General features: G+C 62.0%; 36 protein-coding genes and 2 pseudogenes (1 of these 38 running past the window's edge). 9 read left to right on the forward strand and 29 right to left on the reverse strand.

The features are described from left to right. Positions 1-84, forward strand: the final stretch of a protein-coding gene (locus KVQ74_RS10940; protein ID WP_217831077.1) for an ArnT family glycosyltransferase. Its footprint begins 1350 nt before the window's first position; the window shows 84 of its 1434 coding nt (coding positions 1351-1434); the start codon falls outside the window, past its left edge; the stop codon is at positions 82-84. Here the strand turns inward: KVQ74_RS10940 and KVQ74_RS10945 are convergent. Together KVQ74_RS10945 and pmrG are read right to left on the reverse strand one after the other, a co-directional pair. Then, the gene (locus tag KVQ74_RS10945; RefSeq protein WP_217831078.1) at positions 35-877 is read right to left on the reverse strand and encodes a phosphatase PAP2 family protein; all 843 of its coding nucleotides are present in this window, start codon (positions 875-877) and stop codon (positions 35-37) included. The genes KVQ74_RS10940 and KVQ74_RS10945 overlap by 50 nt on opposite strands. Positions 878-903: 26 nt before the next feature. Continuing rightward, positions 904-1575: a lipopolysaccharide core heptose(II)-phosphate phosphatase PmrG gene (gene pmrG / locus KVQ74_RS10950; RefSeq protein WP_217831079.1), complete on the reverse strand. Its 672-nt coding sequence runs from the start codon at positions 1573-1575 to the stop codon at positions 904-906. Positions 1576-1840: 265 nt separating this feature from the next. Here pmrG and KVQ74_RS29525 point away from each other — a divergent pair. Both KVQ74_RS29525 and KVQ74_RS29530 read left to right on the forward strand, forming a co-directional pair. Then, positions 1841-2854: pseudogene (locus KVQ74_RS29525) on the forward strand (methyl-accepting chemotaxis protein); the annotation flags it as partial. A gap of 309 nt (positions 2855-3163) precedes the next feature. After that, positions 3164-3760: pseudogene (locus tag KVQ74_RS29530) on the forward strand (methyl-accepting chemotaxis protein); the annotation flags it as partial. A 224-nt stretch (positions 3761-3984) separates the two neighbouring features. On the opposite strand, the gene KVQ74_RS10960 reads toward KVQ74_RS29530, so the two are convergent. The 7 genes from KVQ74_RS10960 to KVQ74_RS10990 form a co-directional block, all read right to left on the reverse strand. Next, positions 3985-4353 carry a glyoxalase superfamily protein gene (locus tag KVQ74_RS10960; RefSeq protein ID WP_217831081.1) on the reverse strand — a complete coding sequence of 123 codons (369 nt, stop codon included), beginning with the start codon at positions 4351-4353 and terminating at the stop codon, positions 3985-3987. 117 nt (positions 4354-4470) lie between these two features. After that, positions 4471-5928 (reverse strand): N-acyl-D-amino-acid deacylase family protein, encoded by a 1458-nt coding sequence (locus KVQ74_RS10965; protein ID WP_217831082.1) that lies wholly within the window; start codon positions 5926-5928, stop codon positions 4471-4473. A 1-nt stretch (position 5929) separates the two neighbouring features. Further along, positions 5930-6790, reverse strand: a complete 861-nt coding sequence (locus KVQ74_RS10970; protein WP_217831083.1) for a MurR/RpiR family transcriptional regulator — start codon at positions 6788-6790, stop codon at positions 5930-5932. A gap of 15 nt (positions 6791-6805) precedes the next feature. After that, positions 6806-8155, reverse strand: coding sequence for a GntP family permease (locus KVQ74_RS10975; RefSeq protein WP_217831084.1), 1350 nt, complete (start codon positions 8153-8155; stop codon positions 6806-6808). A gap of 245 nt (positions 8156-8400) precedes the next feature. Continuing rightward, positions 8401-9294: an NAD-dependent epimerase/dehydratase family protein gene (locus KVQ74_RS10980; protein ID WP_217831085.1), complete on the reverse strand. Its 894-nt coding sequence runs from the start codon at positions 9292-9294 to the stop codon at positions 8401-8403. Between the two features lie 103 nt (positions 9295-9397). Next, complete coding sequence (locus KVQ74_RS10985) at positions 9398-10309, reverse strand: LysR substrate-binding domain-containing protein (RefSeq protein ID WP_217831086.1); 912 nt, start codon at positions 10307-10309, stop codon at positions 9398-9400. A gap of 61 nt (positions 10310-10370) precedes the next feature. Further along, positions 10371-10961 carry an NAD(P)H-dependent oxidoreductase gene (locus KVQ74_RS10990; RefSeq protein WP_217831087.1) on the reverse strand — a complete coding sequence of 197 codons (591 nt, stop codon included), beginning with the start codon at positions 10959-10961 and terminating at the stop codon, positions 10371-10373. A gap of 198 nt (positions 10962-11159) precedes the next feature. On the opposite strand from KVQ74_RS10990, the gene KVQ74_RS10995 reads away from it, so the two are divergent. Further along, on the forward strand, positions 11160-11474 hold the full coding sequence (locus KVQ74_RS10995; protein WP_217831088.1) for a putative quinol monooxygenase: 315 nt from the start codon (positions 11160-11162) through the stop codon (positions 11472-11474). Here the strand turns inward: KVQ74_RS10995 and KVQ74_RS11000 are convergent. Further along, positions 11464-12228 (reverse strand): sulfite exporter TauE/SafE family protein, encoded by a 765-nt coding sequence (locus KVQ74_RS11000; RefSeq protein ID WP_217831089.1) that lies wholly within the window; start codon positions 12226-12228, stop codon positions 11464-11466. The genes KVQ74_RS10995 and KVQ74_RS11000 overlap by 11 nt on opposite strands. Positions 12229-12440: 212 nt before the next feature. Here KVQ74_RS11000 and KVQ74_RS11005 point away from each other — a divergent pair, with 212 nt between their 5' ends. The 3 genes from KVQ74_RS11005 to KVQ74_RS11015 all read left to right on the forward strand — a co-directional run bounded on the left by KVQ74_RS11005 (position 12441) and on the right by KVQ74_RS11015 (position 14568). Continuing rightward, entirely contained in the window at positions 12441-13322 is an 882-nt protein-coding gene (locus KVQ74_RS11005; protein ID WP_217831090.1) for a LysR family transcriptional regulator, read from the forward strand. Positions 13323-13374: 52 nt separating this feature from the next. Continuing rightward, positions 13375-13956 carry an NAD(P)H-dependent oxidoreductase gene (locus KVQ74_RS11010; protein WP_217831091.1) on the forward strand — a complete coding sequence of 194 codons (582 nt, stop codon included), beginning with the start codon at positions 13375-13377 and terminating at the stop codon, positions 13954-13956. A 201-nt stretch (positions 13957-14157) separates the two neighbouring features. Continuing rightward, the gene (locus KVQ74_RS11015) at positions 14158-14568 is read left to right on the forward strand and encodes a MerR family transcriptional regulator (protein WP_217831092.1); all 411 of its coding nucleotides are present in this window, start codon (positions 14158-14160) and stop codon (positions 14566-14568) included. 69 nt (positions 14569-14637) lie between these two features. Here the strand turns inward: KVQ74_RS11015 and KVQ74_RS11020 are convergent, their stop codons facing one another. The 11 genes from KVQ74_RS11020 to KVQ74_RS11070 form a co-directional block, all read right to left on the reverse strand. Beyond that, positions 14638-17253 carry an efflux RND transporter permease subunit gene (locus tag KVQ74_RS11020; RefSeq protein ID WP_217831093.1) on the reverse strand — a complete coding sequence of 872 codons (2616 nt, stop codon included), beginning with the start codon at positions 17251-17253 and terminating at the stop codon, positions 14638-14640. A 30-nt stretch (positions 17254-17283) separates the two neighbouring features. Further along, positions 17284-18120 (reverse strand): outer membrane lipoprotein-sorting protein, encoded by an 837-nt coding sequence (locus KVQ74_RS11025; protein WP_217831094.1) that lies wholly within the window; start codon positions 18118-18120, stop codon positions 17284-17286. A 70-nt stretch (positions 18121-18190) separates the two neighbouring features. Beyond that, entirely contained in the window at positions 18191-19489 is a 1299-nt protein-coding gene (locus KVQ74_RS11030) for a DUF1302 family protein (protein ID WP_217831095.1), read from the reverse strand. Positions 19490-19491: 2 nt separating this feature from the next. Continuing rightward, on the reverse strand, positions 19492-20256 hold the full coding sequence (locus KVQ74_RS11035; RefSeq protein ID WP_217831096.1) for an SDR family NAD(P)-dependent oxidoreductase: 765 nt from the start codon (positions 20254-20256) through the stop codon (positions 19492-19494). Further along, positions 20253-20990: an SDR family NAD(P)-dependent oxidoreductase gene (locus KVQ74_RS11040; RefSeq protein ID WP_217831097.1), complete on the reverse strand. Its 738-nt coding sequence runs from the start codon at positions 20988-20990 to the stop codon at positions 20253-20255. The genes KVQ74_RS11035 and KVQ74_RS11040 overlap by 4 nt, the downstream gene beginning before the upstream one ends. A 9-nt stretch (positions 20991-20999) precedes the next feature. Further along, entirely contained in the window at positions 21000-23870 is a 2871-nt protein-coding gene (locus tag KVQ74_RS11045; protein WP_217831098.1) for an aminotransferase class III-fold pyridoxal phosphate-dependent enzyme, read from the reverse strand. A gap of 54 nt (positions 23871-23924) precedes the next feature. Then, positions 23925-25130 carry a beta-ketoacyl synthase N-terminal-like domain-containing protein gene (locus KVQ74_RS11050; protein ID WP_217831099.1) on the reverse strand — a complete coding sequence of 402 codons (1206 nt, stop codon included), beginning with the start codon at positions 25128-25130 and terminating at the stop codon, positions 23925-23927. Continuing rightward, complete coding sequence (locus KVQ74_RS11055; RefSeq protein ID WP_217831100.1) at positions 25127-26422, reverse strand: beta-ketoacyl-[acyl-carrier-protein] synthase family protein; 1296 nt, start codon at positions 26420-26422, stop codon at positions 25127-25129. Before KVQ74_RS11055 ends, KVQ74_RS11050 begins: the two co-directional genes overlap by 4 nt. After that, positions 26419-27477, reverse strand: coding sequence for a beta-ketoacyl-[acyl-carrier-protein] synthase family protein (locus tag KVQ74_RS11060; RefSeq protein WP_217831101.1), 1059 nt, complete (start codon positions 27475-27477; stop codon positions 26419-26421). The genes KVQ74_RS11055 and KVQ74_RS11060 overlap by 4 nt, the downstream gene beginning before the upstream one ends. 1 nt (position 27478) lies before the next feature. Next, positions 27479-28753, reverse strand: a complete 1275-nt coding sequence (locus tag KVQ74_RS11065) for a beta-ketoacyl-[acyl-carrier-protein] synthase family protein (protein ID WP_217831102.1) — start codon at positions 28751-28753, stop codon at positions 27479-27481. Between the two features lie 11 nt (positions 28754-28764). After that, complete coding sequence (locus KVQ74_RS11070) at positions 28765-29334, reverse strand: acyl carrier protein (protein ID WP_217831103.1); 570 nt, start codon at positions 29332-29334, stop codon at positions 28765-28767. 522 nt (positions 29335-29856) lie between these two features. Between KVQ74_RS11070 and KVQ74_RS11075 the strand changes: the two genes are divergently transcribed. Next, positions 29857-30201 carry a cupin domain-containing protein gene (locus tag KVQ74_RS11075; protein ID WP_003197542.1) on the forward strand — a complete coding sequence of 115 codons (345 nt, stop codon included), beginning with the start codon at positions 29857-29859 and terminating at the stop codon, positions 30199-30201. A gap of 90 nt (positions 30202-30291) precedes the next feature. Here KVQ74_RS11075 and mmsB read toward each other — a convergent pair whose 3' ends face one another. After that, positions 30292-31179 carry a 3-hydroxyisobutyrate dehydrogenase gene (gene mmsB, locus KVQ74_RS11080; RefSeq protein ID WP_217831104.1) on the reverse strand — a complete coding sequence of 296 codons (888 nt, stop codon included), beginning with the start codon at positions 31177-31179 and terminating at the stop codon, positions 30292-30294. 10 nt (positions 31180-31189) lie between these two features. After that, the gene (locus tag KVQ74_RS11085; RefSeq protein ID WP_217831105.1) at positions 31190-32716 is read right to left on the reverse strand and encodes a CoA-acylating methylmalonate-semialdehyde dehydrogenase; all 1527 of its coding nucleotides are present in this window, start codon (positions 32714-32716) and stop codon (positions 31190-31192) included. 149 nt (positions 32717-32865) lie between these two features. On the opposite strand from KVQ74_RS11085, the gene KVQ74_RS11090 reads away from it, so the two are divergent. Beyond that, positions 32866-33813 (forward strand): LysR family transcriptional regulator, encoded by a 948-nt coding sequence (locus KVQ74_RS11090; protein WP_217831106.1) that lies wholly within the window; start codon positions 32866-32868, stop codon positions 33811-33813. Here KVQ74_RS11090 and KVQ74_RS11095 read toward each other — a convergent pair. The 6 genes from KVQ74_RS11095 to recC form a co-directional block, all read right to left on the reverse strand. After that, positions 33810-34304: an OmpA family protein gene (locus KVQ74_RS11095; protein WP_217831107.1), complete on the reverse strand. Its 495-nt coding sequence runs from the start codon at positions 34302-34304 to the stop codon at positions 33810-33812. The two genes, KVQ74_RS11090 and KVQ74_RS11095, sit on opposite strands and share 4 nt — an antisense overlap. Positions 34305-34309: 5 nt before the next feature. Then, positions 34310-35578, reverse strand: coding sequence for a diguanylate cyclase domain-containing protein (locus tag KVQ74_RS11100; protein WP_217831108.1), 1269 nt, complete (start codon positions 35576-35578; stop codon positions 34310-34312). Next, a complete protein-coding gene (locus tag KVQ74_RS11105) occupies positions 35575-36150 on the reverse strand; it encodes a YfiR family protein (protein ID WP_217831109.1) in 576 nt (191 codons plus the stop codon). The genes KVQ74_RS11100 and KVQ74_RS11105 overlap by 4 nt, the downstream gene beginning before the upstream one ends. 120 nt (positions 36151-36270) lie before the next feature. Then, positions 36271-38379 carry an exodeoxyribonuclease V subunit alpha gene (gene recD, locus KVQ74_RS11110; RefSeq protein ID WP_217831110.1) on the reverse strand — a complete coding sequence of 703 codons (2109 nt, stop codon included), beginning with the start codon at positions 38377-38379 and terminating at the stop codon, positions 36271-36273. Beyond that, positions 38376-42065 carry an exodeoxyribonuclease V subunit beta gene (gene recB, locus KVQ74_RS11115; RefSeq protein WP_217831111.1) on the reverse strand — a complete coding sequence of 1230 codons (3690 nt, stop codon included), beginning with the start codon at positions 42063-42065 and terminating at the stop codon, positions 38376-38378. Before recB ends, recD begins: the two co-directional genes overlap by 4 nt. Beyond that, positions 42058-45513 carry an exodeoxyribonuclease V subunit gamma gene (recC, locus tag KVQ74_RS11120; RefSeq protein ID WP_217831112.1) on the reverse strand — a complete coding sequence of 1152 codons (3456 nt, stop codon included), beginning with the start codon at positions 45511-45513 and terminating at the stop codon, positions 42058-42060. The genes recB and recC overlap by 8 nt, the downstream gene beginning before the upstream one ends. Positions 45514-45641 lie beyond the last annotated feature (128 nt).

Here is a 45641-nt window from a genome sequence, read left to right on the forward strand (position 1 = left end):
GGAGATCAACCGCCAGTGGCGCCGCTGAAGGTGCTCAAGACAATGATGGTGGGGCGGCAGGCGTATTACTTTGTAGGCCTGTGAATGCAGGCGCGTGCTTCTGGCGTACCGGCAACGCCAGTCGCGCCTGTCCGTAGAACGCCAGGGCTGTCAGCAAACAGGTCAGCCAGACGAAGATTCCGGCCCAGAACGTGTGGGACATGTAGTGCCAGCCTTGCAGGACACGTGTTGTGCCATAGACCAGACCGAGCAGCAGCGAGCCGTACATTACCGCCCCGGAGAAGCGCCACTGGTAACGCCGCGCCACAAAGTATAGCGCCAGCATGGTGAATCCACCGGAGGCATGGCCGCCCGGCCAGCAACGGCCTTCACCGGCGTCATGAAACCACTGGAAATTGCTGAACCAGTCGATGTGTTGCATTTTGCCGCCGTACAGGGTGGTTTCGATCGGGCAATACACGCTGGTGTGCGCCTTCAGGAAGTGAATCACCCCGGTACACAGGGCAAACGCGATCACCACAAACAGAAAGTCGCGGCGGTGAGCGGTGGTGAATCTCAGGATCGGCGCCACCTTGCTGCGCTCCAGAAAAACACCGAGGCGCGGACGTCTGGCGGTGTTGAGCAATGGCCAGACAAACGACAGCACCGCACCGATGACCGCCACCTCCCCCGTCCAGTTCGGCACGATCCGCGCCCATTTGTGGGTGAATTGCTCGAAGAGATGACTCTTTTCGATCGGGAACACCTGGGTCAGCGGGTCGAAGAGCATGTTGCTGAAGGCGATGTCGAGATGGGTCATGTCGAACATCACAAACACCAGTGCCGCGCAGGCCAGGGGAATACCGAAGTTGAGCAAATAGAAACGACTGGGCGACATGGCGGGTCCTGAGTTGGGGAAAACATTCATTCTGTGGTCACCGAACGCCAGTCCGAGGCTTCGATAAGGCCGAGTATTTTCGGGGCCGTCGGGGTGGCGGCGGAGATGAACAGCGAAGCGCCGTAACCTGGCGTCGAGGTCGATGCCTTGAGATCTTTCTCCAGTTGCGCCATGCATTCGCTGTGGGTCACCAGAATCAGATTGCGTCCCGCGACCTTGTGCGCGAGTGCCTGCTGCAACATCCGGCCCTTGCAACTGATCAGCCAGTCTTCACCGGTGCCGGCTTTGTTGAACATATAGCCGGCGGTCTGCACCGTGCGCAGCATCGGACTGTTGTAGATATCGGCCTGGTCCAGACCAAGGTGTTCGAACTGCGCACCGACGCCGACCGCGACACTGCGCGAACGGTCGGTAATGCCGTCGTTGCCAGCCAGACACGGTGCTTTGGAATGGTCGCAACGCTCGACGTGGCGCACCAGCACGATCATGTCGCCCTTGGCCCACCCCGCCGCCAGGGCCCGGGCACCGGCCACATTGCCATGGGCCAGGTCTGGCACCGAGGCAGGCGCCAGCAGCCACAGGGTCAGGGGGATGACCAGCAGCGATGCTGCCAGCACCACCAGGGTATTTCGATAACGGGCCAGACCGCTCAGATCAATCGAGCGTTTCAGGCCGAACAGACTCAGTCTCAATTCCACATCAGGCCGCCTCACCGGCATGCACCACGCTTCTCAGGATGCGGCGAGGGTAAAGACGCGAGCGTGGGCAGGCAGTGAAACCCGTGTGAAAAAAGTCTTGGCGGCTGCCCGGAAAACCCTGTTACAGAATCAATCCGACAAAATCCTTTCAGCTCTCGGGTTTGCGGCCGATACAGACCTGCTTACACCCTTGCTGGCTCAAAAAAACAACAAATCTTCCAGCCTAACTGACGATCAAGGAACACAACGTTCTGGAGGAATTGTGATGAATAGCTGGTTCGGTAACATCAGCGTGAACCTCAAATTGGGGCTGGGCTTCGGTCTTGTCCTGGCCCTGACCTGTATTCTCGCCCTGACCGGCTGGACCAGCCTCGGCGGTCTGATCGACCGCAGCAACTGGATGAGCGACATCACCCAGCTCAATGCCAGTCTGACCAAGCTGCGCGTGGTGCGTCTGCAATACATGCTGACCAATGGTGATGAAACCGCCGCGCAGAACGTGCAGACCACACTCGAAGGTTTCGCCGCGCAACAGCAGGCGCTGATCGAGAAATTCAAGAGCCCGGAAAACGTCAAACTGCTCAAGCAGCAGGCCGCGACCATCGCCGAGTATCAGACTTCGCTGAACAAAATGCGCAACGCCTACCGCACCGGTAACAGCGCGCGCGACACCATGGGCACCAACGCCGAAGCGGCGTACAACCAGATCGAAGCGATCAGCGCCCGCGTCCAGCAGATGCCACTGAGCGATCAGCGCTTCGAACAGTTCCAGGCCATCACCACCGCCAAGGAAGCGTTCATCCTGGCGCGCTACGAAGTGCGCGGCTACACCGCCACCGCCAACGCCGATACCGAGCAGAAAGCCGTCGGCCAACTGGACGTGGCCATCGCCAGCCTCAAGCAGTTGAACGTGCACTTTGCCGACAGCCAGCAGGACGCCCTGCGTTCGCTGGAAACAGCGCTGATCAACTACCGCAGCGCCTTGCAGGCGTTCAAGACCGCCAACAGCGAAGCGGTGCAGGCGCGCAAGGAAATGACCGACCAGGGCAACCTGATCGTCTCCCTCAGCGAGCAGTTGTATCAGATCCAGCTCGACCGCCGTGACCTCGAAAGTGCCCAGGCTCGCACCCTGCAATTGATCAGTACCCTGCTGGCGCTGCTGGTCGGCGTGATTGCCGCCGTGGTCATCACCCGGCAGATCACCCGTCCGCTGCAAGAAACCCTGACCGTGGTCGAGCGCATCGCCAGCGGCGACCTGACCCACAACGTCACCGTCACCCGCCGTGACGAACTCGGCGTGCTGCAGCAAGGCATCGGGCGCATGGGCGTGACCCTGCGCGACTTGATCAGCGGCATCCGCGACGGCGTCACCCAGATCGCCAGCGCCGCCGAAGAGTTGTCGGCCGTGACCGAGCAGACCAGCGCCGGGGTCAACAGCCAGAAAGTCGAGACCGATCAGGTTGCCACCGCCATGCACGAGATGACCGCCACCGTGCAGGAAGTCGCGCGCAACGCCGAGGAAGCCTCGCAAGCCGCTGCCGCCGCTGACGGCGAAGCCCGTGAAGGCGACAAAGTGGTGAACGAAGCCATCGCGCAGATCGAGCGCCTGGCCAGCGAAGTGGTGCGATCCACCGAAGCCATGAGCGTGCTGCAACAGGAAAGCGACAAGATCGGCAGCGTCATGGACGTGATCAAGGCTGTGGCCGAACAGACCAACCTGCTGGCCCTCAACGCCGCCATCGAAGCGGCCCGTGCCGGTGAAGCCGGTCGCGGTTTCGCCGTGGTCGCCGACGAAGTCCGTGGCCTGGCCCAGCGTACGCAGAAATCCACCGAGGAAATCGAAGGCCTGGTGGCCGGTCTGCAAAACGGCACTCAGCAAGTCTCGGCGGTGATGAACAACAGCCGCGCCCTGACCGACAGCAGCGTCGCCCTGACCCGCAAGGCCGGCTCGTCCCTGGAAAACATCACCCGCACGGTGTCGAACATCCAGTCGATGAACCAGCAGATCGCCGCTGCCGCCGAACAGCAAAGCGCCGTGGCCGAGGAAATCAGCCGCAGCATCATCAACGTGCGCGACGTCTCGGAGCAGACCGCTGCGGCCAGCGACGAGACGGCCGCGTCGAGCGTTGAACTGGCGCGCCTGGGTGGTCAGTTGCAGACCATGGTCAGCCACTTCCGCGTCTGATGCCCCGTCAGCGCTGACGAAAAAGCCCGCCGCCAGACCGCAATGGTTTGGCAGCGGGCTTTTTTGTTTGGCTTGCGACTTTTTCCCTCACCCCAGCCCTCTCCCGGAGAGAGAGAGCCGATTGGTGTGCTGTTCAAAATCCAAGTTCGACTCGGTAGCTCATGTCGACTCAGCCCTCCCAGACACTCGATCAGTCCCTTGGTCAGGGTGAGGGGCTTGCGGGGTCAGACGCTGATCGCGTTGGTGAACACCAGCCGATTGCCGAACGGATCAGTCACCGTCATGTCCTGGCTGCCCCACGGCATTGCCTGAATCTGCGGGCGGGCGAATGGGTATTCGCTGGCGATCAACTGCTGCTGGAACGCTTCCAGTTCATCGGTCTCGATCCGCAGGGCCGAGCCCGGTGTCGCATCGCCGTGGTGTTCGGACAGATGCAGCACGCACTCGCCCCGCGAGACTTGCAGGTACAGCGGGAAATTCGCCTCGAAACGGTGTTGCCAGTCGATCTTGAAACCGAGGAAGTCGACGTAGAACGCTACCGCCTTGGCCTCATCGAAAATCCGCAGGATCGGGGTGGTTTTACCGAAGCTCATGGGGTGCTCCCTGACTGGTTGGCCCCACAGTCTAGATGGGGTGGATGTCAGCAATTCGGCTTGGCGCAGGCTTTCTTTAATTGCAATGTGCCACCACTGTGACGCATTGCTCGAAACTCAGCGAAAGCTGTCGCGCAAATCACCTTGCCGCGCCAGAAACCGCCCTTCCCGGCGACCATTGGCCTGTCCATCTTGATAACTCAACACGCCGTTGACCCACACCCCGTCAATCCCCTGTGCTGCCCGTTGCGGGTCGTTGAAGTCCGCCACGTCGCGCACGGTCGCCGGATCGAACAACACCAGATCCGCCCAGCGTCCTTCACGGATCTCGCCTCTGTCCTTCAAACCAAAGCGCGCGGCCGACAGACCGGTCATCTTGTGGACGGCGGTGTGCAGCGGAAACAGGCCGATGTCGCGACTGAAATGTCCGAGCACCCGTGGGAAAGCGCCCCACAAGCGCGGATGCGGGAACGGATCTTCCGGCAGTCCGTCGGAGCCTACCATCGACAGCGGATGGGCGAGGATCCGGCGCACATCGTTCTCGTCCATGCCGTAATACACCGCGCCGGCCGGTTGCAGGCGTCTGGCGGCGTCGAGCAGAGACACCTTCCATTCGCCGGCGATGTCGATCAGGTCGCGACCGCCCACCTCTGGATGCGGTGTCGACCAGGTGATGGTGATGCGGTGAGCGTCGGTGACCTGCTTCAAATCTAGAGTAGAGGAGCTGGCCGCGTAGGGATAGCAATCGCAGCCGACCGGATGGGTTTTCGCCGCTGCCTCCAGCGATGCGAGCAACTGCGGACTACGCCCCCAGTTACCGGCACCGGCACATTTGAGGTGGGAAATGATCACCGGCGACCGGGCGTGACGGCCGATGCGAAAAGCCTCATCCATCGCCTCCAGCACCGGTTCGAATTCGCTGCGCAAATGGGTGGTGTACACCGCGCCGAACGCCGTCAGTTCTTCGGTCAGTTGCATGACCTCGTCGGTGGACGCCGAGAAGGCACTCGCATACGCCAGCCCTGTGGACAAGCCGAGCGCACCTGCCTCGAGGCTTTCGCGCAACTGCTCGCGCATCGCGGCGATTTCCTCGGCGCTCGCCGTGCGAAAGAGGTCGTCGAGGTGATTGCTGCGCAGCGCCGTGTGGCCGACCAGCGCCGCCACGTTCAACGTGGTGTTGGCCGCCTCGACCGCCGCGCGGTAATCACTGAACCGTGGATAGACGAACGCGGCGGCCGAACCGAGCAGGTTCATCGGGTCCGGCGGATCACAGCGCAGGCTGACCGGCGAGGCGCTGATCCCGCAGTTGCCGACGATCACCGAGGTCACGCCCTGGCTGAGCTTGGGCAACATTTGCGGCTGACGGATCACCACGGTGTCGTCATGGGTGTGCACATCGATGAAACCCGGCGCCAGCACTCGGCCGGCGGCGTCGATCTCATCGGTGGCGCGCGCATCGCCCAGGTCGCCAATGCGCGCGATGCGACCATCGACGATTGCCACGTCGGCGGCGTAGCCGGGGGTATTGCTGCCATCGATGACCAGGGCGTTGCGGATCAGGGTGTCGTACAGCATGTCAGTCTCCCAGCGGCAGGTGATCGTCGCCGCCACGGTATTCGTCGAGGGCGAGTTTGATCCGCCGCAGACGCTCTTGGTTGTCTTCAGGATTGGCCAGCGCCAGCTCGGTGGCCAGCACGTCGATGGCGAGCAACATGCCGTAACGCGCCGCCGTCGGTTTGTAGATGAACGAGGTTTCTGCACCTTGCAGCGGCAGCACGATGTCGGCCAGCTCCGCCAGCGGCGAGTCGGCTCGGGTGATGGCGAGGATTCGCGCGCCATAGTTGCGCGCCAATTCCACGGTTTCCAGCAATTCCGGGGTGATGCCGGTCAGCGAACAGACAATCAGCACATGTTCCGCACTGAGACTGGCGGCCGTGACGCGCATCATCACCGCGTCGTGGCACACCGCAACCGGATAGCCCAGGCGCACCAGACGCACCTGCAACTCATCGCTGCACAGAGTCGAGCAACCGCCCATGCCGAAGGCGTGAATCATCCGCGCCTTGCCCAGCAACGTTACCGCATCGGCGAAACGCGACTCGTCGAACGCCGCCAGATGCTGGCGCAGGGTGGTTTCGATGTCGCCGACGATCTGCCCGTAGAACGCCGACTGCTCGGGCGTCCGCGCCGGGTCGAGAAAGCGGCTGCCGACGCCGCTGGCCTGGGCCAGTTGCAGGCGCAGATCGCGCAGGTCGCGGCAACCGACCGAGCGCGCAAACCGTGACAGCGTGGCGGTGCTGACCTCCGCTCTGTGCGCGAGGTCTTCGAGGCTGGCGGACGCGGCAAATCCAACGTCGTCGAGCATCAGACGGGCGATGCGTCCTTCACCGGCGCTGAAGGAATCCTGACGGGCGCGGATCTGATAAAGGATGTCCATGACGCAGGGCTCCGGTTAAAGCAGGTAGGAAAGGCCGACGGTCAGCGCGAACGCGACCAGCGAAATCAGGGTTTCCAGCACCGTCCAGGTCTTGAAGGTCTGGGCGACGGTCATGTTGAAGTATTCCTTGATCAACCAGAAGCCACCGTCGTTGACGTGGGAAAAGATAACCGACCCCGCGCCCGTCGCCAGCACCAACAGTTCCGGGTGTGGATAACCCAGGCCGATGGCGACCGGCGCCACCACGCCGGAAGCTGTGGTCATCGCCACCGTGGCCGAACCGGTGGCGATGCGCATCAGCGCGGCGAACAACCAGCCCATGATCAGCGGCGACAGGTGAAATTCGTGGGCCAGGCCGACGATCTGATCGGTTACGCCGGCGTCCACCAGAATCCGGTTCAGGCCACCGCCGGCGCCCACCAGCAAGGTGATGCTGGCGGTGGGCGCCAGGCATTCATTGGTGAATTTGAGGATCGATTCGCGATTGAAACCCTGGGCCAGCCCCAGAGTCCAGAAACTCAGCAACGTCGCCAGCAACAACGCGATGACCGAGTTGCCGATGAACAACAAAAACTGATTGAAGCCGCTGCCCGGCGTGGAAATCAGGTTGGCCCAACCGCCGATCAACATCAGCACCACCGGCAACAGAATGGTCGCCATGGTGATGCCGAATCCCGGCAGGCTGTCGCGGGGCTCGCGCTCGAGGAATTGCTTTTCCAGCGGGTTGTCCGCCGGCAACTGAATGCGCGGCACTATGAATTTGGCGTACAGCGGGCCGGCGATGATCGCCGTCGGAATACCAATCGCAATCGCGTAGAGCAAGGTCTGCCCGACCGACGCCTGATAGGCCTGTACCGCCAGCATCGCCGCCGGATGCGGTGGCACCAGCGCATGCACCACCGACAGCCCGGCGACCATCGGCAGACCGACCATCAGGATCGACACGCCGACCCGCCGCGCCACGGTAAAGGCAATCGGCACCAGCAAGACAAACCCGACCTCGAAAAACAGCGGCAGCCCCACCAGAAACGCAATGCACACCATCGCCCAGTGCGCGTTCTTCTCGCCGAAACGCTCAATCAGCGTGCGCGCCATCTGCTCGGCCCCGCCGGATTCGGCCATCATCTTGCCGAGCATCGTGCCCAGCGCGACCACCAGCGCAATATGCCCCAGCGTCTTGCCCACCCCGGCCTCATACGCCCCCACGACGCCGGACGGCGGCATCCCCGCCACCAGCGCCAGACCGATGGACACCAGCGTGATGACAATGAACGGATTGAGCCGGTAACGGGCGATCAGAACGATCAGGGCAATGATGGCAACGGCGGCATAGACCAGCAGCCAATAGCCGAAGGAAGGCGTCATGCGGTACTCCTCGAAAGGGTCACGTCGAATGGGTTGTGAAACTCATAAATCATTTCGAGATCGAGTTTTCAAACGAAGTGAAAATAATTTTCGTGGAGGGATAAGGGTTGTCGCTGACGGGTATGGGATGTCGTGAATAATGAAAATCGAGGGGTGGGATTTACATGGGTTTTCAATGAACACAAAAAACCTGTGGCAGCGGCTGTGCGACGCTGCCACAGGTTTGAACGCGTATCTGAAAAGGCTTACACCATTTCGTTACGAATCCATTCAACCACCGAGGTGCGTTTCGGTGCCCAGCCCAACAGTTCGCGGGCGTGTTTGCCGCGGACACGGCTGTTGGAGCCGAGGCCGTAGTTGGCCATTTCGTAGCCCCATTCGGCTTCTGCGTCTTGCAGCGGCCAGTCCTGGGGTTCGCCGAGGTTCAGGGCTTCTGCCATGGCGGTGGTCATGTCGATGAACGACGCTTCGCCGCTTTCGACGAAGTAGAAGGTGCCTGGTACGTTTTTGCTCAGCGCCAGCAAGTATAGGGAGACGACATCTTCAATATGCACGTTGGACCAGATGTTCTGCCCCGTGCCGACATGCCGGACCACGCCGCTTTTACGTGCCTGTTTCAGCAGGCGCGGCAACTGCACGCTGTCGCGGTTGACGCCCAGGCTGTGGCCGTAGATCAGGGTGTTGCAGATCACTGCCGAGTTCACCCCGTCCTGCGCCGCCGCGAGGATCAGGTTGTCGATGGCGACGCGGGCAGCCTTGTCGACAGTGGGTTGCGGCAGGTTGTCTTCGAAGTAAATGACGTCGCTGGATTTGCCGCCCGACGCATCGCCGACGATGCTCGACCCGCTGGTGTGCAGGAACACTTTGTTCGAACCGCGCAACGCGTCGAGCAAGGCTTCGACCGCGCCGCGATGGTCGCTGCTGGCGGCATTGATGACCGCATCGGCCGCGCGGGCCTGCTCGCCGAGCAATGCCTGGTCATCAAGGGTGCCGATCACCGGGGTGATGCCCAGAGCCTTGAGCTCAGCGGCTTGTTCGGCGCTGCGCACCAGGCCGGTGACGGTGTGCCCGGCCTGGATCAGACCGGTGGCGATGGAGCCGCCGATAAAGCCGGCAGCGCCGGTAACGAATACGTTCATGGAGAAACTCCCTGCGTGAGTAAGTGATGCAACGAGTATCGACTTGCGATGCGGCTGGAAAAACCCGCCCTCGGCCAATTCACTCTTGCGCAGGAATCACGAATCAGCCCTGGAAGTCGGCGCTGGCATACGCCGCCAGTTTGCCCTGGATGAAATCGAGGAAGCATTGAATGCGCAACGCCAGTTGCGAGTTACGGTAATACACCGCGTTGATCGGCTGCCGGTAACCGCTGTTGAATTGCGCCAGCAACACCTTGAGCCGGCCGGCGCGGATGTCGTCGATGGTCATGAAGTGCGACAGACAGGCAATGCCCTGCCCTTCCAGCGCCAGATGCCGCACGGTTTCGCCGCTGGATGCGCTGATCGCCGGGGTGATCGGCCAGCGGTCGCCGTGCACGTAACGCAGCGGCCACTGGTTGAGGCCTTCGTTCTGGGTGAAACCGAGCAAGGTGTGTTCGCTCAGGTTCACCACTTCCAGCGGTTCGCCATGTTTTTCCAGATAGGCGGGGCTGGCGACGATCAGCAGCGGGCTGCACCCCAGCGAACGCGCATGCAGCGTCGAGTCGGCCAGCGTGCCGATGCGGATGGCGATGTCGGTGCTTTGTTCCAGCAGGTCAATGATCAGATCATTGCTGTTGAGTTCGAGCTGGATGTCCGGATACAGCCGGCGGAACTCATCGATGTACGGCACGATGGCGTGCAGCATGAACGGCGACGCCGCGTTGATCCGCAACCGCCCGGACGGATTTTGCTGGCGCGAGGACAGGCGTTCTTCGAGTTGATCCATCTGGTCGAGAATCAACTTGGCCTGCTCGAAGAAATACTTGCCCTCCTCGGTCAGATCCATGCGCCGCGTGGTGCGGTTGATCAACGTGGTGTCGAGCTTGCCCTCCAGCCGCGACAAGGTACGGCTGACCGCCGACGGCGTCTGCCCGACCTGTTCGGCGGCGGCGGAAATCGAACCGCATTCGATCACGCAGACGAAAATCTGCAACTCATCGGATCTGGCTTTCACGGATGTCCTCGAATCGAAAAGGCCTGCTGCGCAAGCTCAGGCCTTCGATAGTAGCCGAGTGTCAGGCCTTGAGGCCAAACACCTCGGTCAGGTGCTGCTCGTAACGCGCCACGTCGGCCTCGATGTTCGGACGCTTCATCACGTCCACGCAAAGGAACGTCGGCAGGCCGGTCATACCGAGGAACTGGTTGGCCTTGTGGAACGGGAAATACACGGCGTCCACGCCCTTGGCTTCGAAGAAGTCGGTCGGGTCGTCGAAGGCTTGCTGCGGGGCGTTCCAGGTCAGCGACAACATGTATTGCTTGCCCTGGATCAGACCGCCGCTGCCGTACTTCTGCGACGCGTCGGAACGGGTGCGGCCGTCGCTGGCGTAGAGGCTGCCGTGGCCTTCGGTGAAGACTTCGTCGATGTACTTTTTCACCGTCCACGGCGCGCCCATCCACCAGCCCGGCATCTGATAAATGACCACGTCGGCCCAGAGGAACTTGGCGACTTCCTCGGCGATGTCGTAACCCTCGTCGATGAAGGTGGTCTTGACGTCGACACCGCCGCGATCCAGCACACTCAGCGCCGCCTCGTGCAGGGTGGTGTTGTAGCGACCATCGGAATGAGCGAATTTTTTACCGCCATTGAGCAACAAGACTTTTTTCATGGAGCGCCTCAATCGGATTCCGATGCGCAGCCGCCGGGGCTGGATGGAGAAGGGAGAAATTTGAATGGCGGCAGATTAGCGACCGGTCTCGCGCGGAATAAGCCGTGGCCGCGCAAAATACATTTGAGAAAAACGCACGAATCAAGAGCAGATTGTTGCCGTAGGATTGGCCGCCATCTGAACTGGAGGAAGTGTCTGATGAGTGAACGTCACGGTTTTATCCTGCACGCCAAGACCCGCCCGGAAAAAGCCGAGGCCTTCGAGGCGCTGTTTCGCGCCTATGTCGAACCGAGCCGCGCGGAGCCGGGTTGCATCGAGTACCACATGCTGCGCGACAAAGAAGATCCGACCCTGTTCATCTTCTATGAGATCTGGGAATCCCGGGCGCATCTGGACGTGCATTCGAACCTGCCGCACATGCAGGAATTCTTCGCCAAGCGCATGGATTACCTGGAGCGGGATTTCGATATCCGTCCGATCGAAATGCTCAGCGCGTCGTCGGCTAGCCGCTGATCAACAGGTGGGCGCCGAGCGCGCCCAGACCGACGAAGAACACCCGCTTGAACAGCACCGCGCTGATCCGCTGCCGCAGCCATTGGCCGAGCAACATGCCCAGCACCGCCGGGATCAGCGCCAGCAGCGAGGCGCTCAACTCCCCGCCGCCCAGCGCTCCGCGCCAAAGCAATCCACCGGCCAAAGCCAGGGTCGACACGGTGAAGGACAGGCCCAGCGCCTGCACCAATTCATCGCGGTTCAAGCCCAGGGCCTGCAGGTACGGCACCGCCGGAATCACGAATACGCCGGTGGCCGAGGTGATGACGCCGGTGATCACCCCACACAACGGCCCCAGCCACGGTTCGTGACGACGACTGACACGCAGTGTCGGCAGGAACAGACCGCTCAGCGCATACAGCAACAACGCCGCGCCGAGCCCACGCACCACCCAATGTCCTCCCGCCATGCCGATCCATAACGTGCCGATGCCGGTGCCGAGAAAGATCATCAGCAGCATCGGCCACAGCCGTTGGATCAGCCCGCGCAGATGCCCGCCGAATGCCAGTTGCCAGACGTTGGTCAGCGTTGCCGGAATAATCAGCAGCGCCGCAGCCTGCGACGGCGCCATAGCCAGGCCGAGCAGCCCCATGGCGACCGTGGGCAGGCCGAGGCCGATCACGCCTTTGATCAGGCCGGCGACGATGAAAGTGGCGATCACCAGCAAAGACAGGGTCAGGCCGAGGTTCTGGTAAAAATCTGCGAGTGCGTTCATGGCGCTACTGTGCGCTTCGGATGACGGGTTGAAAATCTGGCATACACTGAGGCTGCCTCTTGATTTTCAAGAGGCTTGGATTTTCCTTGAAGCGGCGGGCCTCTTCGCGGGCAAGCCCGCTCCCACAGGTTTTGTGTTCGCCACCGAACCCATGTGGGAGTGGGCTTGCCCACGAAGAGGCCGGCCCTGACACCCAAAATACCGAGCGCCTCATGCACTTCGACCTCACCGACCTGCGCCTCTACCTGCACATCCTCGACACCGGCAACATCACCGCCGGCGCGGCCCGCAGCCACCTCTCGCTGGCCGCCGCCAGCGCGCGCATCCGCGCCATGGAAGCCTCGCTGGGCACCGAGTTCCTGCAACGCGGGCGCCGTGGGGTCACGCCGACTGCGGCGGGCAAGGCCCTGGCGCAACATGCGCGGATACTTCTGCAACAGGCCGAGCGGATGCAACAGGACCTGGCCGACTACGCCCGAGGCGTCAAAGGTCAGGTGCGCCTGTTGTGCAACACCACCGCCATGACCGAATACCTGCCGGAGGTGCTGGCGGACTTTCTGTGCAGTCACCGCAACCTGGACATCGACTTGCAGGAGTTGCCCAGCGCCCGCATCACCCATGCCTTGCGCCAGGGCGCGGCGGATCTGGGGATTGTCTCTGATGCGGTCGATACCACCGATTTGCAGACCCGCCCCTTTCGCGACGATCCACTGGTGCTGATTCTGCCGACGGGTCATCCGCTGGCCGAACGTTCGTCGCTGACCTTCAGCGAAACCCTCGGCCATGACTACGTGGCGCTGGGCGCCGACAGCGCGCTGGCGATTCATCTGGAGGAACAGGCGCTGCACATCGGGCAACGGATGTCGATCCGCATCCGCGCCGACGGCTTCGATGGCGTGACGCGCATGGTCGCCCGAGGCGCCGGGTTGGCCATCGTGCCGAAAGTCGCCATCGAACGCTGGGCGCCGGCAGGCGGAGTCATCAGCCGGCCGCTGGACGAATCCTGGGCCAACCGCCGGCTGCAACTGTGCGCGCGCCGTTTCGAGCAGCTGCCCGGTTACGCCCAGGCGTTGCTCGAGGCGCTGATGCCTTGACTCTACCGCTAGGGGCAGACTCTATCCTGTGAGCTTCATTTCAGGAGTACACATGATGAGCAAACGCATGCTCGTGATTCTGGGTCATCCGTCCACCGACAGCTTTTGCGGCGCCCTGACCGACACTTACGTCCAGGCCGCCAAGGAAGCCGGCCATGACGTGCGCCTGCTGCGTCTGGATGCGCTGGACTTCGACCCGGTCCTGCACGAGGGTTACAACAAGGTCCAGCCCCTGGAGCCGGATCTGCTGCAGGCCCAGACCGACATCACCTGGGCCGAACACCTGACGTTCGTCTATCCGATCTGGTGGGGCGGGATCCCGGCGCTGTTCAAGGGTTTTCTCGACCGGATCCTGCTGTCCGGCTTCGCCTTCAAGTACCGCAAGGGCAAGGCCTTCCCGGACAAACTGCTCAAGGGCCGCACCGCGCATCTGCTGGTGACCATGGATACACCGCCCTGGTACTACAAGTGGATCTATCGCATGCCGGGCCTGCACCAGATGCGCAAGACCACCCTGGAATTCTGCGGCATCAAGCCGACCAAGACGCTGACGTTCGGGCCGATCCTGGGCTCCAAGCCAGAACAGCGTGACGTCTGGCTGGAGCAGGCGCGCCTGACCGCCGCCGCCAGCTGAGGCTTTCCCGCCAGCACCACTGACGGCGCCAACGCGCGCCGTCAGCCCCTCTCCGGGCTCACGCCGAGGCCCGTCCGTCACCTGTGCGCGTCATTTGCGCACAGTTGCAACGTTTTGAATGGTATTGCTCTTATAATCGCCCCCGATCAGGCATGAGGCCTGGTCGCGCCATGCGCTGTTTGATCATCGAGACGGATCTTTATGTATATCGGCAAAGCCGCCCAGCTGTCGGGCACCACAGTCAAAAGCATTCGCCATTACGAGGAAATCGGCCTGTTGCCCGAGCCCAAGCGTGAAGGCAAATACCGCATCTACAGCCAGCAGAGCGTCGAGGTCCTGACGTTCATCAAGTGCGCCCAGCAACTGGGCTTCAAGCTCAAAGAACTGCAGGTCATCCTCAACAACTATCGCGGCGACAACTTTCCCTGGGACATGGCGCAAAAAGCGATCGCCGAAAAAAAAGCCGAGCTGGTTTCCCAGATCGGCGATTTGCAGCAAGTCCACGATGGCCTCGAAGCGTTTGAAAACAACCTCAACGAAGCCCGCCAGGAATGTCAGTTCGAGCGTATCGCCCGCCACGGTGAAAAAAAGCCGGCCAACATGCTGAACTGAACACCCTGCTGCGCCACATGACCTGGCTCGCATGCCGAATCGCGGCATACAGACCGGGCCGGTGGCGAATCAACCGGCAACAGCCTCCCCTGCTTCGTGCGGTGCCGGCACCTTCGGCGCAACCGGAGCAATCGCGCCGAAGAACCATGGCGAAACCAGGGTCACCAGCACAATGGTCATGACCCCGCTGGAGAACAGCGCCATGGCCACCAGTGCGCCGAGGTCGACGATCGGCTTGAAGTCGGAAAACAGCAGCGCCATGAAGCCCACGGAGAAGATCACCACGTTCATCACCGTGGAGCGACCGACGCTGTGCATTGCCTGCAGAATGGCCGCATCGATTTCAATTCCCTGCTGCACCAGCAGCTTGATCCGCGACAGCAGATGCACCGCATAGTCGACCACCCCGACCACCAGGAACGTCACCAGCGTCGTGCCGATGTTCAGCTCGATGCCGAACAGGAACATGAAGCCGTAGACGGTCACCGAGGTGGTCAACAAGGTCAGCATGCCGAGCAAGCCCAGCCGCACGGATTTGAGCCAGTACATCATCATCAGCGTCACCACCAGCAACGCCAGGGAGAAGCTCAGCACCTGGCCCTGGGTGATTTCCTGCAACACGCCGGTCCAGATCAACGGGGTGCCGGCGTGCGTCACTTCAAGGTTCGCCGGTTTGTTGACCAGCAGCCAGGCATCCAGCCGATCGAGCATGGCCTGATAGTCGCTGGCGACCGACGAGGTCATGGTGTACAGGGTCAAGGCCTTGGAGAAGTCGGCGTTGAGTACGTTGTTCAGGTCGGAACCACCACCGTTTTCAAACAGCATCACATGCTGTTCGATCAGCGAGTTGCCCGGCACTTCGAACTGCTCGACCTGCCCTTCGTCGTTGACCGACGTGACCTTCTCCAGCGCATTCGGCACGCGCAGGTATTCAGGGTTCATGTCGTTGAGCACCAGGTTCATGCGCTTGACGTAGGTGGCCAGCGAGTAGCCGTAACTGATGTTCGGCTGCTGCTTGATGAAGTGGTCGAGCTTGTCGATGAACTGCACCACTTCGGTGGTCAGCACGCCGCGCGGCTCCTTGCTGTCGATGGCGATCCAGCCCGGTGCCGTGCCCGCCACCCTGGCGTGGTTGATGAACTGGTCAGAGACGCGGATATGGCTTTCCGGCTTGAAATAGGCAATGCCGGAGTCTTCGATGTCGACGCGGAACGTGAACACCGTCGCCAGCGCCAGCAGCGGCACGACCACCACGAGGATCGGTTTGCGCAAGCGGATCATCCAGGCACAGAACGCGACCAGATACCGCGAGATGATCGATTCCTTGTGGACGACAACCCGGCTCTGAGCCACCGGGTCCTTGCCCCAGATCGAGATCCAGGCCGGAATCAGCAGCAATGAAATGATCAGCGCCGCCGTCAGGCCGATGGACATGAACACCCCGAAATTGCGGATGCTGACAATGTTGTTGGTGGTGGAAATCATGAACGTGGCGATGGTCGTCACCGTGGTCAACACCACCGGCACCACCATCAGCCGCTGGGTTTCGCGGTTGGCTTCGCGGTTGCTCTTGCCGGCGCTTTTCTGCTCGTAGTACTCGGCCATCACATGGATCGCGTCGGAACAGCAGATGGTGAACAGGAACACCGGCAGCACGCTGGTCAACAGGTCGAACGGCACGCGCAGCAACGCCATCAGCCCCAGGGTCCAGATGGTGCAGAACAGAATGTTGAACAGCGGCAACACCACGCCCAGCGGTTTGCGGAAGAAGAACACCAGCAACAGGGTGATCAACACAAACACGATGGGAAACAGCACCGCCAGGTCGTGATCGATGATTTCCTGCTGGGCGGCGATGAAGATCGGCATCCCGGCGATGAAGATCTCATCCGTGTACTCTGGGTGATCGGCCTGATACTGGGCGACGATGCTGCGCACGATCTGATAGGCGCGCAATTGCGCCTGCGCGTCGTCCTGTTTGGTGCCGAGTTCGGCCACCAGCATGGCGACTTTCTTGTCCTTCGACACCACGCCATCGACCATCAGCTCGTTGCCCATGATCTGCGATTCGACCACCGCCGGATCCATGTCGTAGGCATTGAGGGTCTTGTGAATCAGCAACTCGCCATCGTCGGTCAGGACGATGTTTTCCAGGTCACCCATCGACGCCATTTCGCGGATCGGGTTGATCCGTTCGGCGAGAAAGGTCAGGAACAGCTGGTCGTGGGAATCCCAGTTCTGGCTTTGCGCATGATCACGCAGGGCCTTGGCGTTGGCGTAGTCGTTCTGGGAGAAACCGCCCTCCAGAATGTCCCGGGTCAACAACTGCGCACGGCTGTCGTCCGGGTAGCGGGCGACGATTTGCGCCAGGGTGTCCTTGTCCGCATCGTTGGCCAGAATCATCTTGCGCACCGACTGCGACATCGAGAACAGCGCATTGAGCGTCTGCTTGTTGAACACCGTCTGCGGGTTGTTCAGCGCCACCATCACCGAGTCGAACGTGCCGGTGAACTCACCCTGCAGATCGATGATGGTCTTGCGGGCCGGGTGGTTTTCCTTGAGCAGGTAAGGGTTGGTGTCGGAAACCAGCGCGCCCAGCGTATAGGTGAAATACGCCGTGATCGCCACCAGCAGGAAAACAATCGCCCGCGCGTGGCGCTCGACGAAATTCAGATATCTTTCCATGATCATGCGTTCCAGGGTCAGGGTCGGAGCTTAGCGGGCAGACACGGCGTATTCCGGCAGGTCGCCGGTTTTCAGCCCGCGCTTGATCGCGGTCTGGGTGAACAGGCGATCTTCCAGCGGCACGTTGTACTGCAACTGGTTGAAGCGCATCTCCGAGCGCGTGCCATCGATGAAGTGTTCGGTTTCGCTGAGCACGATGCTGTCGATCGAATCGATGGTCTCGACTTTCTGCGTGCGCATCTGCTTGATCAGCACGCCTTTGACGTCGAAGAAATCCTGACGCATGACCAGCAGATTCTGCTTGTCGATCCAGACTTTCAGCTTGTTGTAACCGGTCTTGGCCAGCACCTCGGGAGAGGTCGGCTCACGTTCGATCACGTAGCAGTCGCGGCCCTTGATCGACTCTTCGCCCAACAGCTTCTGCGAGTAATCCTTGACGCGGATCTTGTCCAGGTCGGCGTAGGAGTACTCGCTGCCCATGAACGAGCCGCGCTTGTCGGTGGTGGAGATCCGGCGGGTCTGGCGGCTGACCGGCAGGTACATCCACTGGCTGTCTTCCAGGCCCAGGGTTTCGTGGGGGTTTTCGATGTGGAACGCCACGTCGCGCACATCGGTAGGGGCTGAGAAATACATGCTGAATTTGTCGCTGTCCGGGTAGTCCTTTTGCAGGTAAGTGAACTCGCGAACCCGGGTGTTGCCCTTCTTGTCGTGAAGGATCAGCGACACCTGGGACATGAAGCTGGTGCCGTCGTTGCGGTCGCGCACCTGGCGCATGATGTCGTCGGCATTGCTGGCGTCGGCGGCGCCGGCACACGCGCTTCCCAGGATCAGCGCGGCGGTGGTCAGGCTTTTGAAAATCGGCAACATGAGAACTTCCCTTTTCGTTGTATGGGTGCAATGGATGCCCACGTCGGCAGCGGCACGCAGGCGCATGGGGTTAGAACAGATATCCGGCGGACAACCGCACCTGATCGTGCTTGCGGTATTCGCCAAAGGTTCGGTCGGGCTTGCCGAAGAACACGTCCACTTCCAGACCGAGCTTGATGTAGTCCACCGGTTTGTAGGTGAAGATGCCTTGCAGCAAGGCGTTGTCCTTGAACGGTGGCGACGCGGCCGCCACCAGTCGACTCTTGAGTCGGTCCTGCCAATGGGTGCCCTCGGCCGACAGGGTGAACAGCGGCTCGCGCTTGTCCTGGACCATGCCGTCCTGCCAGTCGAGCAGCACCTGTTCCTGCCACTGCGCGGAGATCAGCCAGTCGCGAAACAGGTAGTCGAGCCCCAGCAGCGACTTGACCATCGGTGTGCTGTCGGCGCCGTGGGCGCGGGTCGGATTGGTCACCCGCCAGTTGTCGAAATACGCGACCTCGCTGCGCACCACGATGCTGTGCCCAGCATCGATCGCCAGCCCCGCACCGCCCATGGTGTAGCGTGGAAACTGGCGCTCCAGGCGTGTGCGACCATCGTCGGCCAGCCCTTCGACGGCATACACCGGGTCCTGCTGACGGGCGCTCAGCGCGACGAAACTGGTGTCCACTGCGCCGATCCGGCCATTGGCGCTCAAGCCATAGCCGTACCCGTCATGACCGTCGTAGCCGGGCTTGGAATCGACCACGAAATACTGCGGATCGGGCGTGGCGAACAGCGGTGCGTCGAATTCGCTGCCCGCCACCGGCGCACGGTTTTTCACGAAGTCGGTGATCCACAGCGCTTCCAGCTCCCACTCGCCCAGCGGCTGCGCAAACCGCACCATCGGCACCGCGATGCGGCTGTCTTCCAACAGCGGCGTCACGCCATCGCGATAGTCCAGCGGGTTGACCTGATCGAGCACTCGCAACTCATCGGCGCGGCCCCAGACCACTTGCTGCCAACCCACCGTCACCTCGCCGTCACCCAATGAGTGACCGACGTACAGATGCCGCCAGTCGGCGTCGAAGCGGTACTTGTCCCGCGCCCGCTCGCTGTACGGATTGTTGCCGTCATAACGCGCGTCGTAACGCACGCGGCCCTTGGCCTTGTAGTAACCGCCGTCCCAGCTGTCCTCCAGATTGGCCTTGAAATACACGGCCTTCTGGGTGACCTGATCGTCGCCATGCAGGCGCAACGCCGTGGCGATGCCGATCTCGGCATCGGCGTAATCAGGCTTGAGATCCTCGGCGGTGAGCTCGGCCATGGCGGCCGGCGCCGCCACGCACGCCCACACCGTCCACGCAATGCGGTTTATCGCTGATCGAGGCATCGTTACATTCCCAACCCGACGCCGCCATCGATCACCAGACTCTGGGCCGTCACCCCGCCCGCCTCCGGGCTGGCGAGATAACGCACCATCGCCGCCACCTCCTCGCTCTGGATAAAGCGGCGCATCGGCAGTTTTTTCTTCGCGTTGCGCACGATCTGTTCCTGGGTCAGCCCGGCAATCGCCGCTTGCGTCGCCAGCTCGCCCTGCAGCATCGGCGTGTCGATCCACGCCGGCAGGATCGCGTTGACCGTGATCTGCCGTGGCGCGAGATCCAGCGCCAGCGCCTTGGTCATGCCGACGATGCCGTGCTTGGACGCGCAGTACGCGGTGTTGCGCACCTTGCCGGCGCGTCCGAGGATCGACGACATGTTGATGATCCGCCCGCGATCCGGCATCAGCGCCAGACACAACGACGTGACGTAGAACGTGCCGTTGAGGTTGACCGAAATCACCTGATGCCAGTTCTTCAGATCCTCCGGCTCGTTCTCGTTGCAGATGCCGGCGCTGTTGACCAGCACGTCGACGTAATCGAGCTGCGTGCCCAAGGTCTTGAAGAACGTTTCCATGGCCGGCAGATCGGCGATGTTCGCCCAGTGGGTTTCGACCCGCGCCTTGATCTGTTCCTGCCGTTCATCCACCCAGCGCTGCAGCTCCGGCAGATCCATGTCCAGCAGGATCAAGCGGTTTTCGGCGTCGCTGGCAAAATCCTCGGCCACGGCCCGACCGATGCCCTTGGCGGCACCGGTGATCAGAATCGTCCGGCTCATGGCATTTTCAGCCCGCCGTTGACCGGCAGGACCTCCCCGGTCAGGTACAGCCCGCGATCGGCGATGTACAGCACCGCCTCGGCGATTTCCTCGGGTTCGGCGTAACGCTTGATCAGCAGGCGCGACTGGATTTCCTCCTCCTGACTGCCGATCAGCGCGGTGCTCATCTCGGTCTTGACGATGCCCGGCGCCACCGCGTTGACGCGGATGTTGCGCGGCGCCAGCTCCACGGCCAGTGCGCGGGTCAATGCATCGACCCCGCCCTTGGCCGCCGCGTAGTTGCTCTGACCCTTGCCGGGCTTCTGCGCGGCTACCGAGCTGATATTGACGATGCACCCGCCACGCTGGCGGAGCATCCCCGGCACCACCTGCTGGCAGCAGAGCAAGGTGCCGATCAGGTTGGTCTGGATCACCTCGACGATGTCCCGTGCCGGCATGGTCGCCAGCAACCCGTCACGGGTGATGCCGGCGTTGTTGACCAGCAGATCGACGCGCTGGAAATGCCCGTCGACCCGCTCGAAAAAACCCTTGATGCTGTCACTGCTGCTGACGTCGCATTGCAGCGCCAGGCAATCGATGCCCAGGCCCTGTACCTCGTCGCGCAGCGCCATCGCCGCCACTTCGTCACGCACATAACTGAACGCGATCTGATAACCCGCGCCCGCCAGGGCCAGGACAATCGCCCGGCCGATGCCACGGCTGCCGCCGGTCACCACTGCTACTTTATTCGGCATGAGCGTTCCTTAGAGCGAGTTGTCGGTTTTGAACTGCGCGAGGCTGAACCCGTGGGTCGCCGCCAGTGCGCGAATCTGCTGCACCTGCTCGCGGCTGATATCGCCATAGGAGTAGTGCTGCTTCATCCCGGACAGGCCCATCAACACCGACTCGGCCATGCACGCATACAACTGACCCTGCTTGAGGTAGGCACGCACGTTCGGCGCCAGGCCATCGCCCAGCGGCGTCTGCACGATTCCGCCGTGCATGTAGAGCACGTCGGCGCGTTGGCTGGAGAGGTTCTGGTCCACGTTCAGCGGTACGGCGATGTCGCAGATCACGCTGTTTTCCGCGAAATGCTGTGCGTCGAGGAATGGCTGCGGAGCGTTCGCCGCACACAAAACGATGCGCGCCTGCTTGAGCACTTGCAGGTCGTTGCTGACGGTAATGAATGCGTGGGCGCCCAGACGTTCTTCGACCAGTTTCGCCACGCGCTGACCGAGGTCGGCACTGGCGCCGTGGGCCTGCAACAGGGCATCGAAACCTTCGATCTGCTGCAAGCGACTGGCAAGGCGATCCTGTTCGGCAACGCCTTTGAGAATCGCGCGGGCGGCTTCGGCGTAAATCTGCTGGGCGGTTTTTTCCAGACGGCGCAGGGAGCCGTCACGACCACTGCCGATCAGAATCAGATGCTCGACGCTGGTGGAGAGCAGCGAGGCATAAGTCGAAGCAATGTTGCCCGCCGCACCGACCACTGCCGCCGTTTGCCGGCCGAGTTCCAGGCCTTGTTGCTTGCAGCCCTGCTCGATGGCTTCCAGGCCCATGCCGATGGTCAGCGCGTTGCCCGAGGTCAGCGCCATGTCCGGGATCTTCAGCGCCTGGCAGTTGTTGGTGACGATCGAGGTGTACATGCCCAGCCCGGCGACGCTGTAGCCATCGGCGCGGGCGTCACGGATGCGGTTGCCGACTTCGTCGCGGATGGTTTCCAGATCGCCACTGGCGATGTACTCCGACATGGCATCGGAATGCATGCACAACGGGTACAGGGTGAACTCCACGGCGGTGCCGAGCTTCGAGCGGATCAGCACCGGGCCGATCGGTGCGGCACGGCGTTCCGGCGCCATGCGCTTGATGAACTCACGTTTCTGTTCAGGGCTGAGGGTCGACAGCGACGGATCGACATCGCTGAGCATGTCGGCATCGATCAGGTGATTGATGAACGCCACGCGAGCCACCACGCGCACGTTCTCATCAGACTTTGGGAGGCTTTCATCTCCCTTGAAGCTGACTTCGCGGGCCGGTACGCCAGGGATGGTGTCGGCCAGCACACCGGCGGCCAGCGGGAAGGCGTCGCGCCGACGCAGCATGTCGCAGACCTTCTGCAACGAGCCGATCAGACCGTCGATTTCCTCAAAGGTGATGCACACCGGCGGCTCCAGGCGAATCACGTTGGCGTTGCTGCCCGACGGCGCCACGCGCAGCGACTCGAATTGCAGCAGGTAGCCGGCGATGATGTAGCCCAGCGCATCGTTGTATTGAGCCGACGCCTGGACCAGCGAGCTGGTGCCGGTCAGGTCGTGCAGTTCGAAGCCCAGCAGCAGCCCGCGCCCGCGTACGTCGGCGATCACGTCCGGGTATGCCGCCTGGAGCTCCTGCAGCGAAGACTTCAGGTACTCGCCTTTCTTGTTCACGTCCTTGAGCATCGCGCTGTCGTTCTCGAACAGCCGACGCAGCGCCGAGAGGGCGATATGGCAGGACGCATCGTCTTCAGCGAAGGTCGAGCTGTGGATGTAGCTGAAATCGACTTCGTAATGGCTGGCGCGGATCACCGTCGCGGCGATTTTCATCAGACCGCCGCCCAGGGCCTTGGACAGGCAGTAGTAATCGCCCTGCAAGTTGAAATGGCTGGCGCCGAGCAAAGTGCCGGTGCGACCGAAACCCGATTGCACTTCGTCGATGACCAGCGGGCAGCGTTGTTCGTTGCACAGACGACGCAGACCCAGATAGAACTCACCGGCAAACTCGTTGATCCCGCCTTCACCCTGGATCGGCTCGAGCAGCACGGCGGTGATCGCGCTGAACGGCTCACGGCGCACGCGCAGGGTTTCGCCGCTCCACTCAAGGCCCAGCCAGTGATGGGTATGACGGGCCGGCAGGTCTTGCAGTTGCTGCGGCTGCTGCGGGTCGATGAACTCGACGTTGAGGCCAAAGCGGGCGAACGGCTTGCGGTATTGCTTGCCGTAAGTCAGTTGGACGGTGTTCACCAGTTTGCCGTGGAAGCTGCCACGCACCGCGAGGAACACCGGCTCGACATGCAGTTGCGCGAGGTTGTGCTGACGCACCGCTTCGGCCACCTGACGCACGGTGACGCTGGACAGATTTTGCGGAAGTACACCGGCCGGCAGGTCCAGATCGTCGACGTCCAGTTCGAAGTAAGCCTTGTCGCTGGCAACCAGATTGGCCAGTTCGAAATCACGCTCGTCGAACTGTTTCTGCAAGTTCTTCTGACGGCGGAACTCGGCGTGCTTGACGGCGATTTCCACTGACTCGGCGCCGCTGTTGGAGAAGGTCGAAATGTAGTGTTCGTTGTTGTTCAACTCACGGTTGAACGCCTCGCTGAGTTCACGCCCCAGCTGACCCGCCGCGCTGCGTACCGACATCTGTGCGTTGAACGGCACGTCGGCGCGCAACAGGTTGCACAGTTGATCGACGAATTGCGGGTCGTTGTGGCCGTGCAGCGCAGCACCATAACCGCCGAGGAAGTCGGTGACGGTCACTTCCGCGCCCTGCTTGTCGCGGTAAAACAATTTGCTGCCCAGCGCCCGATGGAACTGGCACTCCAGGCCCAGAGCCTGCATCAGTTCAACGAATTTCGGCCGTACGTAATCGCGGTAATCCATGACAGTTCTATCCCTTGAGTAAAAAATTCAGAAACGCTTGGTTGCGTCAGACGGTCAGTCGGCCGCGTGAAAATCCAGTTGGTAACAGGCGCTGAAGCCGTTGTCGTCGCGGTTGATCACCAGGCAATCGTGCAGCACCGCGTCACGCGGTTCGCCCATCACAAACGGCAGGTGCGGATTCACCGGCTGCTCCAGTCCGATGACCGGGGCAATGCTTTGCGCGTGCAGGGTCTGGCGAGCGATGATCAGATCGACCAGGCTCGGCGCGCCGCTGAGAATGCCGGTCAGCGGCGTGCTGCTGGTGATGTGCGCGGCGCCGGTGCGGGCCAGCGTGCGGGCCAGATCGGCATCCTTGTGCGGGTCGCCGCTGGCGCTGCCGATCAGCAGATCCACTTGTTTGTCCGGCAGGTTCAGCGAGTCCACGCGCGAGTGGGCGAACAGGCCCGAGAGGCAGGTCTGCGGCCCTTCCGGCAAGTCGTCGGCACGCCGCAGAATCAGCGCCGCCGCCCCTTCGCCGGCAATTCCGCCGCGCCCCTGAAGATCGAATCCGCGCAGACTCTGCGAACCGTCAGTGCCGATCACGCCGGCCTCGGCCAGTGCGGCCAGCGCCAGCGGATCGAGTTCACTGCCGGCGCCGACCACGATCGCCGCATCGATACGGCCGCTTTGCAGCGCCGCGCAGGCTTCGCGCAACGCCGCCAAGTTGCCGGCCACGCCTTGCATGTAGGCGTTGCACTCGCACTCCAGTTTCAAGGCGAGGCTGACGATCCCGAGCAAGCCGTTGCTCAGGCTCTTGAGCACCAGGAAGGGATCGAGGGCGCGCTCCTGCAAGACCTTTTGCGCGAGGCGTCGCATGTCGGCGCCGGTCGGCGTCTGGCATTCATGCAGCAGTTCGCCGTAGGACGTCAGCGACGGGTGGGTGTAGCCGCCCTGGCAGCAATAGAGGCCATAGCGCAGCCCGTCATTGCCCGGCTCAAGCCCGGCCTCGGCCAGCGCCTGACGCACCGAGCTGACGCCCCAGATCACCGCCGGCGGGCAGTAACGCTGAAGGTTTTGCGCAACGTCCTTGCGGCTGCGTTGATGGTCTTCGTCGTGAACATGACCGAACGCGGCAACACGCTCGCTGTGAAACAGCGACGATTGCAGCGGCATGATCGCGCTGCGTCCTTCACGGGCCGCCGACCAGAAGCGCTCGACGCCCCAACCGCTGGGCAACACACAACCGCTGCCGGCGATGGCAATACGCGCAATGGCCGTCATTGTCCGTGCTCCCGATATTTGCCCAGGGCCAGCGACGTGTTGAGGCCACCGAAACCGAAGGAGTTGCTGAGGGCGTAATCCACCCGGCGGCTGACCGCCTCACCGGCGCAGTAATCCAGGTCGCACTGCTCATCGGCGTCGTGCAGGTTCACCGTTGGCGTGACCAGATCGTTGAGGCAGGCCAGCGCGGTGACGATGCATTCCGGCGCCCCGGCTGCGGCGATCAGATGACCGAACTGTGATTTGTTGGCACTGACCGCCAGCGCCCGGTAGTGCTTGTGTTCGGCAAACACCTGCTTGATCGCCAGGGTTTCGGCGACATCGTTGAGCGGCGTCGAGGTGCCATGGGCGTTGATCAGATCGATCTGTTGCGCACGCAGTCCGGCATCGTCCAGCGCCGCCTGCATCGCCAGTGCCGCGCCCCGCCCTTGCGGTTGCGGCGCGGTGACTTTGTAGGCATCCAGACTGCTGCCGAAACCCAGCACTTCGGCATAGGGCGTCGCGCCCCGGGCCAAGGCGTGTTCGAGACTTTCCAGCACCACGAAACCACCGCCCTCGCCGGCAATCAGGCCGCTGCGATCGCGGTCGAACGGGCGACACAGATCGGCGCCCCAGCGCTGTTCTCCGGAGGCCGCACCGAGCAGGTACAGAGCGGCCATTGTGTCGAGGTTGAGCACCGAATCGGCGCCACCGGCGAGCGCGACCTTCACTTCGCCGCGACGGATCATCTGGAACGCATTGCCGATGGCCTGGGAGGCACCGGCACAGGCACTGCTGATGTTGATCACCGGCCCTTCGCAGCCCAGGTCGTCGGCGATCACTCGGGCCAGACGATCATTGCTCTGGCACAGCGAGCCCTCGGCGCTGACGTCAGCGCAGCGTGGCATCAGGTGCTGCCAGCCCGGCGCGCTGCCATCCGGCGCCTCGGTCAACAGCATGTCGGCGAGCATGTGTTGCGGCGCGCCGGAGGCACACAGCACCGCCGCGCCACGCAGTTGCTCCAGAGCGAGGCCGCTGTCGGCAACGGCCTGGGTGGCGGCCACCCAGCCAAAGCGGCTGCGTTTTTCCAGCGGTGTCGTCCACGCCGGATGGCCCTGCAGTTTTTCCGGCAACAGGCTCATGTCCACGGGCGCCGCGTAGCGCACCGCGAATGCCCCGTCCGGCACATCGTCCGGTTGCCATGGGCGTACACAGTGTTCGGCGCCGAGCATTTTTTCCCAGAGGGTCTGCCATTCGAAACCGAATCCGGTGACGGCGCCCAACCCGGTGATCACAATCCGTGTCTCGCTCATGCGTGCTTCTCCATGGTTTCACTGGCCAACAGCAACGCACCCCAGTGACCGGCGCGGGTGTGGCTGACAAGCAGCGTGTAGCCGGGCGTCGCCGCTGATTGACGAGCGTGATGCAAACTCAGCGCGACCTCGGTCAACAGGCCGCTGGCGCCCAGTTCACCGGTCATGCCGCGGGTGCTGCCGAGCGCTTGGCTCGACGCAGCAAACAGCTCGTTCAATTGCGGATCATCGGGATTGCCGACGATTCGTCCGACGTCGCCCAGGCACAGTTTTTCCCGGCTCAGCGCCTGGTCGATCACCCGTCGGCCGACCGCTTCGGCCCGTTGCGGATCGGCGCTGTAACCCCGAGCAAACCCGGCGATGCGCAAGGTCTGCGTGGCGTCCTGCGAAGGTGTCGAACTCAGCAGCAACGCGGCGGCGCCCTCACCGAACACCGGCTCGCTCGCCAGACCCGGCTCACGTAAATACAGCGCCGGAGTCAGGTTCGGGCTGCTGCTGACCACCAGCGCAGCCTCGGCGTTTTGCTCGCCGATCTGCTGGCAGGCTTCGATCAAGGCGTCGAGCCCGGCGTTGTCCTGGGAGCAGAATCCGCCCATCGGCCCGTGGCAGTTCAGCGCTTCGGCCACGTAGGCCATCACGCTGCTGTTGAGCAGGGTCAGCGCATGCAACGGCGGCGTATTGGCCAGCAGTTGGGCGAGTTGTTTGTGCGGCTGCTCGATGATCGCTTGCACCGCGTCCCAGCAAGGGCTTGGCGCGTCGACCTCGGGAATCGCCGCCGTCAGCGCAATCCGCGCAGGCGGCAGATCCAACGCCGCCAGAGCCGGCGCCAGGCGTGCTGCGCAATGCAGCAGACGCAGGCCCTGCGGCTCGACACTGCGCTGGATCTTGCGGTCGAACAGGTCGCCGGGCAGGCGTGGGGTCGGCAGCGCGAAAGCCTGGCGGCGAGCGTCGAATGCCAGCGGCTGGGCGTTCAAGGGCGCACCGAGCAGGTCCGCGCATTCACTCCCGGCAGCGTTCAGGATCGCCGCGTCATTGATGTAGATGGCTCTGTTCATCTCAGGCCCTCCCCAGAATCAGCGAGCTGTTGACGCCGCCGAAACCGAACGAGTTGGACATCACCACATTGATCGACTGGCGCATCGGTTCGCTGAGAAACTTCAGCGACGGGTATTCGGTACGTTCGTGGTCGTAATTCAGGGTCGGCAACAGTACGCCGTCGCGCAGGCTCATCAGCGACAGCACCGCCTCGATCGCCCCGCTGCCCGCCAGGGAATGACCGATGGCCGACTTGTTGGCGGTGAACGTCATGACGTCCTGGCACTCGCCAAACAACCGTTGCAGCGCCAGCGCCTCGCAACTGTCGTTGGCCTGAGTGGAGGTCCCGTGGGTGTTCACATGCTGCACGGCGCTGCGCAACAGCCCGGCATCTTCAATTGCAGCTTCCATGCATTCCTCGTATTTGCTGCCATCCCGGCTGCTGGAGGTCATCTTCTGGGCTTCGCAGACATTGGCGTAACCCAACACGCGCCCCAGTGGCGCGGCCTTGCGACGGCGGGCATGTTCGGCGGACTCGAGAACGACCATTGCCGAACCCTCGCTGATCACAAAACCGCTGCGATCGGGCATGAAGGGACGACTCTGTTCACTCACCGGCAGATCGGCCTGGCACAGCGCCCCGAGGCTGTTGAACATGTAGTAGGGCAACTCGTTGGCCATCAGCTCGACAGCGCCGCAGAGCGCCAGATCGATCTCGCCCCGCTCGATCGCCCGGAACGCACTGCCGATCGCCATGGTGCCGGCGGCGCAGGCATCGGAGTGGGTCGAAATGTGATCGCGGATGCCGAGGCGATCAGCCAGGTACTGGGTCTGCTGGTCGACCCGGCGCACAAACGTCGCACTCGACGCCGCCGGGGTGTCCAGCAGACGATCCAGGTTCACGCGCCCGGTGTCGTCCATGCAGCGGCTGACCCGATGCAGATCGTGACTGTCGGCACAGTATTTGTTCGCCCCCAGAAACAGACCGCTGCGGCTGTGGGCAAAATCGCTCGGCGTCAGACCGGCATGCTCCAGAGCCTGCCGGGCGACGTATTCAGCCAACACACTTTGCCGTGGGTGCAGCGCCGGATTGCCGCCGAACCCCGCACCGATCTGCTGCCACTGCGCATCGTCAATGAACCCGGCCGCGCTGTTGGTGAAGCCCAGCGCCTTGAACCGTGGATGTTCGCGTACACAGGACTGCTTGCGGCAAATGCGTTCGAACAACGTGGCGGCGTCCAGCGCCATGGGGGCGACCAGGCCAAACCCGCTCACATAGACTTCTCGTGCCCGCATGAGAAGTACTCCTACACCGTCTCTTGGACGTGAGTGGCGACAAACTGCTCGACCAGTTGACGGGAAACCTCATCGCCATCGGCCGGCACCAGACGTGCGCTGCAAGCACCGCACACCACTTGCTGGCGGTCATTGAGCACCGCCTGGTGCGCACCGCAATCCGGGCAGTTTGCCGGCAGGTAGTTGAAGAGATTGCGGCACTGGTTGGCCCAGTTGCGCACGGTGGTGGCGGCGAACACTTGCGCCGGTTGCATGCCGGCCTGCAGTTGCTCCGGGGTATAGGCGCTCAGGCTTTGCTCGAGCAGGGCCTTGCCGCTGTCAGTGATGCGGCCGTTGGCGAGAAACTCGCCCGCGTCGCCGCAGACCGCGACGGCGTGATCCAGCACGCTGGTCTTGGGCAACGTGCAGCCATACTGGCGACCCAACTGGAAGCTCAGGTCGACGATGTCCAGCGAGTCGGCGCCCAGATCCTCGACGATACTGCTGTGCTCATCGATTTCATCAGCACTCACCACCAACAGTTGCGCCAGGATTTCGCGGGTGCTGGCGATGACATGTTCCAAGTCCAATGGATTATTCATTTCTATCTCCCTATATGTCGTGACTGATTCAAAAATCGGCATTTGATAAGTAACTTTTCCTACGGTTACTTCTCACGCGGCGGAAATCTAAACTCTGACCTTAAGGGGAGAGTCAACGAACTATTCAAGGTTTTTTAAAAACCTGAGACGGCCGTGCAGACGCCCGTAAATGCTGACCCCGAATGGTGCAAACATTCTAATCAGACGACATATTTACTTAACAAAGGCGGGGTACGGTGGGCGCGCGCGTAATTGGCTTGATTAATCGCCGAGAGCAACTTAGTGCTGGCACCACAGACGTAAAAAGAGCGAATACCGGACAAGTAAAATAGTTATAACTTCATAACCTTTGTTGCAGATCAATACTCCCGTTAATTGATTTTGCAGGAAGGTTCAGTCATTCGTTCGCTTCAGGCCGCCGCAGCGTTTATGGATAACTGCATGTCGAGCACAGACAACTGACCGCCGGTACGGGGCTATACGGTGCATCTTCTGTTTTTTGACCCTGTCAGGAGCCTGCACATGACCGCCCCCATCACCGTTCTGCGTGACACCCACCCGCTGCCGGTACTCGACGCCTGCAAATGGGAAAAACTCGAAGGCGACCCGCACACCGTCAACCTCAACGCCTACACCAGCGAAGACGGCAGCAAGATCATGGGCACCTGGATCTGCACACCGGGCAAGTGGCGCGTGGACTACGTGAAATGGGAGTACTGCCACTTCCAGGAAGGCTATTGCATCATCACCCCGGACGGCATGGCACCGATCCATCTGCGGGCCGGCGACATCTTCGTGGTCGAGCCAGGGATGAAAGGCACGTGGGAAGTGGTCGAGACCGTGCGCAAGTATTTCGTCTTCGCCTGATGCAAAAAAGCCGGGAGATCACCCGACGTGATTCCCGGCAACACTGCTGCATTCGATGTTCAGCCTGTGGCGAACCACAGGCTTGCGCGATTACTGCGGCTTGCGATAGCTGTTGATGATCGCCGAGAAGTCCTTGCCCCCGTCACCGCGCTGGCTCATCGCCTGATACAACTGCTGCGCCACCGCACCGAGCACCACCGGTTGGTGCGCCTGACGCGCCGCTTCGGTTGCCAGCCCCAGATCCTTGAGCATCAGCTCGGCACCAAAGCCACCGGTGTAGCCTCGCGAGGCTGGCGCCGTTTCGACGATGCCCGGCCACGGGTTGTACATTTCCGAACTCCAGCAACGCCCGGTCGAACTGTTGATGATGCCGGCCAGCACCCCGGTATCGATCCCCAGCGCATCGCCGAGTGCCATGGCTTCACTGACCCCGACCATCGAGATCGCCAGCAGCAGGTTGTTGCAGATCTTGGCGATCTGCCCGGTGCCGACTTCGCCGCAATGGACGATGTTGCGGCCCATCTGCGCCAGCACCGGTTGCAGGGTCGCGAACAGCTCGGGCGTGGCGCCGACCATGAACGTCAGCGTCCCGGCCGTGGCGCCGCCGGTGCCGCCGGACACCGGCGCATCGGCCATCGCCACGCCCTGCTTGGCGGCGGCCGCCGCGACGTCGCGGGCGGTCTGCGGATCGATGGTGCTGCAATCCACCGCCGGTACACCCTTGCGAATACCGGCCAGCACGCCGTCTTCACCGAGCCAGACACTGCGCACATGCACAGCGGCCGGGAGCATGGTGATGACCAGTTCCGCATCCTCGGACGCCTCGCGGGCCGATGCGCGGATGGTGCCGCCCAGTTGCTCCAGTTCCGCCAGAACGGTTGTGTTCAGGTCTACCAGATTCAACGAATGACCGGCCTTGATCAGGTTGCGCGCCATCGGCGCGCCCATGTTGCCGAGTCCGATAAATGCGATTTTCATGTCCGGTTCCTCAGCGCAGGTTGATGGTGGTGTTCGGGCCGTCGTTCACGCTGTCGTCATCGAACCAGCGCGCCGTCACGGTTTTGGTCTGGGTGTAGAACTGCACCACCTGCTTGCCGTACGGGCCGAGGTCGCCGAGCTTCGAACCTCGGGAACCGGTGAAGCTGAAGAACGGCACCGGCACCGGAATCGGGATGTTGATGCCGACCTGGCCGACGTCGATTTCAGCCTGGAATTTGCGTGCCGCCGCACCGCTCTGGGTGAACAGCCCCGTGCCGTTGCCGAACGGGTTGGCGTTGACCAGCGCAATGGCCTGATCGAGGGTGTCGACTTCCAGCACCACCAGCACCGGGCCGAAGATTTCCTGGGTGTAGATCTGCATGTCGGTGGTCACCCCGGAGAACAGAGTCGGGCCGACGAAGTTGCCTTTTTCGTAGCCCGGCACGCTGATGTCGCGACCGTCCAGTTCCAGTTTGGCGCCTTCCTTGATGCCGCTTTCGATCAGGTCGAGAATCCGTGCCTTGGCCTTTTTCGAAATCACCGGACCGACATCGGTGCCCGGCTCGCTACCGGCGTTGACCTTGAGCTTCTGCGCCAGCGCTTTCAGATCCGGCAGCCACTGTTTGGCCGCGCCCACCAGCACCACCACCGAGGTCGCCATGCAACGCTGCCCGGCCGCACCGAAACCGGCGCCGACCAGCGCATTCAGCGCTTGCTCGCGATTGGCGTCAGGCAACACCACGGCGTGGTTCTTCGCCCCCATCATCGATTGCACGCGTTTGCCGTGCTTGCCGGCCAGGTCATACACATGGGTGCCGACCGCCGTCGAACCGACGAACGAAATCGCCTTGATGTCCTGGTGCGTACACAGGCCATCGACCACGTCCTTGCCACCGTGTACCACGTTGAGCACGCCAGCCGGGATGCCCGCCTCGATCGCCAGTTCGACCAGCAGCATGGTCGACAGCGGATCCTGTTCCGACGGCTTGAGCACGAAGGTGTTGCCGCAGGCGATCGCCATCGGGAACATCCACAGCGGAATCATCGCCGGGAAGTTGAACGGGGTGATACCGGCGCAGACGCCGATCGGCTGGCGCAGGGTGTAGGTATCGACACCGCCGGCGACGTTCTCGGCGAACTCGCCCATTTGCAGGGTGCCGATGGAACATGCGTGTTCGACCACTTCCAGGCCACGGAAAATATCGCCTTCGGCGTCGGCAATGGTCTTGCCCTGCTCGGCGCTCAGCACCACGGCGATGCGCTTGGAATGTTCGCGGATCAGTGCTTGCAGCTTGAGCATGATGCGCATGCGTGCGCCGATCGGGGTCAGTTTCCAGGTCTGGAACGCGCGTTGGGCGGCGCTGACGGCGGCATCGACTTCAGCAGCGGTAGCGAACGGAACCCTGGCCAGCACCTGCTGGGTCGCCGGGTTGACGATGTCGTGCCACTCGGTGGTCTGCGATTCGACCCACTCGCCGTCGATCAGCAGCTTGACCTTCTGGACCGTGGTTTCGTTGGGCGTAAGCGATGCGTTCATGCTGGTCTCCAAAACTTGTTTTTATCTTGGGAGCCAAGGCGAAAGGTTCGCCTTGAGATGAGGCGTGTGTCGCGAATTGGTTGTCGGACTGTTTTTGGAGTATAGATGTGCAAACTTCTAATAAGAACGCACATATAAGCCCGTCCATCATGCAAAAAAACATCACCTCACTGGGGTCGCTGAACTGGGACGACCTGAAGTTCTTCCTCGAAGTCGCCCGCACCCGCAAGGCCAGCACGGCGGCCAAACGCCTGGCAGTGGACTACACCACCGTGTCGCGCCGGATCAGTTCGCTGGAAGCGGCGCTGGGCACCTTGCTGTTCGAAAAGTCCCGCACCAGCGGCTTCGTGCTGACCGCCGAGGGCCTGCGCCTGCTGAGCTACGCCGAGTCGATCGAAAGCACATTGCACATGGCCTGCGAGCAAGTCTCCGGCTCCGGGGTCGCCCTGTCCGGGCATGTTCGAATGGGCTGCACCGAAGGCTTCGGCAGCTTCTTCATCACCCCGCAACTGAGCCACTTCGTCGACGCCTACCCGGCGATCTCGGTGGATATCCTGCCGCTGCCGCACTTCATCAGCCTGTCCAAACGCGAGGCCGACATCGTCATCGCCCTGGAGCGCCCGGAACACGGCCCGTACGTGTGCTGCAAACTCTGCGACTACCGCTTGCAGCTGTACGCAACCCAAGAGTATCTGGACCAACACCCACCCATCCGCCGCCCCGCCGACCTGGGCAAGCATCAATTCATCAGTTACGTGGATGACCTGGCGTTCAGCTCGGAGCTGCTGTATCTGGCAAACGTGTTGCCCGGCGCCAGCGCGAACCTGCGCAGCACCAGCGTGATCGCGCAGTTCGTGGCGGCGCAGCAAGGGCGTTCGCTGGCGATATTGCCGTGCTTCCTGGCGGCGCAGGACCCACGCCTGTTGCCGGTGCTGCCTGAGGAAATCGACATTACCCGGCAATTCTGGATGTACTGCCGGGAGGACCTGCGCAAGTTGAAGCGGATCACCCTGTTGTGGGATTACATCAGGGAGGTGACCGAGCGCAATCAGGGTCTGCTGATGGGGCAGACCCGCGAGATGCGGTTTGCCGATTAGTCGGCGCTGACCACAATCGACACCCGGCGATTTTCGGTGCGGCCGGCCGCCGTGTCATTGGGGGCCACCGGTTCGCTGCTGCCCAGGCCTTGCAACTGAATGTTCTCTTGCTTCATGCCCACCGCGGTCAGCACCTTGCTGACGCTTTTCGCCCGGCGCAGGGACAGCTGTTGGTTGTAGCTTTCCTTGCCCGAGGCGTCGGTATGACCGTCGACCCTTACGCGCTCGATGCCGACACCCAGCAAGGCCTTGCCGATCTGCTCGACGATTTCCGTGCTTTGCCGGTTCAGGCTTTCGATATCGCTGCCAAACAGTACTTTGCCCGACAGGCCAAATTCCCAGCCTTCATCGGTCAGCTCGAAACCTTGCTGCTTCAGCACGGCAATCTGCGCCGGGGTCAGGCCTTTTTGCGGGGCGGTCTGGCATCCGGTCAGGGCCAGCAGGGTCATCAGCAGAACGGTGGTAAACAGGCGAGTTGCTAGTGAGAACACGGGATTCAGCTCCTGGTTTGAACGTGGGCGACCGGGTACTCCGACCCGGCGGTGAATTGGGCGCCGCGCGACAGGCGCTTGGCCTGGTACATCGCCGCATCGGCGGCATTGAGCAGGGCGCCGGGAGTATTGCCATGATCGGGATAAACCGCGATGCCGATACTGAGCGAGGTCACGACACTGGCGTCCCCCGGCAGCGCAATCGGGGTGTCCATGCTGGCGAGAATCTTGTCGGCGATGCGCTCGGCGTCTTCGACCTTGTGCAGCGGCGTCAGCAGTACCGCAAACTCGTCACCGCCCAGACGCGCAACCAGATCCTCTTCGCGCAACTGCGCCCGCACCCGGTTGGCGACAGCCACGAGCACGGCATCGCCAGCGGCATGGCCGAAGTTATCGTTGATGCCTTTGAAGCGGTCGCTGTCGAGAAACAGCACCGCCACCCGCTCGTTGAGCTTGTTGGCGTTGCGCAGCGCTCGGATCAACCGGCCCTCGAAAAAGGCGCGGTTGGGCAACCCGGTCAGGCTGTCGTGGCTGGCCTGGTGCGCGAGGGTTTCGTTTTCGCTTTGCAGGTGGGTTTGCCAGGATTCGAGCTCGTCGAGCAAGGCATTGAAGTCGCTGCCGAGATTGTCCAGCTCGGCGATCCGCGCCGGCGGCACCCGGCGATCAAGGGCGCGCTCGCTGCGGGCGGCGTGGGCGACAGTGGCGAGGCTGCGCAACGGGCCGGTGATCCCGCGCAATTGACGGCGCGCCAGATACAACGCGACCCAGGCACTGATAGCGGTACACAAAACAATCCCGGCCAGACCGCTGAGCAGAAACCGCATCAGGCTGCCGCCATGGCCGGTCAGCAGAACCTGGCCGATCTCCCGATCCTGATGGAGGATCGGCAGGCTCACTGGTTTTTCCAGAATGGTCCGGGCGATCTGCATTTCCAGTTCGGAGATAAAGCCGTTTTCCGGTCGCCGCCAGCGTGCGAGCGACTGGCCCTGGCTGTCCAGCACCTGGGCGTCGGCAACTTCTTCGGTTGACGCGATCAACGCCAGCGCCTCGGTGGCAGCGGCCTTGTCGTTGAAGACCACGGCGGCCTCCACGGTGTAGCTGATCGAACGCGCGATCAACTGCAAGTTGTGGTCGGCGTAGACCCGCAGGGCCAGCACACCGAGCAGCGTCAGCGATACACTCGCCATGGCCACCGCCACCAGCGCAACGATCAAATGCCCTCGGCCGATCACCGAACCCAGCGTCGGGCGAGCGCCCGATTTGAACAGTCTCATGGTGCCGCCGGCTTGCGGCGCGACAACTGCAACACGCTGGGATGAATACGAACACCACTGCGGGCAACGGAGTCGAGATTGACCTCGAACGATACCTGCTCATCGCCAACCCGCAGGCAGAACAGACTACCGACGGTGCATTGATCACCGCCCTCGCTGATGCTCAACACCGGATGGCCGATCAATGAGGCGAACAAGCGGCTGCGCTCGTCGGCGGTGAGTTTGCCGATGTACACCGCGTCGCACTCGCTGACGATGGTCGGGTTGTCGGCCAGCAGACGGCGCACGATGACCGGGCGGCCGGTGGCCTGGGTCGTGCCCTTGACCAGATCGTCGGTGTATTCGGTAGGACCGACGATGCACAGGCGCAATTGCGCGGGCTCCACCGGCCAGCGCGCATAACTGAGAATGCCGAGGACGACCTGGGTGACCGATCTGGCCCGTTGCTCGGCCATGCCCACTGGCGTTTGTGCTTGAGCGACGACCACTCCCGACAACAAACAGAGCAGACCGCCCAGCAGCATCTGCTTGCAGCCAACGACGCGCTCTGTCGCCCAGACAGCCACCTTCATGCAGGGATTCTCTTGGATCGTAACGAAATGATGCCGCAACGATAGCACAGCACCGAAACGCCAGCGATACAGCGACCCCTGACCGGTTGGTCAGTTATCGCCATTGCTCATGGGAAGTTTTCACCCCTGAGCCTCGGCCCCCTCCTCCAGTTCCAGCATCAATCCACTCAGGCGCTTGACCTTACGCCGTACCGCTTCTTCGAAAATGCCCCGACGTGGCTCGATCAGGGTGAACCAGTCCTTGGCCCGGGTGATGCCGGTGTAGATCAACTCCTTGGTCAGCACCGGATTCAAGGCGTCCGGCAGGATCAGCGCGGTGTGGGCAAACTCGGAACCCTGGGACTTGTGTACCGTCATGGCATAGACGGTTTCGACATCATTGAGCCGGCTCGGCAGTACGAAGCGCACCCCGCCCCGCCCATCGTTACGCGGGAACGCGACACGCAGCAGCGGCTTGCCGGCATCCGGACCATCACGCTCGGGCAATTTGAGCGCAATGCCGATATCACCGTTCATCAGGCCCAGGCCGTAGTCGTTGCGCGTCATCAGCACCGGCCGCCCCTCATACCATTGCTGGTCGTTGTCGATCAGCCGCGCCTTGAGCAACGCACTGGTAATGCGCTGGTTCAGACCCTCGACACCCCATGGCCCCTTACGCACCGCGCACAGCAGTTGAAAGGTATCGAATGCGCGCAAAACCGCGCGTGCCCAATCGACCCAAACCGCATCGTCGAACGACGTCCCCAGCGCCGGGCGCTGATCGCGCAACACCGTCAGATAATGCCGATAGCCGTGCGGGCCTTCGCCATGCCCGTCAAGCAACAGATGCTCGAGCGCCCGATCATGTTCCCCCTTGAGCGGCAACGAAAACACGTCGTCATGGCTGCGCGCCTCCAGCAACTGGCGTGCGTCATCCGGCAGTTGCTGATTGACCCGACGGGCGAGTTGCCCGATCCCGCTGCCTTCACCGAAACGCCGCGAGTGCCGCAACATCACCACTTGCTGGGCCAGCGGATGCACGCCGCCGGTGTCTTCACGCAAACCGCTTTCCTGCAACGACTCGCCGCTCACCGACTCCAGCCATTGTCGCGTCTGCGGGCTGTACCAACCCGCCTCGGCGTCACGGCACAGATCCCCCAGCACCGCTCCGGCCTCCACCGAGGCGAGCTGATCCTTGTCCCCCAGCAGCACCAGGCGGGCGTGCGGCGGCAAGGCGTCGAGCAGATTGGCCATCATCTCGAGGTCGATCATCGACGCTTCGTCGATCACCAGTACGTCCAGCGGCAGTCGATTACCGGCGTGATGGCGGAAGTGCCGGGTCCCCGGACGACTGCCGAGCAATCGGTGTACCGTGGTGACGTCACAGGGAATCTTTTCCCGCACCGATTCGGGGACAGTGAGCGATTGCACCTGCTGACTGATGGACTCGGTCAGTCGCGCCGCCGCTTTGCCCGTCGGAGCGGCAAGTCGAATCCGCAGCGGTTGACCGGCCTCGACCGCCGGCGCCTGGAGCAGCGCCAGCAGACGTACGACCGTGGTGGTCTTGCCGGTGCCGGGACCACCAGTGACGATACTGAACGCACCTCGAGTGGCGAGGGCACAGGCAAGTTTCTGCCAATCCACAGGGCCTGCACTTCGGGCCGGGCCGAACAAACCGTCCAGCCGTTGCGCCAGATCGTCCGGAGTGGCTTCGTGCTGGGCCAGACGCAGGCGCAACGCGCCGTCGATGCGCCGCTCGTAAGCCCAGTAACGCCGCAGATAAAGACGCTTCCCGGACAGCACCAGCGGTCGTTGCCGCGCCAACTCGCCGGCATCCGCCGCCAATGCCACCAGCGTGCTGCCGGCCAACACGTTGCACCAGTGAGCACCGTCGAGGGTTTCGAGCAATTGCGATGGCAGCAACAACGCCCCACCTTGCGGATCCCCCTCTGGCGGCAACGACAGGGCAAAATCCGGCGCCTTGAGGGTTTCGAACAGATCCAGGCACACGTGACCATGGCCAAGTTGATGACTGGTCAACGCAGCTGCCAGCAGCACCAGCGGATCCGCATCAGGCGCGAGTTCATGAATGAACGCCACGAACGCCTTGTCGAGAGATCGCAACCAGCCGCGCTCGACCCAGCGAGTGAGCAACAACAGCAAGTCATTGGCACGGGTCAGGGGCATCAGGTTTGCCAGACTGTCGGCCGCCAACGGCGTCGGCAGCAAATCGGCGAACGTGCGGCTCATAGCAATACTCCCTGTTCCCAGGCGGGTTCGGCCTTCGGTTCCGGTTTGCCCTGGAACATCCGGTCGAGGCGTTCGATCAGCTCTCGCGGAGGACGGGCGAAATAGACTCCACCGCTGGCCGCCCGGGTGCCGCGCAGAAACAGATAAAGCGCGCCGCCGACATGCCGGTCGTAATCGTAATCGACGAGCCGCGCTTTCAGCTGGCGATGCAATGCCAGGAGGTAAAGCACGTATTGAAGGTCATAACGGTTGTCGAGAATCGACTGCTCCATGGCGTGTTCGGTATAGGCGAGGTCATCGACACCCAGCCAGTTGGATTTGTAATCGGCGACGTAATAGCGGCCCTCATGCTCGAAGGTCAGGTCGATAAAGCCTTTGAACATGCCATTGAGCTGCACCGGTTCGGCCCCCACTCGGGCCTGGCCATTATGAGTGTACTGGCGCACCAGTTCGTCGAGCTTCAGAACATCGACCTTATGGCTGGCGAACCAGAACTCCATCTCCACCTGATACTGCTTCAACTGCCCGAGCACTACCGGTGGTTGCCCGGCACCGGCGGGCAGCGGGAGTTCGAGCAGCTGTTGCAGCCAGTCACTCAGCGTGGTGATCCAGCCTTGCCAGCCCCGGCGGTTGCAGCGTCGAGCCACGGCGTCTTCCAGCGCCTCTCGGGAAACGGCGAAACCTTCGTCCCCCGCCCACTCCAGCAGGCCGTGGAGAAACGTTCCCGGATTCGGGCCGCGAGGGAATCGATGGATGTCGGCGCCGCCGGGGATGATCTCGCGTACAGCCTCAGGATCAAGGCGTTCATCATCGAACAGTTTCTGTGCTTGCGGGCTGTCGGGTGCCTCATCGCTACCGATACTCAAGACATCGCTGATGCGCAAGGCGCTGTAGGAGGCGATCCACCAGTTCTCACTAGCCCGGCGCTTGGGCAGCAGCGTCGCGCGCAACAGCGTTTCGTCACGCAATGGTTGGTAATGCTCGTCAGTGGCCGGTGGCATCTCACCGACACTGATCGCGGAACAATCTTGTTGCAGATCCCGCAGCCAGACATTCAGTTCGCCGGACTCGCGCAATAACGCACCACCGCCCAACAGATACCCCAATGCCGAAAGATGCAGCACCGAGCTATTGTTGCTGCCGCGTTTGAGATCCGTCACCCCCAGCCAGCAAGCATGCTGTGCACGGGTCAGGGCCACGTACAGCAAGCGCAGGTCTTCCGCCAGACGCTCGTCATCAGCCTGGGCAATCAGCTCGGCAGTCGGCTTCAGACTCACCTGAGCCTTGCCCGAAGCGTCATGGTAGTGCAGAGGCAAGCGACTCCCGTCCACCGGTTTCGCCGAACAAATGAACGGCAGGAACACCAGCGGATACTCAAGCCCCTTGGACTTGTGGATGGTCACGACCTTGACCAATTGCTGGTCACTTTCCAGACGCAGGATCTGATCTTCACCGGCCTGGCCGGACAACGCCAGATGTTCGGCGAGATAGCGGATCAGGGCCTGCTCACCGTCGAGTTCGGAGGCGGCCTGTTGCAGCAGTTCCGACAGATGCAGCAGGTTGGTCAGGACCCGTTCGCCATCGCTGCGCAGCAAAAGCGCGCGTGGCAGATGGAAATCATGCAGCAGGCGCCGAAACATCGGCAGCACACCCTGCTTGCGCCAAAGCTCCCGATAAGCGCGGAACTGCATGACCCGGTTTTCCCAGACCAACTCATCCTGATTCAAACGCTCCAGCTCGATCAGCGGCAGATTCAGCGTGACGCAAGCCAGGGCGGCCTTCAGCGAGCGCTCGACATCAGGCTCGGCGCAAGCCTTCAACCAGGTGAGCAGATCATGGGCCTCCTGAGCGGCGAACACCGAATCCTTGTCCGACAGGTAAACACTGCGCACCCCACGGGCAGCAAGTTCGCCGCGCACGGCCTGCGCCTCCTTGCCATCACGTACCAGGATCGCGATGTCGGCCGGACGCACGCCTCGCCAATCCTTGTCCTCCTGCACAAAACCCACACGACCGGATTGCCCGCCATTGAGCATCACCGCGATTTCGCTGGCGCAAGCAGCCGCCAGTTGCTGGCGGTAAACCGCCCCGGACAACGGCTGTTCGGCAGGCAAATGCCAGATATTCAACGCAGGCACATCCTGCCCGGCGATCTGGAACTGTTCCTTGCGCCCCTGCGCGTCTACCGGCAGGAATGGCACCGGGTTATCGCCGTTTTGCTCCCTGAACAGAAACGCACCGCGCCCCTGCTCGCGAAGTTCGGCGCGCTCGAACACATGGTTCACAGCTCGCACCATGCCGTGGCTGGAACGGAAGTTGGTGCCCAGGGTGTGCAGGCGACCGGTCGTGGCCTGGCGGGCGCGCAGGTAGGTGTAGATGTCCGCGCCACGAAAGGCGTAGATCGCCTGCTTGGGATCGCCGATCAGGAACAGCCCGGTATCGGGGTTGTTGTCTTCGATCCGATAGATGCTCTCGAAAATCCGGTACTGCACCGGGTCGGTATCCTGGAACTCGTCAATCAGGGCGACCGGAAACTGCTCGCGAATCAGCGTGGCGAGGCGCTCGCCTCCCTCGGCCTGCAACGCGGCATCCAGACGCAGCAGCATGTCATCGAAGCCCATTTCGGCGCGACGACGTTTCTCTTCCTCAAATCGGGTGCCGACCCATTTGGCTGCGTGCTGCAGCACCGCTGCATCAGGTGTAGGCAACGCGTCGAGACGAGACTTGAGTCCGGCCATCGCATCCAGCCCCGGGTGATCCGGTGCCGGCCCTTTCCACGCTTCAGCCATGCCCCCGGGCGTCAGCCGGGTGAATCCGGTGCCTATATCGAGTTGTTCCAGCGCTTCGTCTTCAGCCCAGGTCTTGAGCTTGTCAAACCAGGGTTCGAAGTAGCGCGCCTGCATCTTGCGTCCATCGACCGCTTTGTTCGCGACACCCTGGTGACAGATGGCGAGCAGTTCATCGGCCCATTGGCGCCAGGGCATTTTCAACTCGACCAACGCGGCTCGACGCTCTTGCAGGCATTCATCGATCAGCTCGGCTGGGGTCCTGGCTTCCTCATTGTCTCGCTCACTGGCGAACAGACCGCGCACCCGGGGCAACAGGGCTGCCGGACCGCCCCAGTTACTGCGAACCCAGTTCAGCGCATCTCCCTGCATCGGATAGCAGAACAATCGCCAGTAATCGCGCAATACTTCGCCCAGCAGATCGCTGTGATCGGTTTCCAGGGACTGGGTGAACAGACTGCCGCTGTCGAAGGCATGCTCACGCAGCATCCGCTGGCACCAACTGTGAATCGTCGATACGGCGGCCTCGTCCATCCATTGCGCGGCAATGTCCAGACGATTGGCACAACCTGGCCACTGCTGCGGTTCGAACTGTTCACGCAACCGGGCTATCAGCGCATCGGGTGCCGGGGTTTCGTCACGGAAAAACCGTGCGGCTTCGGCCAGGCGGGTGCGGATACGCTCGCGCAGCTCTTTGGTCGCCGCATCGGTGAATGTCACGACGAGAATCTGCGGCGGCAGCAGCTCATGGCTGAAACCGCTCGACTCGCCTCCGTGTCCCAGAATCAGACGCAGATAGAGCGCGGAAATGGTGAAGGTCTTGCCCGTGCCGGCGCTGGCTTCGATCAACTGGCTTCCTCTGAGCGGGAATGCCAGGGCAAGAGGGGTCTTGTCACTCATGAGTGGGTCCCTCGCCGGCCAAGGAGCGCCAGGGTGCTTCGAGCATTGGGCGGTACAAGGTCTCGCACCAACCGGAGAACGTCTCGTCCGCCAACAAGGCATCGTAATCGACGAACTGCCGGGTCAATGCCGGGCTCTCGCGCCGCTCACCCTCGCTGGTCTGGCCATCACCCTCATAGGCTTTACGGGCAGAGGCTTCGGCTTTGAGCGGGTCAGTCTGGGACAGCCAGGCGAAAGCCGTCTTGACCGCGACGGGCAGTGGCTGGCGCATGCCCGTTTGCCAAGCGAGCAGCAACTCTCCGAGCAGACGCGACGCTCTTTCCTGTTCCATGGGTTCAAGCAGCAGCGTGTCATCGCTGGCCACCAGAGCGGTGGTCAAGGACAGGCCACTGGCGCAGGCCACCAGATGGCTGACCCACGGTTTGATCAGCCGATGCCATTTACGGCTTTTTATCGAGCCAATGCTGTTGGGAATCGTCGAAGCCGAAAGCATCCCGCCGTCAGCGCGCCGATGCAGACCGCCAAGCCAGCCTTCCAGACTCAACCCCTGAGATTCGATGTTGACCGGAATCGCACTGGTCATCGGCGTTGGCCATAGCGTCAGCAGCTGTTGATAACGTTGCAGCAAATCCGGCAGCGGTTCGATCAACTCACGCTGCAGGCACTCACCGAATCCGGCCATGGGCAACAATCCGCTGGCCTGCAGACGTTGGGCCTGATCGCTCAGCGCCTGATCGATATTGTCCGGCTGCACCAGAGCGGCCTCGAGCAACCGATCGCTGAGCGTGTAGCGCTGCAATGCATCCAGAACAAAAGGCTCTTCGTCAGGTAACGGGGCTTCGGCGGACTCGAAATACACCTTGAGCCGCTGAGTAAAGAAATGCCGGACCGGATTACGCAAAAAGTCCTGCAACAGCGCCAGGCTCAGAGGTTCCTCCTGAACGTGGGGTTCAAGCAGCCCGGTTTCAGCCAGTGCCTCATGCTGCTGATGCAACACCTGCCATTCGCTGGCATAACTGAACAAGTGCTCGCCTTCATGGAAATACCGGGCGCTGAAGGGTTGCAGCGGATGCTCTTCGGTCATGGCCTCCAACAAATCACCAGTGCCATTGACCAGTGTCCAACCGCTGGCCAAATGATCACGCAGCTGGCCGATCAGCACCGACGCTGGCCGCTCGCTGTTGTCACGGATGCTGCGGCCAACCCAACTGATGTAGAGCTGATTGCGCGCCGACAGAAGCGCCTCGAGCAATAGATAGCGATCATCCTCGCGCCGTGAGCGGTCACCGGGACGGTAGTCACTGCCCATCAGGTCAAAATCCAGCGGAGGCTGCGCCCGTGGGTAATCGCCGTCGTTCATTCCCAGCAGGCAGACCAGTTTGAAAGGGATGGCACGCATCGGCATCAAGGTGCAGAAGTTTACCGCGCCGGCCAGGAAGCGCTGGGACAGGCGGCCCTGATCCAGCCCGGCCAACCAGGCTTCACGAACAACGGTGAGCGGCAACGCCTCCTGCAGTCCGACGGAATCGCAGGTTTCCAGCCATGTTTCGCGCAGCTCCTCGAGCTGTGTCAGCAAGTAGTCGTCGTGCTCGTTGCCTGCCTTGAAGAACAGTTGCAGCAACGCTTGCAGACGGTCGCCCCATTCCTGAGGTTTCGCCGGTTGAAGCAATTGCTGATGAGACAGCTCCAGTGTGTCCAGCAACGCGACCAGCGGACCGATCAGTGCAGCATCAAGACCGCCGATTTCATCATAGGGTTCGATACCCGCGCAGGCACTGGAGCTGCCCACGGCATAACCGAGCAGCATCCGGCGCAGGCCGAAACGCCAACTGTTTTGCTCCAGTTCTTCCGGCAACCCAAGCCCCGCACGCTGCTCGGCGTTCATTCCCCAGCGAACACCAGCGCCCTCGATCCAGCGGTGCAGGGTCGGCAGGTCTCTTTCTTCGACACCGAAGCGGGCACGCAAGGCAGGAACATCGAGCAGGTCGAGGATTTCGCTGACCGGGAACCGACTGTCCGGCAACTTGAGCAGATGCTCGACAGCGATCAATAACGGATCACGACCGCGCTGGCCCTGATCCGCCAAGGTAAACGGTATGAAGCGAGGGTCGTGTCGATCGAGCTGACCGAATACGGCGCGGATATGCGGTGCGTAACTATCGATGTCAGGCACCATCACAATCACGTCGCGAGGGCGCAATTCAGGATTGGCGCTGAAGCGCGCCAGGAGCTGGTCGTGGAGAATTTCGACTTCGCGTTGCGCACTGTGGGCAATGTGAAAACGGATCGATTCGTCGTGGGCCAGATCGACAGCAGGCCAGTAATCCCGAGTCTCACTCAACGGGCGCAACTCCAGAATGTCGTCCTGCAGTTGGTTCAGCATGTTCTGCGGCTGCATCTCGCTGAACAGATCAATACGACCGTCGCGAAATGCCGCGCGGTAACTGTTGGGATCATCGTAACTGTCGAGCAGATTGATGTAGTCACGGCCCTGCTTGCCCCAGGCTGCGAGCAACGGGTGAGCGTGCTGGTGCAGCGTGTCAGGATCCAGCACCGTAGGCATTCCGTGCTTTCTGGTCTGACGCTTGTATTGATGCCTCAGCAGGTCCTTGTCAGCGACGATATCGGCCCAATGATGGCGACAAGGGTTGTGGACACATAGCAGAACCTGGCTGAAACGCGCGAGTCCGGCCAAGGCTTCCAGCACCTGCGCAGGCAAGGAAGAAATCCCGAAAACGATCACTCGTGATGGTATTCCCACAGGCGCTTTTTCAAGTTGACTGATGCGCTCGATAAAACGTTGATGAACCCCAGCGCGGCTTTGAGCCATGCCTTGAGCACCGACATCTTCCAGCAGGGCACGCCATAATTCTGCCTGCCAGCAATTGGTGGGAGCGAGAGGCTTTATTTCACCCCTGACGTTGCGTAGCTGATGGCGCCCTTCGGCCCAATCTTCGAGCCAGTCGGCCCGATAAACCTGATATTGGTCGAAGAGGTCCGCCAGTCGCTCGGACAACTGATAACGCTTGCGCAGATCGCTGTCATGAGTGAGGAAGCGTTGGAGTGGCTCGAAATGCGGACGGTCTATGAGCTGAGGCAGCAGGCGCATCAAACGCCAGGTCAACGGAGCCTTGTCGAGCAATGACTTGGCCGGGATTTCATCTCGTCCCAACACCATCCGGTAAAGCTGCCACATGAAACTGCCCGGCAGTTGCACATCAATTGCCGCAGCAATACCGCAGCCGCCCAGATCATCCTCTTCAGGATCTTCGGCAAGGGCGAGCTTGAGCCATTGAGCGATGCCATTGCTCTGTACCAGGGCGATTTCATTTTCCAGGGGAGCCAGCGGATAACGCCGCATGATGCTGACCACCAGGCTGCGCAGTTCGTCCAGGCTGTTGCTCTGAACCACCATGAATGCAGCGTTGAGGGACTGAGCGTCCGGCATAAAAGCTTCCTTGGAAAAGTACAAAAGCCAGGGCAGAACCTTAGCACTGTCGGCGGGCCGTGACAGCCGGAAGGCGTCTGTGAGTGCTGTAAGAACTTTCCTGCGGGCAAAACAAAACCCCAACTGCT

This window comes from Pseudomonas botevensis (assembly GCF_019145475.1).
Taxonomy (GTDB): domain Bacteria; phylum Pseudomonadota; class Gammaproteobacteria; order Pseudomonadales; family Pseudomonadaceae; genus Aquipseudomonas; species Aquipseudomonas botevensis.

Excerpts from the sequence above, each read along its gene's own strand:
- KVQ74_RS11040 (WP_217831097.1), bottom strand. The coding sequence starts at position 20,990 with ATGCCGAATAAAGTAGCAGTGGTGACCGGCGGCAGCCGTGGCATCGGC.
- KVQ74_RS11035 (WP_217831096.1), bottom strand. The coding sequence starts at position 20,256 with ATGAGCCGGACGATTCTGATCACCGGTGCCGCCAAGGGCATCGGTCGG.
- KVQ74_RS11085 (WP_217831105.1), bottom strand. The coding sequence starts at position 32,716 with ATGAACGCATCGCTTACGCCCAACGAAACCACGGTCCAGAAGGTCAAG.
- KVQ74_RS11045 (WP_217831098.1), bottom strand. The coding sequence starts at position 23,870 with ATGGATTACCGCGATTACGTACGGCCGAAATTCGTTGAACTGATGCAG.
- mmsB (WP_217831104.1), bottom strand. The coding sequence starts at position 31,179 with ATGAAAATCGCATTTATCGGACTCGGCAACATGGGCGCGCCGATGGCG.
- KVQ74_RS11020 (WP_217831093.1), bottom strand. The coding sequence starts at position 17,253 with ATGGAAAGATATCTGAATTTCGTCGAGCGCCACGCGCGGGCGATTGTT.
- KVQ74_RS10990 (WP_217831087.1), bottom strand. The coding sequence starts at position 10,961 with ATGAAAAAAGTCTTGTTGCTCAATGGCGGTAAAAAATTCGCTCATTCC.
- recC (WP_217831112.1), bottom strand. The coding sequence starts at position 45,513 with ATGCCGGACGCTCAGTCCCTCAACGCTGCATTCATGGTGGTTCAGAGC.
- KVQ74_RS11065 (WP_217831102.1), bottom strand. The coding sequence starts at position 28,753 with ATGCGGGCACGAGAAGTCTATGTGAGCGGGTTTGGCCTGGTCGCCCCC.
- KVQ74_RS11010 (WP_217831091.1), top strand. The coding sequence starts at position 13,375 with ATGATGAGCAAACGCATGCTCGTGATTCTGGGTCATCCGTCCACCGAC.
- KVQ74_RS11105 (WP_217831109.1), bottom strand. The coding sequence starts at position 36,150 with ATGAAGGTGGCTGTCTGGGCGACAGAGCGCGTCGTTGGCTGCAAGCAG.
- KVQ74_RS10960 (WP_217831081.1), bottom strand. The coding sequence starts at position 4,353 with ATGAGCTTCGGTAAAACCACCCCGATCCTGCGGATTTTCGATGAGGCC.
- KVQ74_RS10980 (WP_217831085.1), bottom strand. The coding sequence starts at position 9,294 with ATGAACGTATTCGTTACCGGCGCTGCCGGCTTTATCGGCGGCTCCATC.
- KVQ74_RS10975 (WP_217831084.1), bottom strand. The coding sequence starts at position 8,155 with ATGACGCCTTCCTTCGGCTATTGGCTGCTGGTCTATGCCGCCGTTGCC.
- KVQ74_RS11055 (WP_217831100.1), bottom strand. The coding sequence starts at position 26,422 with ATGAGCGAGACACGGATTGTGATCACCGGGTTGGGCGCCGTCACCGGA.
- KVQ74_RS11000 (WP_217831089.1), bottom strand. The coding sequence starts at position 12,228 with ATGAACGCACTCGCAGATTTTTACCAGAACCTCGGCCTGACCCTGTCT.
- KVQ74_RS11025 (WP_217831094.1), bottom strand. The coding sequence starts at position 18,120 with ATGTTGCCGATTTTCAAAAGCCTGACCACCGCCGCGCTGATCCTGGGA.
- KVQ74_RS11005 (WP_217831090.1), top strand. The coding sequence starts at position 12,441 with ATGCACTTCGACCTCACCGACCTGCGCCTCTACCTGCACATCCTCGAC.
- KVQ74_RS11015 (WP_217831092.1), top strand. The coding sequence starts at position 14,158 with ATGTATATCGGCAAAGCCGCCCAGCTGTCGGGCACCACAGTCAAAAGC.
- KVQ74_RS11100 (WP_217831108.1), bottom strand. The coding sequence starts at position 35,578 with ATGAGACTGTTCAAATCGGGCGCTCGCCCGACGCTGGGTTCGGTGATC.
- KVQ74_RS10945 (WP_217831078.1), bottom strand. The coding sequence starts at position 877 with ATGTCGCCCAGTCGTTTCTATTTGCTCAACTTCGGTATTCCCCTGGCC.
- KVQ74_RS11090 (WP_217831106.1), top strand. The coding sequence starts at position 32,866 with ATGCAAAAAAACATCACCTCACTGGGGTCGCTGAACTGGGACGACCTG.
- KVQ74_RS11030 (WP_217831095.1), bottom strand. The coding sequence starts at position 19,489 with ATGCCTCGATCAGCGATAAACCGCATTGCGTGGACGGTGTGGGCGTGC.
- recD (WP_217831110.1), bottom strand. The coding sequence starts at position 38,379 with ATGAGCCGCACGTTCGCCGATTTGCTGCCGACGCCGTTGGCGGCCGAC.
- KVQ74_RS11075 (WP_003197542.1), top strand. The coding sequence starts at position 29,857 with ATGACCGCCCCCATCACCGTTCTGCGTGACACCCACCCGCTGCCGGTA.
- KVQ74_RS10965 (WP_217831082.1), bottom strand. The coding sequence starts at position 5,928 with ATGCTGTACGACACCCTGATCCGCAACGCCCTGGTCATCGATGGCAGC.
- KVQ74_RS11050 (WP_217831099.1), bottom strand. The coding sequence starts at position 25,130 with ATGACGGCCATTGCGCGTATTGCCATCGCCGGCAGCGGTTGTGTGTTG.
- recB (WP_217831111.1), bottom strand. The coding sequence starts at position 42,065 with ATGAGTGACAAGACCCCTCTTGCCCTGGCATTCCCGCTCAGAGGAAGC.
- KVQ74_RS10970 (WP_217831083.1), bottom strand. The coding sequence starts at position 6,790 with ATGGACATCCTTTATCAGATCCGCGCCCGTCAGGATTCCTTCAGCGCC.
- KVQ74_RS11060 (WP_217831101.1), bottom strand. The coding sequence starts at position 27,477 with ATGAACAGAGCCATCTACATCAATGACGCGGCGATCCTGAACGCTGCC.
- KVQ74_RS10995 (WP_217831088.1), top strand. The coding sequence starts at position 11,160 with ATGAGTGAACGTCACGGTTTTATCCTGCACGCCAAGACCCGCCCGGAA.
- KVQ74_RS11070 (WP_217831103.1), bottom strand. The coding sequence starts at position 29,334 with ATGAATAATCCATTGGACTTGGAACATGTCATCGCCAGCACCCGCGAA.